The organism is Serratia sp. CY71090, assembly GCF_052166845.1.
GTDB lineage: Bacteria > Pseudomonadota > Gammaproteobacteria > Enterobacterales > Enterobacteriaceae > Serratia > Serratia nematodiphila.
On sequence record NZ_JBJNOA010000008.1, the window covers coordinates 112,027 to 169,366 of the forward strand.

Here is a 57,340-nt window from a genome sequence, read left to right on the forward strand (position 1 = left end):
TGGCCGCCAGCGTGGCGTTGCCGCCCATGGCGCGCGTCATCACATAGCTGCCCGAAGCGGTCGGCGTGGCGGAAAACAGGAAGATAATGCCCAGCGCCGCCCCCTGAAACCCGCACAGCCAGCCGGCCAGCGTCATCAGGCACGGCACCAGAAACAGCTTGGCCGCCGACGACAGCGCCGCCACGTTGGACGAACGGAACATGGCGCGAAAATCCAGGCTGGCGCCGGTGCACAGCAGCGCCAGCGGCAGCGACAGCGCGGAGATATAGCTGCCGGTCTGGCGGATCACGGTCGGGATGCCCAGCCCGGTTTGCGCATACAGCAACCCGCACACCAGGCCGATGATCAACGGATTGGTGACGATGCTGCGCAGCAGCGACAGGTGGCTGATTTTCTTGCCCTGCCCGCCCTGCAGGCTGCGCGTAAGGGTGATGACCGACAGTATGTTGAACAGGATCACCGTCACCGTCAGGTACAACGAGGCGAGCGCAATGCCTTCGCTGCCGTAGGCGGTCATGGCGTAGGCCAGGCCGACGATGGCGGTATTGGCGCGGAAGCCGCCCTGCACGAATACCCCACGCTCACGCGGTTCTTTCACCAACCACCTGGCCGCCAGCTCCAAAAGCAGGAAGGTCGCCAGCGTGCCGACCGCGCCGAACAGCACCAGCGGCAGGTTGCCGAGCAGCTGCGGATGGTTGGTGGCGATGCTGAAAAACAGCAGGCACGGCAGCGCCAGATTGAACACCAGGCGGGTCGCACCGTCGACAAAGCGGTCATCCATCAGGCGCCAATGGCGCAGCAGGATCCCCAGCAGCATCATCAGCAGATTCGGCACGGTGACGTTAAACGCAAAACTCCAGGTTTCCCAGGACATGGTGTTCCTTCAGGCAGGCGAGGTAATCTTCAGATAATAAAACGATTTCGGGCCAATAAAAAAGGGCGCGGCATCACTGCCGCGCCCCTCATGAGCGATTACTTGCTCTTTTTCAGGTGGCTCATCAGGCGCTTGCGCTTGCGCATCTGGGTCGGCGTCAGCAGGTTGCGTTTGCCGGCGAACGGGTTGTCACCCTCTTTGAACTGGATGCGGATCGGCGTCCCCATCACATTCAGCGAGCGGCGGAAGTAGTTCATCAAATAGCGTTTATACGAATCGGCCAGATCGCTGACCTGGTTGCCGTGGATCACCACGATCGGCGGGTTGTAACCGCCGGCATGGGCATATTTCAGCTTCACGCGGCGGCCGCGCACCAACGGCGGCTGGTGATCGTCAACCGCCATCTGCATGATTTTGGTCAGCATCGAGGTGTTTACGCGGCGGGTTGCGCACTCGTAGGCTTCCTGTACCGACTCGAACAGGTTGCCGACGCCGCTGCCGTGCAGGGCGGAAATAAAGTGCACGCGCGCGAAGTCGACGAAGCCCAGACGCAGATCGAGCATCTCTTTCACGTGCTCGCGATCTTCTTCGCTCATGCCGTCCCACTTGTTGACCGCAATCACCAGTGAGCGCCCACTATTGAGGATAAAGCCGAGCAGCGAGAGATCCTGATCGGAAATGCCTTCACGCGCGTCGATCACCAGCAGCACCACGTTGGCGTCTTCAATCGCCTGCAGGGTCTTGATCACCGAGAATTTTTCGACGGTTTCGGTCACCTTGCCGCGTTTGCGCACCCCGGCGGTGTCGATCAGCACGTACTCGCGTTCGTCGCGCACCATCGGAATGTAGATGCTGTCGCGGGTGGTGCCCGGCATGTCGTACACCACCACGCGCTCCTCGCCGAGGATGCGGTTAGTGAGCGTAGACTTACCGACGTTCGGGCGGCCGACGATCGCCAGCTTGATCGGCAGATCCTGCGGATTGAACGCTTCTTCCGGCTCTTCGTCTTCTTCGCCTTCCAGCGTTTCACCGTTTTGCTCGGCCCAGTAAGCGGCGTTGGCCTCTTCCTCGGTCAGCTCGACGTCTTCCGGTTTTTCCGGCACGAACGGCACCAGCACGTGTTCGATCAGCTGGGTCACGCCGCGGCCGTGAGAAGCGGCGATAGCGAACACTTCACCCAGGCCGAGCGAATAGAAATCGGCGGTGGCGGTGTCCGGATCCAGACCGTCGGTTTTGTTGGCTACCAGGAAGGTCGCCTTCTGGCGGCTGCGCAGGTGCTGGGCAATGCCCTGATCCGCCGGCATCAGGCCGGCGCGGGCGTCGACCATGAACAGCACGATGTCCGCTTCTTCGATCGCCAGCAGCGACTGACCGGCCATGCGCGTTTCGACGCCGTCTTCGGTGCCGTCGATGCCGCCGGTATCGACGATGATGAATTCATTGCCTTCGATTTCAGCACGACCATACTTGCGGTCACGCGTCAGCCCCGGGAAATCCGCCACCAGCGCATCACGCGTATGGGTTAAACGGTTGAACAAGGTGGATTTACCCACATTCGGGCGCCCGACCAGCGCGACGACAGGTATCATTGTTGAAGCCTCATTACTTAATAATCAATGCGTTACTGCACTGTGGATAGACACCAGCGGTGCAGCTTATAAAAATACGAAACGGCCCCTGAACATTCAGGAGCCGTTTTCAAGCCATGCGACGAGCGGCGTTAGCGGGTGAAAGCGTAAACTTTCCCACCGCGAGCCTGGATGATCAGCTTGTCGCTGGCCACCATCGGCGCAGACAGGAAGCCGGAGCTGTCCACTTCCTGCTGGGCGACAAAACGGCCATCGGTGGTGTTGATCCAGTGCAGATAACCTTCGGCGTCACCGGTCACCAGATAACCATTATACATCACCGGCAGCGTCAGGTTACGGTGCAGCAGATCGCTCTGCGTCCACACGGTCACGCCGCCTTCGGTGCTGAGCGCCACTACGCGGTCGTTCTGATCGATCAGGTAGATGCGGCCCGCGTCGACGATGAAATCATTCACCGAACCCAGCTCGCGTTTCCAGATAATCTGGCCGGAACGCAGATCCAGCGCCGTCAGGTTGCCGTTGTAACCCAGCGCGTAGACCACGCCGTCAACGATCACCGGCGTGGTGTCCACGTCGTTCAGACGATCGATTTCGGTCGCGCCGCTCGGCTGAGAAATACGCTGTTGCCAGATAATCTGGCCCTGCTGCATCAGCACCGCACTGACGCGGCCGTTGTCACCGCCGACGATGGCGGCGCCAAAAGCGACGGCCGGCGCGGATTCACCACGCAGCGACAGCGAAGGCATGTCCAGGTTAACCGTCCACTTCACCGCGCCGTCGGCTTCGTTCAGCGCCTGCAACATGCCGTTGGAGGTGTGCACCAACACCATGCCGTCGCTGACAACCGGACGGGAGATCGCTTCGCCGGCCACTTTGGTCTGCCAGGCGATGGCGCCGTCGGCGGTGTTCAATGCGTAAACCACCGCTTTTTCGCTGCCGACGTAAACCTTGTCGCCCGCGACCGTCAGGCCGCCCGACAGCAGCGCAGACAGGTTGCTGGAGAAGAAACCGGTCTTCTCGGAGAGATTGACCTTCCACTTCTCGTTACCGCTGTCGGCGTCCATCGCTTTCACGATGCCGAAGCGATCGGCGGCGTAAATGGTGCTGTCCTGATAGGCCGGACGCAGGTGGGAGTAATACTCACCGATACCGTCGCCCACCGAGGTGCTCCACGCCTTGCTCGGCGTAAACTGATTTTCAACTTTCGGCAACGGCGACATGGTAACCACGTCTTCTTCGCTGTTAAACAGCGAGCAACCACTCAGCAAGGCAGCGGAAACCAGTCCGACCAAGAGTGTTTTACGCAATTGCATGGGAATTCCCCTTAGCTGGACAAGTTATTCAATTTCATGCGCAGCAGAACCTGCAGCGCCTGAGAAGCATTGGACTCAATGCCTTTGCTGTAAGCTTCGCGCGCGCCCTTGGCGTCGCCCTTGGCCAGCAATACATCGCCGCGCACATCCTGCATCATCGCCGCCCAGCCTTCGCCTTTCACGCCATCCAGCGTTTTCAGCGCTTCATCCAGCTTTTTCTCCTGCAGCTGGACGCGCGCCAGACGCAGGTTGATCATCGCCAACAGGTTGTCGTCTTTGGTCTGGCCCTGCGCCAGCGCCAGCTGCTGCTGCGCCTTGGCGAAATCATTCTGTTCGACAAAGTGCTTGGCCAACTGCAGCGCGGCCAATACGCCGTAGCTGTTGCCGTTGGCCTGGACAAATTTCTCCGCGGCAGCCACGTCATCCGGCTTGCCGGCCGCCAGACGATCGCTGGCTTCCTGATAGGATTGCGATGCCGCCATCATGTTGGAGTTTTCATGGCTCTGCCAATAACGCCAGCCAACCAGGGCACCAATTCCGAGCACCACGCCCACCGCCAGCGCTTTGCCGTTCTCGGCAAAGAACCGACGCAGTGCGTCGACTTGTTCGTTTTCAGTGGTATAGACTTCCACGGTGTCCTTCTCCTTAACCTAACATCAAAGCCAGACGCGCAGCGACTTCGCTTTGCGCCAGCGTTTCTTGTTCACCACTGCGCAGGTCTTTCACCACCACCTGCTGCGCCGCCACTTCGCTCTCACCCAGGATCAGCGCGATGCGCGCGCCCCATTTGTCCGCACGGGTGATCTGCTTCTTGAAGTTGCCGCCGCCGTAATTGGTCATCAGCTTCAGCTGCGGCGCCGCGTCGCGCACCTGTTCAGCCAGCCGCATCGCCGCACTCTGGGTGCCCGCGCCGGAAGAAATGACGTACACGTCGATAGCCGACGGCGCCTTGAATTCCGGGTTGACCGCCTGCACCAGCAGCACCAGACGCTCAAGGCCCATGGCGAAACCGACCGCCGGGGTGGCGCGGCCACCCAGTTGCTCGACCAGGCCGTCGTAACGGCCGCCCGCGCAGACGGTGCCCTGCGCGCCCAGGCTGGTGGTCACCCACTCAAACACGGTGCGGTTGTAGTAATCCAGACCGCGCACCAGGCGCTCGTTAACGGTATATGGGATACCTGCCTGCGCCAAAAGTTCACACAGACCGGCGAAGTGAGCACGGGATTCTTCATCCAGGTACTCGGACAGGCGCGGCGCGTCGTTCAGCAGCGCCTGCACCTCAGGATTCTTGGAGTCCAGCACGCGCAGCGGGTTGCTGTACATGCGGCGTTTGCAGTCTTCGTCCAGCACCTCGACGTGCTGCTCCAGGAACGCCACCAGCGCGTCGCGGTAGTTGGCGCGCGCCTCCAGCGAACCGATGGAGTTCAGCTCCAGCGTGACGTGCTCGGCGATGCCCAGCGCTTTCCACCAGCGGGCGGTCAGCAGGATCAGCTCGGCGTCGATATCCGGGCCTTGCAGGCCGAACACTTCCGCGCCCAGCTGATGGAACTGACGGTAACGTCCCTTCTGCGGGCGCTCGTAGCGGAACATCGGGCCGATGTACCACAGACGCTGTTCCTGATTGTACAGCAGACCATGTTCGATGCCGGCGCGCACGCAGCCAGCCGTCCCTTCCGGACGCAGCGTCAGGCTTTCGCCGTTGCGGTCTTCGAAGGTATACATCTCTTTTTCCACGACGTCGGTCACTTCGCCGATCGCGCGTTTGAATAACGGGGTCTGCTCTACAATCGGCAACCGGATTTCGCTGTAACCGTAGCCGCCCAGCACCTGCTTGAGGGTGCCTTCAATACGCTGCCATAATGCCGTTTCTTCCGGCAGGTAGTCGTTCATGCCGCGAATGGCTTGAATGTTCTTTGCCACGTGAGTTCTCTGTCCGTTGTCTGTAAAAATGAACCCGATTATAGGGACTTTGCCGCCCGGTATTCAACGCGGATGCGGTTTTCTGCCCTTCAGGTTCATAAACAAGCGGGCCAACAGGCCCGCCGTGTAGCGATAACGCTTATTTTTCCAGCAGGTTGACCGTGATGCGTTTGCTTTCGTCCATCATCGCGGCCTTGGCGCGAATTTTCGCTTCCAGCTGGTCGATCATCTGTTCGTTGTCGAAACGCTCTTTCTGGCGCACGCCGTCTTCATAGAAGCCGCTCTTCTTGTGGCCGCCGGTTACGCCCATGGTGGACACCAGCGCTTCGCCCGGGCCGTTCACCACGCAGCCGATGATCGAAACGTCCATCGGCGTGATGATGTCTTCCAGGCGCTGCTCCAGCGCGTTCACCGTGCCGATCACGTCGAACTCCTGACGCGAGCAGGTCGGGCAGGCGATGAAGTTGATGCCGCGCGCGCGGATGCGCAGCGACTTCAGGATGTCGAAACCGACCTTCACCTCTTCGACCGGATCCGCCGCCAGCGAGATGCGCAGGGTATCGCCGATGCCTTCAGACAGCAGCATACCCAGGCCGATGGCCGATTTGACCGACCCGCTGCGCGCGCCGCCGGCTTCGGTGATGCCCAGGTGCAGCGGCTGATCGATGCGCGACGCCAGCAAGCGGTAGGATTGCACCGCCAGGAACACGTCCGACGCCTTGACGCTGACCTTAAACTGGTCGAAGTTGAGGCGATCGAGGATGTCCACGTGGCGCATGGCGGATTCCAGCAGCGCTTCCGGCGTAGGTTCGCCGTACTTTTCCTGCAGGTCCTTTTCCAGCGAGCCGCCGTTGACGCCGATGCGAATCGGGATGTTCTTGTCACGGGCGCAGTCCACCACCGAGCGAATGCGCGATTCGTTGCCGATGTTGCCCGGGTTGATGCGCAGGCAGTCTACGCCATATTCGGCCACCTGCAGTGCGATGCGATAATCGAAGTGGATATCGGCGACCAGCGGCACGTTGACCTGCTGCTTGATCAGTTTGAACGCCTCGGCGGCGTCCATGGTTGGAACCGAAACGCGGACGATGTCGACGCCCACGCGCTCCAGCGCTTTGATCTGATTAACCGTTGCTTCAACATCGGTGGTACGGGTGTTGGTCATCGACTGCACGGCAATCGGCGCGCCATCACCAATAGGCACCTTGCCGACGTAAATGCGTGTAGATTTTCGACGGTTGATGGGCGCTTGGTTATGCATTACTTACTCTCCATTGCTGCTCTGACATCACGACCGGTGCCGCGCGATTACTGCGCGGCGACGGTCAGGCGAGCAACACGGTTTGACTTAACGAACCGGCTTAAATCAACCGGTTTACCCTGATACTGGATCTGAACTGCCGCCGGCGCGCCGATGGTCAGTTTATACGGCGCAGTGCCGGTCAGGTTCAGCTTGCCGCCTTGCTTCTGGGTGCCGCTGAACAGCGTTTTACCGCTCGCGTCAGTCACCTGCAGCCAGCAGTCGGCGGAGAAATCCATCACCAGCGCGTTCGGATCGGCCGCCGGCGCAGCCACGCCCGCATCGGCGGTCGGCAACGGCGCTTGCGCCGCCGGCGCGGTTTCCGGCAGGGTGGTCTGGCTTGGCGACACCACGGCAGGCTGCTGCTGAGCCGCGCTCGGCGCCTGGGCGGTCGCCGCCGGCGCCTGAGCCGCTGCGCCGGTATCGGCCGGCGCGGCGCTGTTGTCGGTCAACGGCACGTTGGTGCCGGCGTCGGCATTGCCGTCGGTCAGCGGCACGGACTGCCCTTCGTTATTCTGTGAAAGCTGCGCCGAGGATTGATCGGCCATGGTGGCGATCTCTTCCTGCTGCGCCTTGTGGTTTTGCCACCACCAGGCGCCGGTCAGGCCGATCACCACGAACACGATAAGCCAGGTGAAGCTCATCAGCCAGCCGTCGCGTTTCTTGCGACGCTTGCCCAGCGAGAAACTTTGCATCGGCGCCACTTTCGCCATCTTCAACGGCGCCTGCTTGGCCAACATCGGCAGCAGTTCGTCTTCCGGCAGATGCACCAGCTTGGCGTAGGAACGGATGTAGCCGCGCACGAAGGTGGACGCGAGGTCAGCGGACACGCTGTCTTCCTCGATATCGCGCACGGTGGACATTTTGAGACACAGGCGTTCTGCAACGGTCTGTTGGCTCAGCCCGAGTTGCTCACGGGCCTGACGCAGGCGCTGGCCCGTCGTCATGGATACGGTTTTATCTTGGGAGGCTTCAGTATTCATTAGCTAAGAACTGCTGGTACTGTTTGGATTGTGGAAAACTTCGCGCTAGCTGCTTGCCATAGCGTTGAACGCTATCCTGGCGGCCGGCTAACGCGGCGAAACGAATCTGTAACCATAAGCTGCTGGCGCTGGCCGGCAGAACATGCTGATAAACATCCAATAAAAGTTGCGACTGGGCGCGCTTCCCTTCTCCAAATTGCTTTTCGGCCTCCGCCAGCAGCGGAGCGCCTTTGTCCGGATCGACTTTTAGCGCGCGGCTCAACAGCGTGCGCGCTTCGTCGTTTTGTCCGGCCTTGAGAAAACAGTAACCTGCGTTTTCCAGGCTGTCGGCGACCTGGCCATAATCGGGCGCCAGCGCCGCAGCGCTAAACTGCTGTTGCGCCGGTACATACTGCCCTAAACCGCAAAGAAACGCACCGTAATTATTCAGTACGGTGCCATTGCCCGGCGCAAGTTTGAGCGCTTGCCGATAACGCTGTTCGGCCTCGGCGTTTTCACCGCTGCGCTGCGCGTAGAGCGCCATGCCCAACTGCGTGCGATAATCCTGCGGGGCCGCGTCCAGCGCCTTCTCCAGGTTCTGGCGCGCCGCGTCCATGTCGCCTTGCTGCAGGTACTCCAGGCCCAGCTGCAGGCGCGTCTGGCCCGCCTCAGAGACCTGTGCTTCCTTTTCCGGCGCTGAACCGGAACACCCGGCCAACAACCCGGCCGCCAGCCACATACCCCACAGTTTCAGCTTCATGCCCGCATTCATTTCCTTATCGGCCGTCAGCTAACGCCCGCCAGCGACACGCTTTCGCATAACAGGCTGTTAGATAACAAAAAATGGTGCTATAGGATTCAGACCGCCCGTACGTTGATAGGTTCCCCGGCCATTTTCTTCTTCAGGGTACGCTTGGTACGGTCGATCACTTCACCCGCCAGTTGCCCGCAGGCGGCGTCGATATCGTCACCACGGGTTTTACGAACAATAGTCGTAAAGCCGTATTCCATCAACACCTTGGAGAAACGATCCACCCGGCTGTTGGAGCTGCGGCCGTACGGAGCGCCCGGGAACGGGTTCCATGGGATCAGGTTGATCTTGCACGGCGTGTCTTTCAGCACTTCCGCCAGCTGATGCGCGTCGTCGGTGCTGTCGTTGATATGATCCAGCATCACGTACTCGACGGTGACGCGGCCCTGGTTGGCGTTGGATTTCTCCAGGTAGCGACGCACCGCGGACAGGAAGGTCTCGATGTTGTACTTGCGGTTGATCGGCACGATCTCATCGCGGATGGTGTCGTTCGGCGCGTGCAGCGAAATGGCCAGCGCCACGTCGATCATGTCGCCCAGCTTGTCCAGCGCCGGCACCACGCCGGAGGTAGACAGGGTCACGCGGCGTTTGGACAGGCCAAAGCCGAAATCGTCCAGCATGATTTCCATCGCCGGCACCACGTTGTTCAGGTTGAGCAGCGGCTCGCCCATGCCCATCATCACCACGTTGGTGATCGGGCGTTGGCCGGTCACCTTCAGCGCGCCGATGATCTTCGCCGCGCGCCACACCTGGCCGATGATTTCCGACACGCGCAGGTTGCGGTTGAAGCCCTGCTGCGCCGTCGAACAGAATTTGCACTCCAGCGCGCAGCCTACCTGCGAGGAGACGCACAGCGTCGCGCGGTCGGCTTCCGGGATATACACGGTTTCGACCTGCTGATCGCCCACCTTGATCGCCCACTTGATGGTGCCGTCGGCCGAACGCTGTTCTTCCGCCACTTCCGGCGCGCGGATTTCCGCCACGCGCTGCAGCTTGCCGCGCAGGACTTTGTTGATGTCGGTCATCTGCTCAAAATCGTCGCAGCAGTAGTGGTAAATCCACTTCATCACCTGATCGGCGCGGAACGGTTTTTCGCCCATTTCGGCGAAGAACTCGCGCATTTGCTGGCGGTTCAGGTCCAGCAGGTTGATTTTGGCCGCAGCCGGTTGCTCCACGTTAACGGAGGGGGTAGTCAGCGAATTATTTTCAGACACGGTGTGCTCGGACGTGATGGGTTCTAACATAATGATCTCTGGCCTCGTTATTACACGTTATGGCGCTAAAGAATGGAAAGTAAGTTGTGCATTTCAGCCCGCATGATTCGGGTGGCGGCACTAAAAACACGCCCCTGACAAGTCGTCTTATCAGGGGCGCGGCATTGTACAAATTTTAGTAGCGGGTTTCTATGGCTGAAAGGCATTCAGGGCATTTTTATTGTTTCAGCCGGTGAATCCCTAGTTATCAGCAACGGCACGATTAACGTGCGCAGATTTCGCTTTCGTTGAAGAAGTAAGCGATTTCACGCTGTGCGGATTCAACGGAGTCGGAACCGTGAACGGCGTTAGCGGTGAAGCTGTCCGCGTAGTCGGCGCGCAGGGTGCCGGCCAGTGCGTTGTCCGGGTTGGTTGCGCCCATGATGTCGCGGTTGCGCTGCACGGCGTTTTCAGATTCCAGAACCTGCACCATGATTGGGCCGGAGGTCATGAACTCAACCAGACCGTCGAAGAATGGGCGGCCTTTGTGCTCAGCGTAGAAGCCTTCAGCTTGCTCGCGAGTCAGACGCAGCATTTTAGCGGCGATGATTTTGAAACCGGCGCGCTCGAAACGCGCGTAGATAGCGCCGATGTCGTTGTTGGCTACAGCGTTTGGTTTAACGATGGAAAAGGTACGTTCTACGGTCATGATGGCCTCTGTATGACTTCCAAAACAGGCCGGTCTGCAATGTTGCCGGCCTTCTCAAGTGGCGCAGATTATATGTGCGCCGTTAACGCTTGCCTACGGGAAAATCAACATTTCATTAAAAAAATATGATCTTCATTCGCCACTTTCAGCGGCACGCCGACGTTATTGGGTCTTGTCGGTAGACGGGATCACATTGCGCAGCCAACTGCCCCAGCGGCGCTGATAAAACGGCTGCGTATGGGCGATCAGGTAGTGGCTGATGCCCCGCTCTTTCTCCGATACCAGGCAGAAATCCACCGGTTCGTCATTCGGCGCCGTTTCGCTGGCGACGCTGCCGGCCTCGTTGATCAACGCCTCGATCTCCGCCGGCTCGGCATCCACTTCCAGCCCGATCAGCAGATTCGGCTTCTCGTCCGCCGCCTGGTCGTGCATCAGCGCCAGAAACGCGCGGCGCACCGGCTTGCGCTGGCTGAACAGCGTGGTCAGCGCATCCACCATCGCCGACGGATACTCTTCGGGCTGCCCCAGCAGGATTTGGGTCTCTTTGTCGACGTAATGCTCCACCGGTTTGACAACGCCGCCGGTCGCCAGCAGCATCGCCACCTCTTCCGGGTAGAACTCTTTGCCGTATTCCGCCTTCGGGTTGAGGAACAGATCCGCGCCCTGGGTGATTTCAAACAGCACCCGCGCCGGCATGGCGATGAACGGCTGTTCATCCTCAACGGCCTTCTGCAGCGCTTCCAGCGAGGTGAAGAACGGAATAATGCTGCCGCCGTCCTGTTTTTCCCAATGCTGGATATTGACCGGCGTATCCGCATTCAGCGTGATGTCGCCGTCCTGCTGCACCTGCTCGCTGTCGCCGAGGATCAGCACCGTGGCCTCGAGCAGTTCACGGAAGAACGCCGGGCGGTGGGCCGGCTCCGTCACCGCCAGCTTCAGCAGGCGTTCAAGTTCGTTCTCGCTCGGGGCGGCATCGTGATGATGGGCACTCATGGCAAACTCCAAGATCAAATAGCGAGGCCCAGCATGCTGGGCCCCGAAGATAATGCGCATTCTAGCGCCCGACGCGGCGGGCGTTCAATTATTTGGCTTTGCTCAGCAACAGATTGGCCAGGGTGCGCACGCCCAAACCGGTCGCGCCGGCCGACCACTGATCCACCGCGCCTTTGCGGTAGGTGGCGGAGCAGTCGATGTGCAGCCAGCCCTGTTGGTAATTCTTGACGAAGTGCGACAGGAAGGCCGCCGCGGTGCTGGCGCCGGCGGTATAGGCCGGGCCGGCCACGTTGTTCAGCTCGGCGAAGTTGGACGGCAGCTGGCTGCGGTGGAACTCGGCCAGCGGCAGACGCCAGAACGGCTCGTGCTCGGCGGCGGCGCTGCTCAGCAGTTCCTGCGCCAGCGCATCGTCGAAGCTGAACAGCGCGTGGTAGTCGTTGCCTACCGCCGTTTTCGCCGCGCCGGTCAGGGTGGCGCAGTCGATAATCAGCTGCGGGTTCTGCTCAGAAGCGTCGATCAGGCCGTCGGCCAGCACCAGGCGCCCTTCCGCATCGGTGTTCATCACCTCAACGGTTTTGCCGTTGCGGTAGCGAATGATGTCACCCAGTTTGAAGGCGTTGCCGCTGACCATGTTGTCGGCGCAGCACAGGTACAGCTTCACGCGCTGCTTCAGGCCGCGCGCCGCCGCCAGCGCCAGCGCGCCGGTGATAGTGGCCGCGCCGCCCATGTCGGATTTCATCGAATCCATAAAGGCGCTCTGCTTCAGGCTGTAGCCGCCGCTGTCGAAGGTGATGCCCTTGCCGACCAGGCATGCGAACACCGGCGCGTCCGGGTTGCCGGTCGGGTTGAAGTCCAACGCCAGCAGCACCGGCGGGCGCTCGGAGCCGCGGCCGACGGTGTGGATGCCGGCATAGTTCTGCTCGCGCAGATCTTCGCCCTTGGTGATGCGGTAGCTGACGGCATCGCAGCCGACGTCGCACATCAGATCGACGGCGCGGGTCGCCAATTGCTCCGGCCCCAGCTCTTCCGCCGGCATGTTGATGGTGTCGCGCACCCAGTCGACGATCTTCAGGCGCTTATCCAGTTCCTGACGCGCGGCTTCCGGCAGCTCGGCCCATTCGACGTTGCGCTGCCCTTTCGGCCCGCGATAGCCTTGCCAGAACGCCCAGCTGTTTTCCAAATCCCAACCGTCGCCGGCCAGCTTGACGTTTTTGATGCCCTGGCCATCAATTTTGCGGCCCGCGCGCTGGATCGTGCCCAGCTTGTCGGCGCCGGTCAGGTGAATGGTCATCCCTTCGCCGTTGGTGCTCAGCAGCGCTTTCTCGCCCCAGCGGGCGTCGGCAGGTTGTTGCGACAGCGTGACCTGCATGAATTCTGTTGTCATAGCCTTCTTACTCCGGATTATTCTTTTATTAATCTTGTCGGATACAAAATAAACGGGCCGCCCATGGCAGCCCGTTACGCTATTTACTCCGCTTCATCTAACCAGACCAGCAGGATCGCTTCCAGTATTTTTTCGTTGGAAGCCTGCGGATCGTCATCGAACTCTTCCAGATCGCAGATCCACTGATGCATGTCGGTAAAACGCACGGTTTTCGGATCGGTATCCGGGTATTGGTCGTACAGGGCTTCGCCGATTTCACGGCTGTCGGTCCACTTCAGTCCCATTATGATCTCCGGGTTGACGCTGCGGCTAACAATTAATGCTCACGCGCGTGGTTGACGGTGTAGCGCGGCATTTCGACCACCAGATCTTCGTCGGCGACCAGCGCCTGGCAGCTCAGACGGCTTTCCGGCTCCAGCCCCCAGGCTTTGTCCAGCATGTCGTCTTCCAGCTCGCTGCTCTCTTCCAGCGAATCGAAGCCTTCACGCACGATGCAGTGACAGGTGGTGCAGGCGCAGGATTTCTCGCAGGCGTGCTCGATTTCAATGCCGTTGCGCAGCGCAACGTTGAGGATCGACTCCCCTTTTTCGGCTTCCAGAACCGCCCCTTCCGGGCAAAGATCTTGATGGGGCAGGAAAACAATTTTAGGCATGGTTAAACCTCATCCACAGAATGGCCAGCCAGCGCGCGGCGAATGGAAGCGTCCATGCGGCGCGCGGCAAAATCTTGCGTTTGTGCATCTAATGTTTTGATGGCGTCTTCGATAGCGGCGGGATCTTCACCCTGCGCCGCCTGCTGCAACGCCTGGGTCGCGGCGGCGATCGCCTGGCTTTCCGCCTCGCTCAGCAGCGCGGCGTCGGTGGCCAGCGCGCCCTGCAGGCTTTCCAGAACCCGCGCGGCTTCCACGCGTTGCTCCGCCAGCTTGCGCGCGCCTACGTCGCTTTGCGCATTGGCCATCGAATCCTTGATCATGCCGGCGATTTCACTGTCCGACAGGCCATACGACGGCTTGACCTGGATCGAGGCTTCCACACCGGTGGATTTCTCCATCGCGGTGACGCTCAGCAGGCCGTCGGCATCCACCTGGAAGGTGACGCGAATGTGCGCGCCCCCGGCAGGCAATGGCGGCAGGCCGCGCAGCGTGAAGCGCGCCAGCGAACGGCAATCCTGCACCAGCTCGCGCTCGCCCTGCAGCACGTGGATCATCATCGCGCTCTGGCCATCTTTAAAGGTGGTGAACTCCTGCGCGCGCGCCACCGGAATGGTGGTGTTGCGCGGGATCACTTTCTCCACCAGGCCGCCCATGGTTTCGAGGCCCAGCGACAGCGGGATCACATCCAGCAGCAGCATGTCGCTGTCCGGTTTGTTGCCCACCAGGATGTCGGCCTGGATCGCGGCGCCGATGGCGACCACTTTATCCGGATCGATCGCCGTCAGCGGCGTGCGGCCGAAGAAGGCGCCCACTTGCTCACGCACCAACGGCACGCGGGTGGAACCGCCGACCATCACCACTTCCAGCACCTCGTCGGCGGCGACGCCGGCGTCTTTCAGCGCCCGGCGGCAGGCCATCAGCGTGCGTTTCACCAACGGGGCGATCAGCGCTTCAAACTGGGCGCGAGACACCTCGCCCTGCCAGCCGGCCACCTCGACGCGCACGCTGTCGGCATCGCTCAACGCGATTTTGGCGGCGATGGCGGCATCCAGCAGTTGACGCTGCACGCCGTGGTCGCTGCGATCGGCCACGCCGGCCTGCTCGCGCAGCCAGTCGGCCAACAGATGATCGAAGTCGTCGCCGCCCAGCGCGGAATCGCCGCCGGTCGCCAGCACTTCGAACACGCCGCGGCTGAGGCGCAGAATGGAGATATCAAAGGTGCCGCCGCCCAGATCGTAAACCGCGATCACCCCTTCCTGGCCGGAATCCAGCCCGTAGGCGATCGCCGCCGCGGTCGGTTCGTTCAACAGGCGCAGAACGTGCAAGCCGGCCAGACGCGCTGCGTCTTTGGTGCCCTGACGCTGCGCGTCGTCGAAGTAGGCGGGAACGGTGATCACCACGCCATCCAGCTCGCCTTCCAGCGCCGCTTGCGCGCGCGCGGACAGGGCCCGCAGGATATCGGCGGAAACGCCGACCGGATTAACCGGGCCGGCGGCGGTGACGATCAGCGGCAGGCCGTTGTCGCTGGCCTGAAATTGATACGGCAGGTTCGGGTAACGTTGCTGCACGTCCGCCAACGAGCGGCCCATCATGCGTTTGATGGAGCTGACGGTATTGGCCGGATCCTGCGCCGCCTGTTGGCGCGCCTCCCAGCCGACGCGCTGCGCGTCCGCCTGATAATGCACCACCGAAGGCAGCAAATGGCGCCCCTGTTCGTCGGCCAGCGTTTCCGCCTGCCCGCTGCGCACCGTGGCGACCAACGAGTTGGTGGTGCCTAAGTCGATGCCGGCGGCCAAGCGTCGCTGGTGCGGCGCGGCGCTGAGGCCAGGCTCACTAATTTGTAATAAGGCCATGTTGAAGCTTCCACAATCAGAATCAGAAGGTGTTACTCAAAACCCAGCAGTTTTTCTTCGAGTTGTTCAACCTGTTGCTGGAGTTTGTCCAAAAAGCGCAGCTTGCGCACGGTGTCGGCGGCGTCCGCCCACTGCTCACTGTCCAACTGCTGCAGCATCAGCGCGCTGCGCTGTTTGATGGAGACGGCCAGCCGCGCGCCGAAATCGGCCAGCAGGCTTTCCGCCTCCGGCTTGCGCTCAATGGCGTCGAGCTCTTCGCGCAGTTCCAGCTGTTCCATCAGGAACGCGGTGTCGCGCATCGTATGCTGTTCGTTGCCCAGATCGAAGCCGTGCAAAGATAGCATATACTCCGCGCGTTTTAACGGGTGCTTCAGCGCCTGGTAGGCTTCGTTGATGGTCGCCGCCTGCTGCAACGCCATCAGGCGTTCGCGCTCCGGCTGGTTGGCGAAACGATCGGGGTGGAATTGGCGTTGCAGATCCTGGAAGCGGGACGCAAGCAGGCTGCCGTCCACGGTGTAGCGAACTGGCAGCCCGAATAAAGTAAAGTAATCCATAGCGTGCTCTGGGCGTTAGCGGATGAAGTTCCCCCGCCGAAACGGGGGAGCACGATGGACTGTCAGACGTTGAAACTCTCGCCGCAGCCGCACTCGCTTGAGACGTTCGGGTTGTTGAACTTGAAGCCTTCGTTCAGGCCTTCCTTAACGAAATCAAGCTCGGTGCCGTCAAGGTAGACCAGGCTCTTGCCGTCGATGATCACCTTGATGCCTTTGTCTTCAAATACGATGTCGTCATCGTTGGCTTCGTCAACAAATTCCAGCACGTACGCCATCCCGGAGCAGCCGGAAGTTCGCACTCCCAGACGCAGGCCGAGACCTTTGCCGCGGTTCGTCAAAAACGCCTGAACACGCTGCGCAGCGCTGTCGCTCATGGTAATAGACATCACAACCTCACACTTCACATCAAAGCCCGGCGCGGCCGGGCCGACTCAGACAAATTACTTGGCGCTATGCTTGCTCTTATAGTCGGCAATCGCTGCTTTGATGGCGTCTTCAGCCAGGATCGAGCAGTGAATTTTGACCGGCGGCAATTCCAGCTCTTCGGCGATCTGGGTATTTTTGATCGCTTCAGCCTGATCGAGCGACTTGCCTTTCATCCATTCGGTCACCAGCGAGCTGGAGGCGATGGCGGAACCGCAGCCGTAAGTTTTAAAGCGCGCGTCTTCGATGATGCCTTCATCGTTAACCTTGATTTGCAGCTTCATGACGTCGCCGCAAGCCGGCGCCCCTACCATGCCACTGCCGACGGTAGGATCTTCGTTGTCGAAAGAACCCACGTTGCGCGGGTTTTCATAATGATCGATTACTTTTTCGCTGTAAGCCATGACCTTGCTCCTGAAACCTGAGAATTAATGATGCGCCCATTCGATGCTGTTGATGTCCACGCCCTGCTTGAACATCTCCCACAGCGGGGACAGATCGCGCAGACGGCCGATGGATTTACGCACCAGTTGAATGGTGTAGTCGATCTCTTCTTCCGTGGTGAAACGCCCCAGGGAGAAACGGATCGAGCTGTGCGCCAATTCATCGCTCATGCCCAGCGCGCGCAGCACGTAGGACGGCTCGAGGCTGGCGGAGGTACAGGCTGAACCGGAAGAAACGGCCAGGTCTTTCAGCGCCATGATCAGCGACTCGCCTTCAACGTAGTTGAAGCTGACGTTCAGGATGTTCGGTGCGCCGTGCTCCAGATCGCCGTTCAGATACACTTCTTCCATATCTTTCACGCCGTTCCACAGACGGTCACGCAGAGTGCGCAGACGCGCCATCTCTTCGGTCATCTCTTCTTTGGCGATGCGATAAGCTTCGCCCATGCCGACGATCTGGTGGACAGGCAGGGTGCCGGAACGCATGCCGCGCTCGTGACCGCCGCCGTGTACCTGCGCTTCGATGCGGATGCGCGGCTTGCGGCGCACGTACAGCGCGCCGATGCCTTTCGGGCCATAGATTTTGTGGCCGGAGAACGACATCAGGTCGACTTTCAGCTTGCTCAGATCGATAGGCAGTTTGCCCACGCTCTGGGTGGCGTCAACGTGGTAGATGATACCGCGCGCGCGGCACATTTCGCCGATCGCTTCGATGTCCTGCACCACGCCGATTTCGTTGTTGACGTGCATGATGGAGACCAGAATGGTGTCATCGCGCATCGCGGCTTCGAGATCCTGCAGGCTGATGATGCCGTTGCTCTGCGGCGCCAGGTAGGTCACTTCAAACCCTTCGCGCTCCAGCTGACGGCAGGTGTCGAGCACGGCTTTGTGTTCGGTTTTGCTGGTGATGATGTGCTTGCCTTTTTTCTGGTAGAAATTGGCAGCGCCTTTGATCGCCAGGTTGTCGGATTCGGTCGCCCCGGAGGTGAAGACGATTTCGCGCGGGTCAGCACCCACCAGTTCGGCGATTTGGTTACGGGCGATGTCTACCGCCTCTTCCGCCTGCCAACCGAAACGGTGGGAACGGGAAGCCGGGTTGCCGAAAGTGCCGTCCAGGGTCAAAAACTGCATCATCTTCTCAGCAACGCGCGGGTCAACCGGCGTCGTTGCTGAGTAATCCAGATAAATCGGTAATTTCATTGCTCTTGTGCTCCGTACATCACTTCCAAAAACTAAAATAATTTCGCCAGCTGCTTATGCGCGCAGATTAACGTTGATAGTTTCTTGCGGACGGCCGTTGGCCGTGCGGCGCGTATCGTTGTTTTGACGATCCGCCACCACCAGCACTTCCTGGTTGTTGACCAGTTCTGCCAGCGTAATATTGTTCAGGAACCCGCTGATGCGCTCGCTCAGATCGCGCCACAGGGCGTGGGTCAAGCAGCGATCGCCGCCCTGACAGCCTTCTTTGCCCTGGCAACGGGTTGCATCTACCGATTCATCGACAGCAGTGATGACAGCGCCAACGGCGATCTCACCCGCGTCTTTACCCAGCAGATAACCACCGCCCGGACCGCGCACGCTGGCCACCAGGCCATTCTTGCGCAGACGGGAGAATAATTGTTCCAGATAAGAGAGCGAAATACCCTGGCGTTCGGAAATGTCCGCCAGTGGCACCGGCCCTTCCTGAGAATGCAGCGCTACGTCGAGCATAGCGGTTACGGCATAACGGCCTTTGGATGTCAGTCTCATAGCTCAATGGTTACCTGTTGGTCAAATATGGCCGAAAGTCTGACATTCCCGAGTAAAACAGTCAACTATTTAACCCAGTAATTAACTCAAGTATTAGCACGTTTTGAACTTAGCAAGAACAAAGGTATATAAAATACATGTTATAACCTTTGGATAACTAATACTATTGTCGCCACCGTGATGCCACATCAATTAATTACCTTGATGTTTATCCTGTTTCTCGATCGACGTCAGCATGCCGCGCAGGATATTCAGCTCCTGCCCTTCCGGGCGCGCGCGGGTGAACAGCCGACGCAGACGGTTCATCACCTGGCCCGGATGCGACGGGCGAATGAAACCGGTGCGCTGCAGCGTCTGCTCCAGATGCTGATAGAAACGCTCGAGGTCGTCCACCAGCGGATACGGCGTCTCTTCCAGCTGTGGCGCGCCCGCCTGTTGGCGATCGAGGTAAGCCACGCGCACTTCGTACGCCAGGATCTGCACCGCCATCGCCAGGTTCAGCGAGCTGTAGTCCGGGTTGGCCGGAATGGCGACGTGGTAGTGGCATTTTTGCAATTCATCGTTGGTCAGCCCGACGCGTTCGCGGCCGAACACCAGCGCCACCGGCGCGTGCTCGCCTTCATGCACCGCGCGCACGCCGCATTCGCGCGGCTCCAGCATCGGCCACGGCAAGGTGCGAGAACGTGCGCTGGTGCCCACCACCAGGCTGCAGCCGGCGATGGCGTCATCGAGGGTATCGACGATGGTGGCGTTGCCGATCACGTCGCTGGCGCCGGCGGCCAGGGCGATGGCCTGAGAATCGGGTTTGATCAGCGGATTAACCAGATAAAGGTTGGTTAAACCCATGGTTTTCATGGCTCTGGCGGTCGAGCCCATGTTGCCGGTATGTGAAGTCTCTACCAGAACAATGCGGATATTGTGCAGCATACAAACTCTGAGCGTGGCGGAAAATCGCAGCATCTTAACACAGCCGTAGGCAATTTGCCGAACAGCTGCTATACTTCGCGCCGTTTCCTGTTCTTTAACATCCTAGTTGGAAGATACCCATGCATCCGATGCTGACTATCGCCGTGCGCGCTGCGCGCAAGGCCGGTAACCTGATTGCCAAAAACTACGAAACCCCGGACGCTGTAGAAGCGAGCCAGAAAGGGACCAATGACTTCGTCACCAACGTCGATCGCGATGCAGAGCATCTGATCATCGACGTCATCCGCAAGTCTTATCCGCAACACAGTATCGTGAGCGAAGAACGCGGTGAGCTGATCGGCGAAGATCGCGATGTGCAATGGGTGATCGATCCACTGGATGGCACTGCAAACTTCATCAAACGCTTCCCTCATTTCTCCGTTTCCATCGCCGTACGCATCAAAGGCCGTACCGAAGTGGCCGTGGTTTACGATCCGATGCGCAACGAACTGTTCACCGCCACGCGCGGCCAGGGCGCACAGCTCAACGGTTACCGTCTGCGCGGCACCAACGCCAAAGATCTGGATGGCACCATCCTGGCGACCGGCTTCCCGTTCAAAGTCAAACAGCACGCCACGCCTTACATCAACATCGTCGGCAAACTGTTCACCCAGTGCGCGGACTTCCGCCGCACCGGTTCCGCTGCGCTGGATCTGGCCTATGTCGCCGCCGGCCGCGTGGACGGTTTCTTCGAAATCGGTCTGAAGCCGTGGGACTTCGCCGCAGGCGAACTGCTGGTGCGTGAAGCCGGCGGCCTGGTCACCGACTTCGTCGGCGGCCACAACCACTTCAGCTCCGGCAACGTGGTCGCAGGCAACCCGCGCGTGGTGAAAGCCATGCTGGCCACCATGCGTGAAGAACTGAGCGAAGCGCTGAAGCGTTAATCGCCAGAAGCGAACCGAAAAAAAAGCGCTGCCGATGCAGCGCTTTTTTTATGCCCGTTAGCGAGAGAAGGGGCGGATGCCACCGCCGAATTCCGGCTGCGCGCTGACGTACAACAGCAGCCCGGCGGCCAGCAGGATCAGGCCACCGGCCAGCGCCAGCGAACCCCAGGCCACCGCGCTCCAGGCGGCGGGCGCGCGCGAACGGCTGAGGCGCACCGCCAGCCGGCGGCTGTAATGCACCAGCAGCGCCAGCATGGAGATGGTCAACGAGGTGCCGAATGCCATCGCCAGCGCGGAGATCACTCCCCAGCCAAACACGCCGATCACCTTGGAAAACAGCAACACCAAAATCGCCCCCGAACAGGGACGCATGCCCATCGCCAGCACGATGGCGGCCTGAGTGCGCCAATCGCTTCCCGCCTGCAGCTCGCTGTCGCTCGGCAGATGCCGGTGGCCGCAGCCGCAATTGGCGCTGTGGACATGATCCGCCGCCAGCGGCGTCAGGCTGTTGATGCGCAGCGCCGGCGCCGGGCGCATCGCCTTGATCGCCGCAAACAGACGTTTCAGCGCGCGCCAACTCAGCAGCACGCCAAGCAGCATCACCAGAATAAAACTGCCCTTCTCCAGCCAAAAGCTGCTTTGGTGCAGCTGGCGCGAAGAGAGCTGCAACACCACCAGCATCAACGTGACCAGCGCGATCGCCACCAGCCCCTGCACCAGCGAAGCGGCGAAGGTCAGCTTCAGGCTGCTTTTCAGCCGCGCCGGGTGGGTAGCCAGATAGGTGGCGATCACCACTTTGCCGTGGCCGGGGCCGAGCGCATGCAAGACGCCATAGCCGAGGCTGAACAGCATCAGCGCCAGCCCGGCCTGCTGCGGCGCGGCCTTCACCTGCTGCAACAGCCCCGCCATCTGCTGGTGCAGCGCTTTTTGCCATACCACGCTCTGCATCAGCAGCTGCGGCCAGTAGTGCCACGCCAGCAACGCGGCGGCCGCCAGCGCCAGCGTAAACGGCAGCAGCGGCCACAGGCCGAAGGCCCAGTGGCGCCGGCTCGTCGTCGGTTGCGAGAGATTCAGCGACATTGCAGCGTCACCCGCTGGGCGAACTGCTGCCCCAGCGCCAGATCTTCGCCGGGCGAGTCGTTCTTGTCGAGCGACAGCGCATAGGCCTGCAGCGACGCATTCGGCTTCGGCGTCATCAGCTTGTAGCTGCACTGCTGCGCCATCTCCGGCGGCAAATGCAGCGCATTTTGGTCTTTATAGGTCATATCCACGAAATAAGTCGGATCGTAAGTAGAAAGCTCGAACGGCTTGCCCGCCAGCGGCTGCGGCTCGGCCAACGGCAGCACGAACTCCAGCACCGCCTGGTTGCCCTGGCGCGACAGGTGATATTCGCTGGGCAAGTTCAGGTATTTCACCGGCTTACCGCCGCGGTAAAGGTCGGTGAAATAGTGCTGCCCCAGCACGTTGGCCATCACTTCCGCCGCCAGCTTTTTCCACACTTCCGAATCGCTCTTGGCGTTTTTCGCATCGTAGAGCAGATCCGCCGAGGTGATTTCATCCATCACCCACACCATTTTCAGGCCAACCAGCCGCTGGTCTTTGGCGACAAAGGTGGTGTTCATATCGATAAAGCTGTGCGGATGAGCGATCGCACCGGCGCTGAACACGGCGCCGAGGGCAGCCAAAAGACGACGTAACTTCATCATTATCCTGTCTTACCTGTATTTGTTATAACGTAACACAAATAACTGCCGAACGGCCCGCCTCTCCCGGCGATATTTGTGACGAAAGTTGTAAGCCGAAGTAAAAGCCGCGCTGTCATCCTGACGTTACAAAGCCTTTTGCTATGCTTAGGCATAATCGCAACCTTTTATGCCGGAAGGTGATAATGAGCCTGGACACCTCTCCCGTGCCCGAGCTCTCCGGACAACAACGGCGCTGCCATCTGCTGCTGATGCTGTACACGCCGGAGCCCGAGTTACAGCTGGAGACCCTAAGCCGAATCAACGGCGTCGCCCCCCCGATAACCCGGCAAGATATAGCCGAGGTGGCCAGTGAAATCCAGCGTTTCCACCACCTGGAGATCGCCGTCGATCCCGACCATGGCTACCAACTGCGGGGCCGCGCGCTCGACCAACGCCTGTGCCTGATCCATTGGCTGCGGCGGGCCCTGCGCTGCAGCCCGCAGTTCGTCGAAAGCGACTTCGCCCCGCGCCTGCGGCTGGCGCTGACGGCCGATGCCGGGTCGGCGTCGCAGCTGGCTCAAGTGATAGATGCCTGCGAGCCGCTGCTCAACCGCCACTTCGACGCGCGCGACCGCCAATTCCTGCAGCATTATCTGCTCTACTGCGCCTGGCAAAACCGCCTGCAGCGCCATCCGCGTTTCGACGCCGTTCAACGCGACTGGCTGCGGCAAAAGCCGGAGCAGCAGGCCGCTGCCTGGCTGCATCAGGCCTGCAACCGGCTGTTTAACCAGCCGCCGCACGCGGACGAGCGCGATTTTTTGGCGCTGACCTTCACCCTGTTGAAAAATCACAGCTACCACAGCAATGACTCGGCGCAAGAGCAGAGATTGATGGCGGCGATCGACAGCATGGTCGAGCGTTTCCAGCAACTTTCCGGCATGGCCTTCAGCAGCAAGGCCGAGCTGGTCAGCCAGCTGTTCGCCCACCTGGCGCCGGCGCTGGAGCGCTGCCGTTTCGCCATCGGCATCGACAATATGCTGCTGGAAGACGTGGTGCGCAAATACCCGCGGCTGATGCGCACCACACAGGAAGCGCTGATACCGCTGGAGCAGGAGTACGGCGTGCATTTTTCCAACGAGGAGGCGGGCCTGGTGGCCATCAGCTTCGGCGCCTGGCTGATGCAGGACAACGCGCTGCAGGAAAAACAGGTGCTGCTGCTGACGCTGGACAATCCGCAGCTGGAAGAGGAAGTGGAATATCAGATCCGCGAGCTCACGCTGCTGCCGCTGAACATCAAATACCTACCGCTGAGCGACTATCTGCGCGGCGGCGCGCCGCAGGGCGTCACGCTGGTGATCACCCCTTATGCGGCGGTGCACAACGATCCGCACCCGCCGCTGATCTATACCGAACTGCCGCTGGAAACCCGGCAGCGCCAGGCCATTCGCGCGCTGCTGGAAGCGCCTTAATCACCGGCTGACGCTGACCGCCGGCGGCCGGATGAACAAGGCCGGCGCCGCGACCGCCGCCATCACCCAGAATACCCCGCCCTGCCAATGTTCGAACAGGAACCCGGCAATGACCGTCATGACGGCGATACCGCCGCCCATCGCCAACGCCGAATACACCGCCTGCAGCCGGATCACCTCTTGCCCCTGGCGCGCGGCGATAAAGCGCATCGCCGCCAGATGGCACACGGTGAAGGTGCCGCAGTGCAGGATCTGGATCAGCAGCAGCCAACCCAGCTCGGTGCTGTAGGCCATCAGGCTCCAGCGCAGCACGCCGCAGCAGGCGGAAAGCAGCAGCAGGTTGCGCGCATTCCAGCGGCGGAACAGCACGTTGCTGCTGGCGAAAATAATCACCTCCGCCACCACGCCCAGCGACCACAGATAGCCGATGGTCGAGGCCGAATAGCCCGCCTCCTGCCAGTAAATGGAGCCGAAGCTGTAGTAGCCGGCGTGCGCCCCCTGCAGCAGCGTGACGCACAGCAGGAAGCGCCACACCGGCCCTTCTTTCAACAGCGCCCACAGCGAACGCTCGGCTCCGCCGTGCGTGCGCGTTTCGCCCTGCGGCATCACGCTCGGCTTCAGCAACATGCCCAGCAGCATCGCCAGCACGCTGAAGATCAGGCTGTAGAGAATGGCGTTATGGCCCCACACCGCCACCAGCTGCCCGGTCAGCGCCGAGCCGATGACGAACGCCAGCGAGCCCCACAGCCGCACCCGGCCGTAGTCCATGCGGATTTGCTTTTGCCAGGTGGCGGCCAGCGCGTCGGTCAATGGCACCAGCGGCGAGAAGAACAGGTTGAACCCCGCTATCACCAGCATCAGCCAGCCCCAGCCGTTGCCGAAGCAGAAGCCAACCGCGAAAGCCAGGGTCAGCAGCGCCAGCAGGCGCAAGGCGGAGACCAGATGAGAGGGATCTTTAACGCGGGGAGCAATCAATAAACTGCCGAGGAAGCGGGCCACCAAACCGGCGCCGAGCAACATGCCGATGGTTTCGGGCGCGATGCCCTCGCCTTTCAGCCACACGCCCCAGAACGGTAAGAAGATGCCATAGGAAAAGAAGTAGGTGAAATAACTGAGCGCGAGCCAACGCGTGGATTGCAGAACCATGATCCCTCCGGTGTGAGGGCAATACTTTGACAGAGCTCACACCGGCCCGCAATCTTCATTCCACTTCAATGCGTTAGAGTGCCAGACAGCTCACAGTTTGCCGCAAGCGGCCATAAAAAAACCCGCCGCAGCGGGTTTTGTCAGGCGAAAGCGGGATTAGGCGTAAACCGGCAGGCGGGCGCAGATATCCAGCACTTTCTTCTTGGTGCGTTCGATGGTGGCTTCATCGTTGATGTTGTCCAGCACATCACAGATCCAACCGGCCAGTTCGCGCACGTCGGCTTCTTTGAAGCCGCGACGGGTCACGGCCGGGGTGCCGATACGCACACCGGAGGTGACGAACGGGCTCTTCGGATCGTTCGGCACGCTGTTTTTGTTGACGGTGATGTTGGCGCGGCCCAGGGCGGCGTCAGCTTCTTTACCGGTCAGGTTTTTGTCGACCAGATCCAGCAGGAACAGGTGGTTATGGGTGCCGCCGGAGACCACTTTATAGCCGCGCTGCAGGAACACGTCCACCATCGCCTTGGCGTTGACCGCCACTTGCTGCTGGTAAACCTTGAACTCAGGCTCCATCGCTTCTTTCAGCGCTACCGCCTTGCCGGCGATCACGTGCATCAGCGGGCCGCCCTGGCCGCCAGGGAACACGGCGGAGTTCAGCTTCTTGTACAGCTCTTCGTCGCCGCCCTTCGCCAGGATCAGGCCGCCGCGCGGGCCCGCCAGGGTTTTGTGGGTGGTGGTGGTGACGATGTGCGCGTGCGGCACCGGGTTCGGGTACACGCCGGCGGCGATCAGACCGGCCACGTGCGCCATGTCGACGAACAGGTAAGCGCCGATGCTGTCGGCGATTTCGCGCATTTTGGCCCAGTCAACCACGCCGGAGTAGGCGGAGAAGCCGCCGATGATCATTTTCGGCTTGTGGGTTTGCGCCTGTTTGGCCAGATCGTCATAGTCGATTTGACCTTTGTCGTCGATGCCGTAAGGCACCACGTTATACAGTTTGCCGGACAGGTTAACCGGGGAACCGTGGGTCAGGTGGCCGCCGTGCGCCAGGTTCATGCCCAGAATGGTGTCGCCCGGCTGCAGCAGCGCGGTGTACACGGCGAAGTTAGCCTGGGAGCCGGAGTGCGGCTGCACGTTGGCGTAATCGGCGCCGAACAATTCTTTGGCGCGGTCGATAGCCAGCTGCTCAACGATATCCACGTATTCGCAGCCGCCGTAGTAACGCTTGCCCGGATAGCCTTCAGCGTATTTGTTGGTCAGCTGGGAACCCTGAGCCTGCATTACGCGCGGGCTGGTGTAGTTCTCAGACGCGATCAGCTCGATGTGCTCTTCCTGACGCACCACTTCCTGCTCCATGGCACGCCACAGTTCCGCATCGTAATCGGCAATGTTCATTTCACGCTTTAACATCCGGCATCTCCTGACTTAAATCAGCTAACTAAAAAATCACCAAATAACTACCCGTTTGGGGTCTGGGCCACAGTGTAAACCGTTTCGCCCTACCGAAGATAGGTCTTGACAGAGGTTTTTACGCAAACGATTGGCATAAGGCGGCGCAAGGCTTTGATCCGCGAAACGCCGCCGTTTATCAACGGACATTTCCTCATGCGAACAATGCGCTTTTTTCATGTTCTGTGAGCGCGATCGACGCCCGAAGAACACCGCAACGAAAACAAGGGTATTTACAAGCGGCGCGGAACCCAATAAGATGCATTTAAAATACATCATTAAAATTCTCGTCAAGATCCCAACCCAAGGAGCGCTCCCATGCTGGATAGCCAAACCATCGCCACCGTGAAATCCACCATCCCCCTGCTGGCAGCAACCGGGCCGAAGCTGACCGCCCACTTTTACGATCGCATGTTCGCCCACAACCCGGAATTGAAAGACATTTTCAATATGAGCAATCAGCGCAACGGCGATCAGCGTCAGGCGCTGTTCGACGCCATCTGCGCCTATGCCGCCAACATCGAGAACCTGGCGGCGCTGCTGCCGGCGGTGGAGCGCATCGCGCAGAAGCACACCAGCTTCAATATCCAGCCGGAGCAGTACAACATCGTCGGCGGCCACCTGCTGGCGACGCTGGACGAAATGTTCAGCCCGGGTCAGGAAGTGCTGGACGCCTGGGGCAAAGCCTACGGCGTGCTGGCCAACGTGTTTATTCAGCGTGAAGAGCAGATTTATCAGCAGAGCGAAACCGACAACGGCGGCTGGCGCGATCTGCGCGCGTTCCGCATCCTGAAGAAACAGCCGCAGAGCGACGTGATCTGCAGCTTCGTGCTGGCGCCGGTGGACGGCGGCCGGGTGGCGGACTTCAAACCGGGGCAATACCTGGCGGTCTACATCAAGCACGACAGCCTGGAGCATCAGGAAATTCGCCAGTACTCGCTGACCACCTCGCCGAACGGCGAGTTCTACCGCATCGCGGTGAAGCGTGAAGATCAGGGTAAAGTGTCCAACTACCTGCACCAGCAGGCGCAGGAAGGCGACGTGATCGACATCGCCCCGCCGCACGGCGACTTCTTCCTCGACGTGGCGCCGACCACGCCGGTGGCGCTGATCTCCGCCGGCGTCGGCCAAACCCCAATGCTCGGCATGCTCAACAGCCTGCACGACAGCCAACATCAGGCACAGGTCCACTGGCTGCACGCGGCGGAAAACGGCAGCGTGCACGCCTTTGCCGAGGAAGTGGCTGATATTGCCGGGCGCATGCCGAATCTGAGCCGCCATGTGTGGTACCGCGAGCCGGGCGCCGATGACGAGGAAGGCCGCGACTACCACAGCCGCGGATTGATGGATTTGAGCGCGCTGCAAGGCAGCCTGGCCGATCCGCAAATGCACTATTACTTCTGCGGCCCGGTGGCCTTCATGCAGTTCGTGGGCAAACAGCTGCTGGAGATGGGCGTAGAGGCCGAACGCATCCACTACGAATGCTTCGGCCCGCATAAGGTGCTGTAATGCGTGCGGAGCGCGGCCGTCAGACCGCGCTCCCCCTTCATTTCTCCTGCAGTTGGCGCGCGTCCTGCACCTGCTGCACCGTCACCGGCGCCGCCTGGTTGCCCCAGCTTCCCCGCAGATAGCTCATCAGATCGGCCGCTTGCCGATCGTTCAACGCCCAGCCGTAAGCCGGCATGTCGAACGCCATCGCCTGTTGCGTGATCGGCGTATGCGCCCCTTCCAGCACCACCCGCAGCGCGGTCAGCGGATTATCCGCCGTTACCGTGGCATTGCCTGCCAGCGCCGGAATGGCGAAGTCGGTGCCCTCCCCCTTATTGCCGTGGCAGGTCGAGCAGTACATCGCATAGGTCGCCTTGCCGCCCGAATTATCCGCCTGCGCAGCAGATGAGGCAGGTTTGGCGGCGGTGTCCGGCGCCAGGCTGCGCAGGTACACCGCGATGGCGTTCAGATCGCCGTCGCTGAGGTACTGCGTGCTGTGGGTCACCACCTCGCTCATTGGCCCGGCGACCGCCGCATGGCGGCTGCGGCCGGTTTTCAGCAGCGCCGTCACCTCTTCCGGCGGCAGGCCGCGCAGATTGGAGGCGTACCAGCCGTCCAGCTCGGCGCCGCTCAGGAACACCGGCTCCTTACCGTCCAGGCCCTTCTCCTGCATCGCCCAACCGCGCGGCGTATGGCAGCTGCCGCAGTGGCCCGCGCCCTGCACCAGGTAGGCGCCGCGGTTCCACTCGGCGCTTTGCTGCGGATCGGCCTGATACGGCTGGTCGTCGTGGAACAGCTGGTTCCACACCGCCAGCGGCCAGCGCATCGACAGCGGCCAAGTGATGTCGCTGTCGCGGTTGGCGACGTTCTGCGCCGGCACCTCGTTCATCAGATAGTCATACAGCGCACGCATGTCTTCCGCGCTCATTTTGGCGTACGAGGTGTACGGCATCGCCGGATAAAGCCGGTGACCGTCTTTGGCGATCCCCTGACGCATGGCGCGATCGAACTCTTCGAATGAGTAAGCGCCGATGCCGTGCAGCTTGTCCGGCGTGATGTTGGTGGCGTAGATAGCCCCGAGCGGCGTCGGGAACTTCATGCCGCCCGCCAATTCGGCGCCGCCCGGCGCGGTATGGCAGGCGGTGCAGTCACCGGCTTTGGCGACGTATTCCCCGGCCGACATCGCCTGGGCCGAGCCGCCGGCGGCCAGCAGGCTCAACAGGTACAGCGAACGCAGACTCATGCTCCCTCCTTGGCGGCAACCTTGCCGTAGGCCAGTTCGTTAACCGCGCGCCACGCCTGATCGATCGCCGAGTTGGCGTACGGGCTCCAGTCGGCATCGGAGTTGGCGATGGCGATCTTGCCGATCGGCTGCCGCGCCGTTTCGATGATTTTCTTGGCTTCGTCTTCGTCGTCAAACAGCCCATTGAGGAAGTAGGAGTAACCGTGCGACCAGCGGTTGACGGTGATCGCCTGAATGTCGCGCTGATGATCGAAACCGGCCTCGCCCAGCATGCCCTGCAGCTGTTCGCGGATCATCTGTTCGTGCACTTCGAACGGCGTGCCCAGCAGCAGCGCGCGCCCTTTGCGCGACTGTTCGCGCGTGCTGAGGCCGCTGCCCGGCAGCGTCGGCACATACACCATATGCAGGCCGATCGGCCGATCCGGATCGCGCGGGTGCTGATACCCGCCCATGCTCACCGGATAGTCCAGCTTCACGCGGCTGTACGGCGCGGCCGGCGAATAGACCTCGTGCACGCCCAGCTTGATGAACGGCTGCCAGTTGCGGATCACCACCTTGCTGTACACCAGCGGCGCCTTGACGTTCTGCTTCAGCGCCTCCTGCTGCTCGTGCGCCATCTCCGGCACCAGATACGGGATCATCATGTTGTAGCCGGCCATCACCACCTGCCCGGCGCGCACTTTGGTCATCTTCTCGCCGGTCATGTAGGTGACTTCCACCTTGTCGCCGACGTTGGCCGCGTGCAGTCCGGTGCTGTTCAAACGCAGCTTCACCGGCGATTCCGGCCGATCGAGCTGGCTGTAGTCGAATTTAGCCAGCACCACGTCGTTCATGTCCTTGCCTGCCGGCGCCACCGCCGGGATCAGTTGGCGCACCATCAGGCGCGCCAGCGTGGCGTTGCCGTCCGGGAAGTGGAACACGTAAGGATCGTCGAGATCCGCCTGCGACTCTTCGTCCAGCGGCGGCAGATTCATGCCGTTCAGGCCCGGCAGATCGCAAATGCGCGCATCGCTGCACGAGGTGCCATCGATGCCCACCGCCTGGAAATCGTTGGTGGTCTGCTGGAAATAACGGATCGCCAGCTCGCTCAGGCCCACCTTCTCCCGCAGGAACTGGGTATAGCTGTGGGTATCGAGCCACTCGACCTTCTGCTCCAGCGTCATCTCCGGCAGATAATCCTTCTCCACCGTGTGCAGCGCGATCAGCGCCTGGCGATCGCTTTCCGGCAGCGGGAAATCGCCGATGAACGCGTCATAAGAGCGGCCGTTGAGGCGATCGCGCGGGATGTCGTCCGCCACCGTGCGGCCCGGATCGCCGCTCACCACCTTGTCGACGCCGAAGTTCTTGCGATCGAAGTAAACGCCGCGGCTCAAATTCAAATCCGGGTAGAAGGTGGTGTCGAAAGCCTGTTCCAGTTGGTCGATATCGACGCCGAGCTTGCGCAGCAGCCCCATCGCCACCGGGCTGAAGTTGGAGCGCGGCGACTGCAGCGATTCGCTGCCGCCGTAGCCGAGCAGCATGCCGTCGTCGCTGTTGAACTCGTTACGCTTGGCGTGGCCGCCGAAGTCGTCGTGGTTGTCGATCAAAAGAATGCGCTGCTGCTCGCCCTTCAGCTGCTGCCAGAAACAGGCGGCCGCCAGGCCGCTGATGCCGGCGCCCACCACCACCAGATCGAACTCTTCAACGGCGGGCACGCTGCCGAAGTCAAAGGTTTTTCCGTCGCGCCCCAGCTGATGCGCATGCTCGAACGAGCCCGGATGGTTACCCCGCAGCCCGGTCAGCGCCGGCGGGTAGTACAGGGTTTGATTGGCGGTTTGCGGTGACGCGCGCAGGATTTGCAGCGGCGTCAACCCGGCGGCGATGGTGATCGCCACCCCGTTGAGAAAATCGCGTCTGGTGATACCCATATAGGCTTCCTTTCAATTTTTATTATCATCGGCCGGCCGGGGCCGGCCCAAAGGCCGCGCTATTGTGCGGATAATTATTGTAAAATCAATGTTTGAACATCACATGACGAATGGCCGTGTAATCCTCCAGCCCGTACATTGACATATCCTTGCCGTAGCCGGACAGTTTCTGGCCGCCGTGCGGCATTTCGCTCACCAGCATGAAGTGGGTGTTCACCCAGGTGCAGCCGTATTGCAGGCGGGCGCTTAAGCGATGCGCGCGGCCCACGTCGCGGGTCCACACGGACGACGCCAGCCCGTAATTGGATTCGTTCGCCCAGGCCAGTACCTGCTCTTCGTCGTCGAACGGCGTCACCGTCACCACCGGGCCGAACACTTCGCGCTGCACGATCTCATCGTCCTGGCGCGCGCCGGCCAGCAGCGTCGGCTGGAAATAGTATCCCGGCCCCTTCACCTTCTCGCCGCCGGTCACTACCTGCACATGCGGCAACGCTTTGGCTCGCTCGACAAAACCGGCCACCCGCTCCAAATGCTGGGCGGTAATCAACGGCCCCAGCTCGGTGGTCTCGTCGTCCGGCGCGCCGATCTTCAGGCTAGCCACCGCCTCGCCCAGCCGCTTCACCAGCTCGGGATAAATGCTTTTCTGCGCGTAGATGCGGCAGGCGGCGGTGCAATCCTGCCCGGCGTTGTAGAAGCCGAAACCGCGAATGCCGTCCACCACCTGCTGCAGATCGGCGTCGTCGAACACCAGCACCGGCGCCTTGCCGCCCAGCTCCATATGGGTGCGCTTAATGCCGGCGGCGGTGTGGGCGATGATGTGCTCGCCGGTGGCGATCGACCCGGTCAGCGACACCATGCGCACCTTGTCATGCCCGGTCAGCCGATCGCCCACGCTGGCGCCGCGCCCGAACAGCACGTTGAGCACGCCCGGCGGGAACAGCCCGGCGGCCAGTTCGGCCAGTTTGAAGGTGGTCAGCGGCGTCTGCTCCGAAGGCTTGATCACCACGCAGTTGCCCGCCGCCAAGGCCGGCGCCAGTTTCCAGGCCGCCATCATCAGCGGGTAGTTCCACGGCGCGATCGAGGCCACCACGCCGAGCGGATCGCGGCGGATCATCGAGGTGTGCCCGGCCAGATACTCACCGGCCGCCATGCCGGTCAGGCAGCGGCTGGCGCCGGCGAAGAAGCGAAATACGTCGGCCACCGCCGGCAGCTCGTCGTTCAGCACGCAGTGATAAGGCTTGCCGCAGTTGAGCGACTCCAGCCTGGCGAAGGTCTCGGCATGCTCGTCGATCAGATCCGCCAGCTTGAGCAGATGCTCGGCGCGCTCCTTCGGCGTGGTTTGCCCCCAGGCGGCGAACGCGGCGTCCGCCGCCAGCACCGCGCGATCGACCTGCTCCGGGCTGGCCTCCGCCACCTGCGCGATCACTTCGCCGGTCGCCGGGTTATACACCGGCTGGGTCGCGCCCTGGCCATTCACCAGTTGGCCGTCAATCAACAGTTGGCTTTGCATAGGGTTATCCTTTTATCAGAGGTCGGGTAAGGAAATTATTTGCCGCTGCCGGCGACGCTTTCCCCACCTTTGGTCAGGTAGTAAGCGCCGAGGATCGGCAGCATGGTCAACAGCATCACCGACAGCGCCACCACGTTGGTGATCGGCACGTCGCGCGGGCGACCGAGCTGGTTCAGCAGCCACAGCGGCAGCGTGCGCTCGTGGCCGGCGGTAAAGGTGGTCACGATGATTTCATCGAACGACAGCGCAAACGCCAGCATGCCGCCGGCCAGCAGCGCCGAGCCGAGGTTCGGCAAGATCACATAGCGGAAGGTTTGCCAGCCGTCGGCGCCGAGATCCATCGAAGCCTCGATCAGGCTGTACGAGGTGCGGCGGAATCGGGCGATGACGTTGTTGAACACGATCACCACGCAGAACGTCGCATGGCCGACGACGATGGTCAGGATGCCCGGCTCGATGTTCAGCGCCTTGAACGCCGCCAGCAGCGCCAGGCCGGTGACGATCCCCGGCAGCGCGATCGGCAGCAGCAGCAGCAGCGAAATGCTGTCTTTGCCGAAAAAATCGCGCCGATACAGCGCCGCCGCCGCCAGGGTGCCGAGCACCAGCGCGATGGCGGTCGCCAGGCAGGCGATCTGCGCCGACAGCAGCACCGCATCGAGGATGTCCTGCCGCCCGGCGGCGACGTTGAACCAGTGCAGCGTAAAGCCCTTCGGCGGGAAGCTGAAGGCCGCGTCTTCGGTGTTGAAGGCGTAAATGGCGATGATCGCCAACGGGAAATGCAGGAAGACAAGTCCGCCCCAGGCGGCCAGCTTCAGCCCTAAGGGCGCGCGTTCAGAGTGCATCGAAAGCCCCCAGACGTTTGACGATGGAAAGGTAGATGGCGATCAGGACGATCGGCACCAGCGTAAAGGCCGCGGCCATCGGCATATTGCCGATCGCGCCCTGCTGGGCGTACACCATGCTGCCGATGAAATAGCCCGGCGGCCCCACCAGCTGCGGCACGATAAAGTCGCCCAGCGTCAGCGAAAAGGTGAAGATCGACCCGGCGGCGATGCCCGGCACCGCCAGCGGCAAAATGACGTGGCGGAAGGTCTGCGCCGGCCGGGCGCCCAGATCCGCCGAGGCATGCAGCAGCGAGGGCGGCAGGCGCTCCAGCGCCGCCTGGATCGGAAGGATCATGAACGGCAGCCAGATATAAACGAACACCAGAAAACGCCCCAGCCCCGAGGTCGACAGCGTATTGCCGCCGACGCCGGGCACCGTCAGCAGCGAAGCCAACAGCGGCTCCAGCCCCAGGTGCTGCAGGAACCACTGCGCCACGCCGTCTTTCGCCAGCAGCAAAGTCCAGGCATAGGCTTTAACGATATAGCTGGCCCACATCGGCATCATCACCGCGATGTAGAAGAACGCCTTGACGCGGCCGCTGGTGTAGCGCGCCATGTAATAGGCGATCGGGAACGCCAGTACCGCGCTGGCCAGCGACACCAGCACCGCCATGGTCAGCGTGCGCAGGATGATGTCGTAGTTGGCCGGGTTGAACAGCGCCGCCAGGTTGGCGAAGGTCAGATCCGGCGTCACCGCCATGGTGAAATCGTCGAAGGTGTAGAACCCCTGCCACAGCAGTGTCAGCAGCGAGCCGAGGTACACCGCGCCGAACCACAGCAGCGGCGGCACCAGCAGTAACAGCAGATACAGCGTCGGCCGGCGATAGAGCCAGGTCGACAGCGCGCGCACGCTACCACCGCGCGCCGGGGGGGAATCGATGCTCATGTCCATCTCACCTCTCCTCCAGCAGCGGCACCATCGCCGCACGCGGCCAGCAGGCGACGATCGGCTGGCCGATCTGCCGCTGTAGCCCTTCGGCGATCCACTGCGGATTGGCCTGGCTGACCAGCAGCTTTTCGCCGCCGTTCAGCGCGATCTCATAGCGCGTGGCCGCGCCCTGGTAGTGGATTTCCTGCAGCGTGCCCTGCACCTGGATTTCGTCCTGCGCCGCGCCGCCTTGCTCCAGCAGGCGAATATGCTCCGGCCGGATCGAGAAGGTTCGGCTTTCGCCGAGCAGGCGCTGCGCCAGCTCGCTGCGCACCACGTTGGAGGTGCCGACGAACTCGGCGACGAACGGCGTCTTCGGCCGCATGTAAAGCTCGCGCGGCGTATCCACCTGCTCGATGCGGCCGTTATTGAATACCGCCACCCGATCGGACATCGACAGCGCTTCGCTTTGATCGTGGGTGACGAAGATAAAGGTGATGCCCAGCTGGCGCTGCAGCTTCTTCAGTTCGCCCTGCATCTGCTCGCGCAGCTTGAGATCCAGCGCGCCGAGCGGCTCGTCCAGCAGCAGCACCCGCGGCCGATTGACCAGCGCGCGCGCCAACGCCACGCGCTGACGCTGGCCGCCCGACAGGTGCGCCGGTTTGCGTTCGGCAACGAAACCGAGCGCCACGCTCTCCAGCGCCTCTTGCGCCCGCGCCAGTCGCTCGCGTTTGGCGACGCCCTTCACCATCAGGCCGTAGGCGACGTTTTCCAGCACCGACATGTGCGGAAACAGCGCGTAATCCTGAAACACGGTATTCACGTCGCGCTGATACGGCGGCAGGTTGGCGGCTTCCTGGCCGTGAATGCGAATCGAGCCGGAAGTGAGCTGTTCAAAGCCGGCGATCAGGCGCAGGCAGGTGGTTTTGCCCGAGCCGGACGGCCCGAGCATGGAGAAGAATTCCCCGTCCTGAATGTCGATGGATACCCGATCCACGGCGCGAACATCGCCGAAAGTCCGCGAAACATCGATGAATTGCACGGCAATGGTCATTTTCTGTGCTCCATTCTGATGTAATTCGGGCGCAGCGGGCTGCGCCCCGCGGCTTAGCGGCCGCCCATGATGGCGATGTAGTCCTGGGTCCAGCGGCTGTACGGCACGAACTTGCCGCCCTGCGCCTGCGGCGTTTTCCAGAAGGCGATTTTGTCGAACTGGTTGAAACCGTTGGTTTCACAACCCTTCTCACCCAGCAGCGCGCTGGCCTTGCAGCCCGCCGGTGAAGCCGGCACCGACCCGAACCAGGCCGCCACATCGCCCTGCACCTTCGGCTCCAGCGACCAGTTCATCCACTGGTAGGCGCAGCTCGGGTGTTTGGCGTCGGCATGCAGCATGGTGGTGTCCGCCCAGCCGGTCACGCCCTCTTTCGGGAACACGGTGGCGATCGGCTGCCCTTCGCCCTTCAGGGCGTTGGCCTGATACGGCCAGGCGCTGGAGGCCACCACGCCTTCGTTTTTAAAGTCGCTCATCTGCACCGAGGTATCGTGCCAGTAGCGGTGGATCAGCGCGTGCTGGCTGCGCAGCAGCTTCAGCGCCGCCTGATACTGCTCTTCGTTGAGCTGGTAAGGATCGCTGATGCCGAGCTGCGGCTGGGTGGCCTTCAGGAACAGCGCCGCGTCGGCGATGTAGATCGGGCCGTCGTAAGCCTGCACCCGGCCCTGGTTGCTCTTGCCGTCCGGCAGGTTCTGCTGCTGGAAGATCACCGCCCAGCTGTCCGGCGGCGTCGGGAAGGTTTTGGTGTTGTACATCAGCAGGTTCGGCCCCCACTGGTACGGCGTGCCGTAGGTTTTGCCGTCCACGGTGTACCAGGCGCCGTTCAGCAGGCGCGGATCGATGTTCTTCCAGTTAGGGATCAGCGCGGTATTGATCGGCTGCACCCGCTTGCCGAAGATCAGGCGCAGCGAGGCGTCGCCGGAGGCGGTCACCAGATCGTAGCCGCCCTTGGCCATCAGGCTGACCATTTCATCGGAGGTGGCGGCGGTCTTCACGTTCACCGCGCAGCCGGTTTGCTTCTCAAACTGGGTGACCCAGTCGTAGTTTTTGTCGGACTGGCCGCGTTCGATGTAGCCGGGCCAGGCGATGATGTCCAACCGGCCTTCGCCTTTGCCCAGCGACTGCGGCAGATCGGCCGCCTGGGCCAGGCCGCACAGCACGGTGAGGCAGAGCGCGGAGACGGTGGTGGTGACTGCGGTAGTTTTTCCCATCGTAATTACCCCTGTGTTGCTTATCGGTATGCGGCAGGGAACGGCTGCCGCCTGATTTTTCTTGATATAACCGTTAGAAGCCGGCTTTGAACTTCGCCATTACGTGCCTGACAACGCTGTAATCCTGCAGCGAATCGCTGGACAGATCCTTGCCGTAGCCGGAGCGTTTCAGGCCGCCGTGCGGCATTTCGCTCGCCAAGGTGAAATGAGTGTTGATCCAGGTGCTGCCGTACTGCAGATGGGCGGCAATGTGCAGCGCCCGATCGATATTTTGCGTCCACACCGACGAGGCCAGCCCGTATTCCGAGTCGTTGGCCCACGCGACCGCCTGCTCCAGGTGTTCGAAGCGCGTGACGCTGACCACCGGGCCGAACACCTCGCGCTGCACGATCTCGTCGCTTTGCAGGCAACCCGCCAGCAGGGTCGGCTGGTAGTAGAACCCCGGCCCGGAGTGCGCCGCGGCACCGGTGATCAATTCGATATGCGGTTGGCTGAGCGCCCGCTCGACAAAGCTGGCGACGCGATCGCGCTGACGGGCACTTATCAACGGGCCGATCTCGTTGTCCTGATCGCGCTTGCGGGCAAAGCGCAGGCTGGCGACCGCTTCGCCCAGCGCATCCACCAGTTTGGGATAGATGCCGGCCTGCGCGTAGATGCGGCAGGCGGCGGTGCAGTCCTGGCCGGCGTTGTAATAGCCGTAGGTGCGAATGCCGTTGACCACCTCGTCGAGATCGGCGTCGTCGCAAACGATCACCGGCGCCTTGCCCCCCAGCTCCAGATGGGTGCGCTTGACGCTTTTGGCCGCCGCCTGGAGGATTTTTTGCCCGGTGACGATATCGCCGGTGACCGACACCAGCCGCACCTGCGGGTGCCCCACCAGCTGGCTGCCGACCCCTTCACCGCCGCCGTAGACGATGTTCAGCACGCCCGGCGGCAGGATCTCCTGCAGCGCCGGCACCAACGCCAAAATGGTCAGCGGCGTATGTTCGGACGGTTTGAACACCACGGTATTGCCCGCCGCCAACGCCGGCGCGATCTTCCACGCCGCCATCATCAGCGGATAGTTCCAGGGGGCGATCGAGGCCACCACGCCAATGGGATCGCGGCGGATCATCGAGGTGTGGCCCGGCACATACTCGCCGGCCAGTTGCCCTTGCTGCGTGCGCACTGCGCCGGCGAAGAAGCGGAACACGTCGACCGCCGCCGGCAGATCGTCATTGAGCGCCTGATGCAGCGGTTTGCCGCAGTTGAGGGCTTCCAGCTGCGCCAGCTGCGGCGCCTGCCGCTCGATGGCGTCGGCGATGCGCAGCAACAGCGTGGCGCGCTGGGCCGGCGTAGTGCGCGACCAATGGCCAAACGCCTGCTGCGCGGCTTTCACCGCGCTGCCGACCTGCGCCGCAGAGGCTTCGGTCAGGGCGATCAGCGTCTCGCCGTTAGCCGGATTGACGATGCACTCCTGCTGGCCTTCGCCGTCGATAAGCTGACCGTTAATGAACTGCTGACAGGACAAACCTGAGAGAACCTGCACATCCGCCATCGCCTGACGCCCCTAAGTGACAAAAACGTTAACTAAATGTGAATAAGTTAGTTTTAATCAGCCTAAGCGAGCCTCTGGCGGGCAACAAATTCTAAATACTGAACGACGCGTTCGATTAAATCGAATGCTTAAGCCCGGCGGCATGTTTGCTGCCGTTCTCGCGCGCGATGGTGAGGAACGGCGTCACCAGCTCCGGCCGCGCGCTGCCGCGCCGCCATGCCAACCCGATATCCAGCGGCTCCAGCAGATCGTCCAGCTTGCGCGCCTCGATCATGTTGCCCTCCAGCGACCAGGCGCGGTACGCCATGTCCGGTTGGATGGAGACTCCCATCCCCGCCGCCACCAGGCTGCGCACCGCCTCGGTCGAGGCGGTCTTCATGGCGATCTCCGGCTTCAGCCCGGCGCGCGCCCAGATGCGCCGCGCGTGCACGTCCATTTCATCGGCGTTGAGCTGGATCAGCGGCTGTTTGGCTACGTCCGCCAGGCTGATGCTCTCGTGCTCCAGCAGCGGGTGCAGCGGCGGCAGCCACAGGCGATACGGCGAGTGCATCAGCACCTCGGTCTGCAGCGCGTCGCGGTCCTCGATATTCGACAAGATCAGCACGCCGATGTCGATCTCGCCGCTGACCAGCAGATGCTCGATGTACGGGCGTTCGTCTTCAACCACCTGCACGGTGACATTGGGATAAGCCGATTTAAAGCGCGTGAGCAGTTCCACCAGGAAGTAACCGGCCACCAGGCTGGTGACGCCGATAGTCAGCTTGCCGGTCAGGCTTTCGGTGCCGATCTGCAGGCTGCGCTTGGCGTTGTCCACCGTCGCCAGGATCAGATACGACTGGCGCAAAAACTGGTGCCCCTGATGGGTCAGCGTCATGCCCTTGGCGTGGCGATCGAACAGCCGCACGCCGATCTCGGTTTCCAGCTGCTGGATCGCCAGCGTCAGCGAAGACTGGGAGACAAACACCGCCTGGGCGCCGGCGGAGATCGACCCGGTTTCCGCCACGGCGATGAAGTGGCGGATTTGGCGTAACGTCATCATCCCCATCGCCTTTCAAGCCGCTGCGTTGTTGTCTGCGTGCGCTTACCCCAGTCACTTACTTGAGTAAGCTCCTGGGGATGCACGCCCTTGCCGCCTAGCCGCAACTTGAAATTCATTGGGGATCACCTCAATCAAGATAGTTAGATTGATTGTAGATCCCGCGAGAAAAGCGATCGGGAAAAGTGTCAAAAACGCGATAGCGTTCGCTTTTTTAGAATGCCCGCAGGCAAAAATGGGGGAAACGGCGAGGCGAAGAAGTGTGATGTACGGGGAGCAGAAATGACAAGGGCGCAGCATGCTGCGCCCTGATGGCCGATGATCCTGCGGAGGATCAGATCGCTTCTTCGTCCTGCTCGCCGGTACGGATACGCACCACGCGCGCCACGTCGAAGACGAAGATTTTGCCGTCGCCGATCTTGCCGGTCTGCGCGGTTTGCATAATGGTTTCCACGCAGGTGTCGACGATGTCGTCGGCAACCACGATCTCGATCTTCACCTTAGGCAGAAAATCGACCATGTATTCGGCGCCGCGGTACAGCTCAGTGTGGCCCTTCTGGCGGCCGAAGCCTTTGACTTCGGTGACCGTCATGCCGGTGATGCCCACTTCGGCCAGCGCTTCGCGGACGTCATCCAGTTTGAACGGCTTGATAATCGCGTCGATCTTTTTCATCTTCTTTCCTTTTACCAATTTTTGCGGCCAAAACCGGATGTGATGGGGTAGCGGCGGTCTTTGCCGAAGTTACGGGCGGTGATGCGCGGCCCGACGGCGGCCTGACGCCGCTTGTATTCGTTGATGTCCACCAGGCGGATCACCTTGCGCACGATCGCTTCATCGAAGCCTTCGGCCACCAGATCGGCGACCGACTTGTCGCGCTCGACGTAACCTTCCAGGATCGCATCCAGGATATCGTACGGCGGCAGGCTGTCCTGATCGACCTGATCCGGCGCCAGCTCGGCGGACGGCGGGCGATCGATCACCCGCTGCGGGATCACGTAGGAGACGGTGTTACGGTATTCAGACAGCTTGAACACCAGCGTTTTCGGCACGTCCTTCAGCACGTCGAAACCGCCGGCCATATCGCCGTACAGCGTGGCGTAACCCACCGCCATTTCGCTCTTGTTGCCGGTGGTCAGCACGATGCTGCGGCGTTTGTTGGACAGCGCCATCAGCACCACCCCGCGGCAACGCGCCTGCAGGTTCTCTTCGGTGGTGTCGCGCTCGGTGCCGGCGAACATCGGCGACAGCTGGCCCATAAAGGCGTCGAACATCGGTTCGATGGAGACAATATCGAACTCCACGCCGAGGATTTCCGCCTCTTCCTTGGCGTCGGCGATGCTGATATCCGCGGTGTAGCGGAATGGCATCATCAGCGCCTGCACCTTGTCTTTGCCCAACGCATCCACGGCGATCGCCAGCGTCAGCGCCGAGTCGATGCCGCCGGACAGCCCCAGCACCGCGCCTTTAAAGCCGTTTTTGGTCACGTAGTCGCGCACCGCCAGCACCAGCGCCTGGTACACCTGCGCCAGCTGCGGCAGTTCGGCGGCCGGATCGGCCATCGGCACCACATCCAGCTCGTTGAATTCCAGGCGGGTCACCTGCTCGTCGAAGGCCGCCAGACGGTGAGTCATGGTGCCGGCGGCGTCGAAGACCTTGGAGCAGCCGTCGAAGATCAGCTCATCCTGGCCGCCGACCTGGTTGAGGTACACCAGCGGCAGCTGAGTGCGCTGGCAGTGGCCGGCCATCAGCGTTTTGCGGATATACGGTTTTTCGCGATTATACGGCGAGGCGTTGATCGACAGGATAATCTCCGCGCCGGCCGCCTTGGCGGCGTCGATCGGCTCAGGGAACCACAGATCTTCGCAGATCAGCAGCCCCAGACGGTAGCCTTTCAATTGCACCACGCAGGTGTCGTTGCCGGCGTGGAAATAGCGCTTCTCATCGAACACGCCGTAGTTCGGCAGCTGCTGCTTGAAGTAGCGGGTCAGCAGGCGGCCTTCGGCGAACAGCGACAGCGCGTTGTACAGCTTGTCGCCTTCGCGCCACGGGTGGCCGACCAGGATCGCCGTCTCGGCGGAAGCCAGCTGCAGGCGCAGCAGCTGCGCATCACAGCGCTCATAGAAATCATTGCGATACAGCAGGTCTTCCGGCGGGTAGCCGGACAGCGCCAGTTCGCTGAACATGACCAGATCGGCTCCCGCCTTCTGCTGCTCCTGCACGATTTGCAACATGCGTTCGGTGTTGCCTTCAATGTCGCCGACCAGCAGGTTCAACTGGGCCAGGGCGATGGAAAGTGATCTGCTCATTTGTGTACGATCCCGCTTAATACGTTCCATGGTGCTCTACGCCGGGGCGCGCCGCGGCAAAGAGAACGGAGTGTAAATCATTCCGCCGGATTTGTTGAGAACCTGCGTGGCAGGCGCCGGCGGGAAACTGTCATTCTTTAAAATCGTTGGCGTCCAGCTCGTGGCGCGACAGCAATTTGTAAAACTCGGTGCGGTTGCGGCCCGCCATGCGCGCGGCCTGGGTCACGTTGCCCTTGGTGATCTGCAGCAGCTTGCGCAGATAGTGCAACTCAAACTGGTTGCGCGCTTCGGCGAAAGTCGGCAGCGCGGTGTTTTCCCCTTCCAGCGCCTGCTCCACCAACGCTTCGCTGATCACCGGCGCCGAGGTCAGCGCCACGCACTGCTCGATGACGTTGACCAGCTGACGCACGTTGCCCGGCCAGCTGGCGGTCATCAGCCGCTTCATGGCGTCGGTCGAGAAGCTGCGCACGAACGGCTTGTGCCGCTGAGCCGCTTCGCGCAACAGGTGATTGGCCAGCAGCGGGATATCTTCGGCGCGCTCGTTGAGCGCCGGGATCTTCAGGTTCACCACGTTGAGGCGGTAGTAGAGATCCTCGCGGAACTCGTTCTTCGCCATCGCCTTTTGCAGATCGCGGTGGGTGGCGGAGATGATGCGCACGTCAATGTCCAGATCGCGGTTGCTGCCCAGCGGCCGCACCTTGCGTTCCTGCAGCACGCGCAGCAGCTTCACCTGCAGCGACAGCGGCATATCGCCGATCTCGTCGAGGAACAGCGTGCCGCCCGCCGCCGCCTGGAACAGCCCTTCGCGGCTGCTGACCGCGCCGGTAAAGGCGCCCTTGGCGTGGCCGAACAGTTCGGACTCCAGCAGCTGCTCCGGCAGCGCGCCGCAGTTGATGGCGATGAACGCCTTGCTGGCGCGCGGGCTGGCCGCGTGGATCGCCTGCGCCACCACCTCTTTACCGGTGCCGCTCTGGCCGTTGATCAATACGCTGACGTCCGACTGCGCCACCATTTTCACCTGCTCCAGCAGGCGCAGCATCAACGGGCTGCGGGTGACGATGTCTTCCCGCCAGGCATCGTCGCCGGCCGGGCTGGCCGACAGCGCGAGCGCCTCGTCGATGGCCTTGTACAGCGCATCGCGATCCACCGGTTTGGTGAGAAAGCTGAACACCCCCTGTTGGGTAGCGGCCACCGCATCGGGAATCGAACCGTGCGCGGTGAGAATGATCACCGGCATGCCCGGCTGATGTTTTTGGATCTCGGCGAACAGCGCCATGCCGTCCATCTCATCCATGCGCAGATCGCTGATCACCAGATCGATCTGTTCGCGCGCCAGCAGGCGCAGCGCTTCCTGGCCGCTTTCGGCGGTGGTGACGTGAAAACCTTCGCTGGTCAGGCGCATGCCCAGCAGCTTCAGCAGGCTGGGATCGTCGTCAACCAATAACAGGTTGGCCGGTTTGCGTGCGGTCATTGCGCGTGGGACTCCTTATTGGCAGGGTGCGGCGTATAGGTGTCTTCCGGTTCAACCGGCAGCGCAGTGCCCTTTTCCGGTTCGTCCTGCGGCTCAGCCCCTTTCGCGGCCGCGCCGTTTTTACCGGCGGCTTCGCCCTTTTGCGAGCCCGCGCCGCTGTCCGGTATTTCCCCTTGCAACTGCTTGCGCGATGAGAGCTGGCGCTCGATGTCGGTCAGGTTTTCCAGCTTGCGCGAGGTGTCCTGCAGCTGCGATTGCAAGCGCGCCTGGCTCTGGCGCAGTGAATCGATCTGGCTGTCGCTGCTTTCCTGCAGATGCTGATAACGCGCTTTCTCATCGAACAGCGTGATCTGCAGCATCTGCTGCTGGCGCCACAGCTGCGTCAGTGGACGCAGCGAACCGGGGAACTCCATCCGGTAACTGTTGATCCTGTCGAGCATCTGGCGACGTTCGCCGGAGGTCGGCTGTGCGCTCCCCAGCAGAATGCTCTGTTTGAAAACGCCGGACCAGCTGTCGCCAGGCACCGTTTTCGCCAGCGCGCGCGCCTGGGTTGAGCCGATGCGATCGGCGCAGTCCATCGCACGCAGCCAGTAGAGCGCGTTATCCATCGCGTCCTTGTCGTCCAACTGCCACAGGGTATCGCAGGCCGCGGTGCGGTAATCGATCACCTTGGTATCCGGGATCGCCTCTTGCTGCTGAGCGCTCAGGCCGCCGCTGACCGCGCGATCGACGCAGCCCGCCAGCAACAGCGGCATAAAGAAAACGGCGCCCAACCAGCTGATCGGGCGTTTGCCGAGCGGCGCTCTGTGCGTGGCACGCGGTGAACGTTCGGTCTGTGAAAGACGAAGGCGTTTAGACCATGTGTACATTATTTATTCATTCTCGGCGGTTAACGGCAGTTCAATGCGGAAGCAGACGTCTGCACCGGCGACCGTCGCCAGTTGCAGCTCACCGCGCATGCGACGGATACAGTCCTGAGCGATGCTCAACCCCAGTCCGCTTCCTTTTACCGCCCCTTTTCGCTGGTGACTACCCTGGAAAAAAGGCTCGAAAATCATGGCTCTTTCAGCCTCGGGGATCGGCGTGCCGGTATTGGCGACGTCGATTTGCACCCGTTGTCCAACCTGACGGCTGCGGATCCAAATGTTACCGGATTCCTTGCCGTAGTGCACCGCATTGGAGTAGAGATTATCCAGCACGCGCATTAATAGCGTAGGCTCTGCCCAGCAGATTTCCGCCTCCAGCGCGATTTCGGTGGAAATCATCTTCGCCCGCGCCGGCAAACTGTGCGCGGCGACCACCAAATCGACCATCTCGCGCAGCTCGACGTTCTCGTGTTCCGCCGGGCCGTCGGCCAGTTTGCGGTTGTAATCCAGCAGTTGTTCAATCAGCTGCTGCAGGTGGCGGCTGCTGTTGTCGAGGATCGCCACCACCTCTTTTTGATCGGAGGTCAGCGGCCCCGCCACCTCGTCGGCCAGCAGTTCGGTGCCTTCACGCATGCTGGCCAGCGGCGTTTTCAACTCGTGCGAGATATGGCGCAAGAACTCGTGGCGCTGCGACTCCAGCCACGCCAACCGTTCGCTCAGCCAGATGATGCGCTGCGCCAGCGAACGCAGCTCGCGCGGCCCTTTAAACGACGCGGTGCTGCCCAGCGCGCGCCCTTCCCCCAGGCGATTGATCATCCGTTCCACGGCCTTGACCGGCCCGATGATCATGCGGGTGAACAGCACCACCAGCAGCACGCTGACCAGGAACAACAGCAGCGCCTGCCAGCCGAAGAACTGACCGCGCTCGGCGATGGCCTGCTGCAGCTGCTGGCCGCGTGAAAACACCACCGCGCGCGTGGCCTGCACCATTTCGGCATTGGATCGCGAGAACGACTCGAGCAGGGCCGAGGCCTCTTGGTCCGGCCCGCTGTTATGGCATTTGATCGCCGCCAACTGGGTCAGCAACTGACGCAGCGTTTGGTAATAACGTTCGTCCGGCAGGATCGGCGCGTGGGCGTCCAGCATCTGCGAATACTGTTTGCGCTGGTTCTGGTACAGCTTCTGCAGCGTAGGATCGACCAGCACGCAGTACTGACGATAGCTGCGCTCCATCTCCAGCGCCACGCTGGTCATCGCCTCGCTGCGCCGCGCGTCCACCAGCGTGGTGCGGTTGATGTCCGCCGCCTGCGCGCTGAGGTGATCCAGGCTCTGGTAGGCTTGATAGGCCAGCACCAACAGCGGCAGCAGCACCAACAGGAAGGCCAGCAGCACCAATTGCCGCAGCGAACGGGGGAATAAACGCCATTTTTTCAACGAAATCATCTCATTCTCTCAGCTCTGTCACGATGCTAACTGACTCGCCGGAAAGAGAAAAGCCCGGCAGGGGAGAATCCTGAACGCGCAAGGAAAAAGCCGCGGGATCGGCGAAGCGCGCCCATAGGCCTGGCCTGCCGACGGCATGCGGCCCCGGTAACATCAACCGGTGCGAAAACGAGCGTGTGGGGATAGCGTCTGCGTTCGAGGGCATAGGCAACGAAACGGGCATAAGCGCAGCGTTGAGAATTGACGCCGGGGCAAGAAACTTGCCCCAACGCAAGGAAAGTGTGGATGCCCTTAAACCTCGTCCCCAGGGTGATGTAGCGCAGCGGCTGGCATCGAACAGGACGAATAGCATCCGTAAGTATCCAGGATTGATGAACCCTTCATCACAGTTGGATACAGGCGGTGCCTCACTCCACGTGTCGCCCGATGCTTGATAAAGCCGCTTGCGCGGTCTGTTATCGGTTTGGTTGGACGATAGGCACCATTTCTTTGGCATCATTCGGAGGCTTATGAGGCGATTTGCCGTCTAATTACGGCGCCGTCATAAAAAGGTGAATGAGCAGCCGCTGAGAATAATGCACGTAGCGTGCCAATTTTGCAATAAAAATAATAACACAATGATTTTATTTGAAAATAAAATTACACAAGCAAATTCACCCACCCATTACGCACTGATGAGCGATGAAAAAAACGCCGTGCTGTCGCCAAATGCAGACAACTAAAGTCAAACCTGCTTACCAACAATAAAATCAACAAGTTAAACGTCTCCATTTGGCGACAGGGAAAATGGCGCTTGTCGCAAAATGCAGACACTGCCGCCAGACGGCGAACGCCGGCCATAAAAAAGGGCGCAATTGCTTGCGCCCTCTGTACGGTGGTGACCGTTTTTAGCCCAGCTGCTTACGGGCGTTGCGGAACATACGCATCCACGGGCTGTCCTCGCCCCACTCTTCCGGGTGCCAGGAGTTGCTGACGGTGCGGAACACGCGCTCCGGGTGCGGCATCATCACCGTGGCGCGCCCGTTGGCGCTGGTCACGGCGGTGATGCCATTCGGCGAACCGTTCGGGTTAGCCGGGTAAGCTTCCGTCACCTGACCGGCGTTGTTGACGAAACGCAGCGCCACCAGACCATGGCTTTCCAGCGCCGCCAGATGCGCCGCATCGCGCACTTCGACGTGCCCTTCACCGTGGGAAACGGCGATCGGCATGCGCGAACCGGTCATGCCCTGCAGGAACAGCGACGGGCTGGCCGCCACTTCCACCAGGCTGAAGCGCGCCTCGAAGCGATCCGACAGGTTGCGCACGAAGCGCGGCCAGTGTTCGGCCCCCGGGATCAGCTCACGCAGGTTGGACATCATCTGGCAGCCGTTGCATACGCCCAGCGCCAGCGTCTGCGGACGGTGGAAGAACGCTTCAAACTCGTCGCGCACCCGCTCATTGAACAGGATAGACTTCGCCCAGCCTTCACCGGCGCCCAGGACGTCGCCGTAAGAGAAGCCGCCGCAGGCCACCAGCGTGTGGAAGTCCTGCAGATCGCGGCGCCCGGCCAGCAGATCGCTCATGTGCACGTCCACGGCGTCAAAGCCGGCGCGGTGGAACGCCGCCGCCATTTCAACGTGGGAGTTCACCCCCTGCTCGCGCAACACCGCCACTTTCGGGCGAGCGCCCTTGGCGATGTACGGCGCGGCGATGTCTTCCTCGGGTGCGAAGGTCAGCTTCACGTTCAGGCCGGGATCTTGTTCATCCTGCTTGGCCTGATGTTCCTGATCGGCGCACGCCGGGTTGTCGCGCAGGCGCTGCATCTGCCAGGTGGTTTCCGCCCACCAGGTGCGCAGCGTATTGCGGCTTTCGCTGTACAACGCCTTGCCATGTTGGTTGATGACGAAACGATCGCCGGCCTGCGCGCTGCCGATCTGATGCACGTTGTCGGTCAGCCCATGCTGAGCGAACGCCTGCTTCACCTCGTCGAGACGTTCGGCGCTCACTTGGATCACCGCGCCCAGCTCTTCGTTGAACAGCACCGCCAGCGCATCGTCGCCGAGGCCATCGAGGTTAACCTCTACGCCGCAGTGACCGGCGAAGGCCATCTCCGCCAGCGTCACCAGCAGGCCGCCGTCGGCGCGGTCGTGATAAGCCAGCAGCGCGCGATCGGCCACCAGCTGCTGCATGGCGTTGAAGAAGCCCGCCAGCTGCGCGACATCGCGCACATCGGCCGGTTTGTCGCCCAGTTGGCGATAAACCTGCGCCAGCGCGGTGGCGCCCAGCGCGTTATGGCCGTTGCCCAGGTCGATCAACAGCAGCGCGCTGTCGCCCTTATCGGTGCGCAATTGCGGCGTCACGGTGTGGCGCACGTCTTCCACGCGGGCGAAGGCGGTGATGACCAGCGACAGCGGCGAGGTCATTTCGCGCTGTTCGTCGCCTTCCTGCCAGCGGGTTTTCATCGACATGGAGTCTTTGCCCACCGGAATGGTGATGCCCAGCGCCGGGCACAGCTCTTCGCCCACCGCTTTCACCGCTTCGTACAGGCCGGCGTCTTCACCCGGGTGGCCGGCGGCGGCCATCCAGTTGGCGGACAGCTTCACGCGCTTCAGGCTGCCGATTTCCGTGGCAGCCAGGTTGGTCAGCGCTTCCCCGACCGCCAGGCGGCCGGAGGCGGCGAAGTCCAGCAGCGCCACCGGCGCGCGTTCGCCGATCGACATCGCCTCGCCGTAATAGCTGTCCAGGCTGGCGGTGGTGACCGCGCAGTCGGCCACCGGGATCTGCCAAGGGCCGACCATTTGGTCACGCGCCACCATACCGGTGACGGTGCGGTCGCCGATGGTGATCAGGAAGGTTTTCTCCGCGACGGCCGGCAGATGCAGCACGCGCTTCACCGCGTCGGCCAGCGTGATGTCCCCACGCTGCACCGCCTGGCCCTGCGCCTGCAGACGGGTGACATCGCGGGTCATCTTCGGCGTTTTGCCGAGCAGCACGTCCAGCGGCATGTCGATCGGTTGGTTGTCGAAGTGGCGGTCGTTCAGCGTCAGATGTTGCTCTTCGGTCGCTTCACCGATCACCGCATAAGGCGCGCGCTCGCGGCGGCAGATCTCGTCGAACTGCGCCATCTGCGCCGGGGCGATCGCCATCACGTAACGTTCCTGCGATTCGTTGCACCACACTTCCAGCGGGCTCATGCCCGGCTCGTCGTTGAGGATATCGCGCAGCTCGAAGCGCCCACCGCGGCCGCCGTCGCTCACCAGCTCCGGCATGGCGTTGGACAGGCCGCCGGCGCCGACGTCATGGATAAACAGGATCGGGTTCTGGTCGCCCAGCTGCCAGCAGCGGTCGATCACTTCCTGACAGCGGCGTTCCATTTCCGGGTTGTCGCGCTGCACCGAAGCGAAGTCCAGATCGGCATCGGACTGGCCGGACGCCATCGAGGACGCCGCGCCGCCGCCCAGGCCGATATTCATCGCCGGGCCGCCCAGCACCACCAGCTTGGCGCCGACGGTGATTTCCCCTTTCTGCACGTGATCGGCGCGGATGTTGCCGATGCCGCCCGCCAGCATGATCGGTTTATGGTAGCCGCGCAGCTCGACGCCGTTATGGCTGTTGACGCGCTCTTCATAGGTGCGGAAGTAGCCCAGCAGCGCCGGACGGCCGAATTCGTTGTTGAACGCCGCGCCGCCCAGCGGGCCTTCGGTCATGATGTCCAGCGCGGTGACGATGCGTTCCGGTTTGCCGAAGTCCTGCTCCCACGGCTGTTCAAAGCCGGGAATGCGCAGGTTGGACACCGAGAAGCCCACCAGGCCGGCCTTCGGCTTGGCGCCGCGGCCGGTGGCGCCCTCGTCGCGGATCTCGCCGCCGGAGCCGGTCGCGGCGCCCGGCCACGGCGAAATCGCCGTCGGGTGGTTGTGAGTTTCCACCTTCATCAGGATGTGCGCGTCTTCCTGATGATAATCGTACGTGCCGTTCTCCGGCGCGGCGAAGAAGCGGCCGACCTGCGAACCTTCCATCACGGCGGCGTTGTCTTTATACGCCGACAGCACGTAGTCCGGCGTCTGCTCATAGGTGTTTTTGATCATCTTGAACAGCGATTTAGGCTGCTGCTCGCCGTCGATGATCCAGTCGGCGTTGAAAATCTTGTGGCGGCAGTGCTCAGAGTTGGCCTGCGCGAACATATAGAGTTCGATATCCGTCGGGTTGCGCCCCAAACCGGTAAAGGCATTCAGCAGGTAGTCGATCTCGTCCTGCGCCAGCGCCAGGCCGAGCCGGACGTTGGCTTGCTCCAGCGCAGCGCGCCCTGCGCCCAGCACGTCGACCGACTGATACGGCGCCGGCTGATGGTGCGCGAACAGCTGTTCAGCCTGTTGCAGCTCGCTGAAGACGGTTTCCATCATGCGATCGTGCAACAGTGCGGCGAGCTGGCGCCACTGGGTTTCCGTCAGCTCGGGCGCCTTGACGTAGAACGCCAGGCCGCGCTCCAGGCGCAGCACCTGTTGCAAGCCGCAGTTGTGGGCGATGTCGGTGGCTTTGGAAGACCAGGGAGAAATGGTGCCCGGACGCGGCGTAACCAGCAACAACCGGCCTTCGGGAGCGTGTTCGGCGAGAGAAGGACCGTACTTGAGCAGACGCTGAAGCTTGGCGTGTTCTTCGGCACTTAGCGGTGCGCTGACATCGGCAAAGTGGACGTACTCGGCGTAGATATCACTGACGGGCAGGTGAGCGTCCTGGCAGCGGGACAGCAGTTTGGTAATGCGAAAAGCCGATAAAGCGGGCGAACCACGCAGAATTTCCATAATCAAAGTTCTCTCGTCTTCGAAGCGAAGGATAAGACGCTTCATTGGGCGCAACAGGGGAAAACGCGCGTCATTATAGAGAATCCTCGGCGCCGACGAAACCGTTTGCGTAGGGATTATTGATAAAAGCATGCCGCACCGTCGAATTGTCATAACGTGTCAATAAAGTTGCACACTGGCGTTTTGTTGCGCAAAATGCCCCCCGCACTGGTGATTTAACCATGAGAAAAGTCGCGGTTGTCGTCGCCGGCGTACCTGTGCCACCACTGGATAACTATTTGAAACGTCTTAAAATAAACTACATCCTCATCGGCGTTGTCACTCTGCTTCTGGCTCTCGCGCTGTGGCCCAACATCACCTGGCGCAGCGGCCAGGGTGGGCAACTCCAGGAGATCATTTCCCGCGGCGAGTTGCGTATCAGCACGCTGAATTCACCGCTGACCTATTTCAACACCAAGCAAGGGCCGGGTGGGCTCGACTACGAACTGGCCAAGCGCTTCGCCAACTACCTCGGGGTGAAGCTGGTGGTGATCCCCCATCAGAACATCAATGACCTGTTCGACGATCTGGACGACGACGACGCCGACCTGCTGGCGGCGGGCCTGATCTACAATCAGGAGCGCCTCAGCCGCGCGCGCACCGGCCCGGCCTACTACTCCGTTTCCCAACAGCTGGTGTACCGGCTGGGCACCGCGCGGCCGAAAAGCTTCGCCGACATCAAAGGCAAGCTGGCAGTCGCCTCCGGTTCCGCGCACGTCAGCACGCTAAAACAGCTCAAGCAGGATAAATACCCGGATCTCGCCTGGGAGTCCTCCAGCGATCTCACCTCCAAAGAGCTGCTGGAACGGGTGGCCGACGGCAAGCTGGATTACACCCTCGGCGATTCGGTGACCATCGCGCTGCTGCAGCGCATCCATCCGCAGCTGGCGGTGGCGTTCGACGTCACCGACGAAGAACCGGTCACCTGGTACCTGAAACGCGACGGCGACGACAGCCTGTACGCGGCGATGCTGGACTTCTACAGCCAGATGGTGGACGACGGCACCCTGGCGCGGCTGGAAGAGAAATACCTCGGCCACGTCGGCAGCTTCGACTATGTGGACACCAAAACCTTCCTGTCGGCCATCGATTCGGTGCTGCCCAACTTCCGCCCGCTGTTCGAGAAGCACGCCAACGAGATCGACTGGAAGCTGCTGGCGGCCATCGCCTATCAGGAATCTCACTGGAATCCGCAGGCCACCTCTCCCACCGGCGTGCGCGGCCTGATGATGCTGACCCGCGCCACCGCCGACGGCCTGGGGGTCAACGATCGCCTCGATCCGGAAGAGAGCATTCAGGGCGGCGCCCTTTACCTGCAGCGGCTGATGGCCAAGGTGCCGGACAGCGTGCCGGAAGACGAGCGCATCTGGTTCTCGCTGGCGGCCTACAACATGGGTTGGGGCCATATGCTGGACGCGCGCAAGCTGACCAAGACGCAAAAAGGCAACCCGGACAGCTGGGTCGACGTCAAACAGCGCCTGCCGATGCTCAGCCAAAAGCGCTACTACCCGCAGCTGACCTACGGCTATGCGCGCGGGCGTGAAGCCTACAACTATGTAGAAAACATCCGCCGCTATCAGGTCAGCCTGGTGGGCTATCTGCAGGAAAAAGAGAGAAAGGCGGCGCAGGCGGCCGCCGAGCAGGAAGCGTTGGGGAAAGGCTACCCGACGGTGATGCCGGAACTGGCGCTCAACTACTGATTATTCCGGCTTATCCGCCGCCCGCTGCGCCAGCCTGAGCGCTTTTTTCTGTTCGCGGCGCAGGCGGAAGAAATTGCTCAGGGTGGCGGCGCATTCGTCCGCCAGCACGCCTGAGACGATCTCCACCTGATGATTCATGCCCGGATGGCGCAAAATGTCCACCAGCGAACCGGCCGCGCCGGTTTTCTCGTCGGCGGCGCCATACACCAACCGGCGGATGCGGCTGTGCACCATCGCGCCGGCGCACATCACGCAGGGCTCCAGCGTGACGTACAGCGTGGCGTTCAGCAGGCGATAGTTTTGCAACACCGCGCCGCCCTGGCGCAGCGCCATGATCTCGGCGTGTGCGGTAGGATCGTGGCGGCCGATCGGCCGGTTCCAGCCCTCGCCGATGACCTGATTGTCCAGCACCAGCAGCGCACCCACCGGCACCTCGCCCTCTTCCTGCGCGCGCAGGGCCAGCTGCAATGCCTGACGCATCCAGTACTCATCGTTATATTCAGTCATCGCATAATTCCTCGTGCGCTTTTGCGGCGGGCATTATACACACTCGCCCTCCTTTGTCGTAGCCGCCCGCCAATGGCTATACTGGCCGAATCGGCAGGTGATTCAGGGACAAGAAGCATGAAACTCAGTAAAAAGTACGCCGTCGTGGTGCGCAAGGCGCTGGACGGCTGGGTTGGGGAAGGCGCCATGACGCCCGAACAACGGCAGCAACTGCTGCAGCATGTGGACGTGCAACCTTTCGACTGGCGGCGGCTGGCGCGCTATGCGTTTCTCGCCGCGCTGGCCTCGCTGCTAATCGCCGTCACCAGCCTGTTCGCCGACAGCGAACTGCTTGCATGGCTGAGCGGACTGTTCCGCTTCGACGCGCCGGTGCGCATGGCGATCGCCGGCGTACTCGCGGCGCTGGCCTATGTCTGGGCGCTGCGCCGCCGCCAACGGCACCCGGAAAAACGTTACGGCAACGAAGCGGCATTGTTTGTCGCCGTGTTGCTTACCGCCTGCGCCTTATGGCAACTGGGGGCCTGGCTGGATAACGGCAGCGGCCGGGTTTCCGTACTGCTGCTGGTCGCCGCGCTGCTGTACGGCGCGATCGGCTGGCTCAGCCGCTCCGGGCTGGTGTGGTGGTTCGCCCTGCTGTCGCTCGGCAATGCCTTCGGCGCCGAGACCGGCTACCTGTCCGGCTGGGGCGCCTACTGGCTCGGCATGAGTTACCCGATTCGCTTTATCGCCTTTGGCGCGGTGCTGATCGCCGCCGCATTACTGCTGCGGCCGCTGTTGGCGCAGCGCGGCCTGCAGCGGGTGTCGCTGGCGATGGGGCTGCTGTACCTGTTCATCGCCCTGTGGCTGCTGTCTATCTTCGGCAACTACGGCGATCTCGACAGCTGGTACCGCGCGCGCCAGATCGAGCTGTTCCACTGGAGCCTGCTGTTCGGGCTGGCCGCCCTCGCCGCCATCTGGCTGGGGCTGAAGCATGACGACGCCATGCTGCGCGGTTTCGGGCTGACCTTCCTCGGCATCAACCTGTATACCCGTTTGTTCGAGTTTTTCTGGGACAGCATGCCGAAGACGATTTTCTTCGCGCTGCTCGGGCTGAGCCTGTGGGCGTTGGGGCATTATGCAGAAAAGATTTGGCAGCTGGGGCGCAAGCCGCACGACGTGAGCGACGACTGATCGCGGTACCGATAAAAGCAACCAAGGGCGGAATTCTCCGCCCTTGGTTTATTCCAGCTGCTGCAGCTCGCCCTGCTTGCTCACCCGCCAGCGGTGCTCGCAAAAGAACAGCAGCGGATTATCCTGCTTGCTGTCGCTGTAACCGCTGTACAGCTGCAGCGGCGCGCCGAGCCGCTGTTCCAGCTGCACCACTTTCTGCGCCCCCAGGCAGCGCAGGGTCAAGACCCAACCGCCGCAGCGGCGCGTGATGCGGCTGCCGATCAACCGCACCCGCGGCAGAAACGCCGAATCGTGATACACCTGCTCCACCAGCCGTTCCGGCGAGCCGGTAATCAGCCACACTTCGGCATCGTGCTCCTCCAGATACTGCCGCAGCCGCATTTGCACCACCGGAAACGCGGTCACCTTCTGGCGGAAAGCCTCGATAAACTGCCGCTCCAGCGCCTTCAGCGTCGCTTCAGAACGCCCGAAAGTAATCGCCCACAGCAGCAGGCTCATCGGCCAGCGCGCTGCGCGCCCCAGCAGCAGCAGCGCCAACCCGATCGGCGGCAGCAGCGGTATTACCAGCAGCAGGTTCAGCGGTAGGCGGCGCAGCAGAAAGCGCAAAAAACTGCCGAACATATCCTCCTGATGCAGGGTGCCGTCCAGATCGAAAAAGACCACGCGGCGCCCCTCTGCGGCCGGTTGTTGCTGCTTGTCGCTCAAACGCTACTCCTCGGGATCGTCGAACCCCATCATCCAGGTGAAGAGAAAACCGGCGATAATCGTAATCAGCATCCCCGCCAGATACAACATCACCTTACCTGAGACGATGGTCAACGCCAAAGGCAGCCCCGAAATGCCGAAGGTGATGACCGTCGCCACCTTCCAGTAGCTGATCAGCGCACCGCCGACCGCCCCGCCAAGGCAGGCGCCGATAAACGGCCGGCCCAGCGGCAGCGTCACCCCGAAGATCAGCGGCTCGCCGATGCCGAGAATGCCGACCGGCAACGCCCCTTTGATCACCTTCTTCAGCCGCGCGTTGCGGGTTTTCAGCAGCACCGCCAGCGCCGCCCCCACCTGACCGACGCCGGCCATCGCCAGGATCGGCAGCAGCGGGTTGGAACCGTGCGCCTGCACCAGCTCGACGTGGATCGGCACCAGCCCCTGATGCAGGCCGGAGAGCACCAGCGGCAGGAACAGCCCCGAGAGCAACGCCCCCACCAGCAGCCCGCCCTTGTCGATCGCCAGATTGGCGCCGTGGGCGATGGCATCGGAAATAACCCCCCCGAGCGGCTGCAGGATCAGGATCGCCAATGAGGCGGTGACCAGCGTGGTCAGCAATGGGTTAAGGATCAGTTCGACCGACTCCGGCAACAGCGTGCGCAGGCGCTTCTCCACCCAGCACATCAACGCCACCACCAACAATACGGCGATCACCCCGCCGCGCCCCGGCTGCAGCGCCTCCCCGAACAGGGTGATCTGCGCCAGCGCCGGACTGGAGAGAATGCCGGCCATCACGCCGCCCATCGCCTGCGAACCGCCAAACACCCGCGCGGCGTTGACCCCGACCAGAATGTTCATGATGGCGAACACCGCGCTGCCGAAGATCGCCAGCAGCCCCAGCGCGTTCGGGTAGTCCACCGCCAGCTGGCCGGCGATGTCGGGCCGTTTCAGCAGGTTGATGATGCCGGTGATCAGGCCCGAGGCGATAAACGCCGGGATCAGCGGAATAAAGACATCGGCCAGCTTTTTCAGCGCGCCGCTCATCGGCGCAGCGTATTTTTGCTTGGCCTGCGCCTTGGTGCGGGCGGCGTCACCGACGGCGGCAACGGGCTGCGCATCACCGCTCAGCAGCCCGCGCATGGCGTCCACCACCTTGGCGGCGGCGCCCGGACCGACGATAAACTGATGCTGTTCACCCTGCTTGATATAGCCCTTCACCCCCGGCAGTTGCTTGAGGGCGGCCAGATCCAGCCGCTGCTCATCGCTGACCTCGACGCGCACCCGCGTCATGCAGTTTTCCAGTTTGAGGATATTGCCCTCGCCCCCTACGCCCGCCAGGATCTGTGCCGCCAATGCCGTTGTCTTGTCCATCGCCGCCCCCACCGTGAATTAACGCGCCAGCGCCGCGCGCAGGTAGCCATTGTGCCGCTGCAGCCGCTGCTGCGCCTCATCGGCGCTGACGCCAGCTAAAATCATCAGGATCGCCGGTTTGACCTCAAAGGCGGTCTGCGCCAGCGCCGCCTCAGCCTGAGCGCGTTCGGCGCCGGTGGCCTCCATCACGATGCGGCAGGCGCGATCCACCAGTTTGACGTTGGTAGCCTTCACGTCCACCATCAGGTTCTGGTAGACCTTGCCCAGTTTGACCATCGCACCGGTCGACAGCATGTTGAGTACCAGTTTCTGCGCGGTGCCGGATTTCAGGCGCGTTGAGCCGGTCAGCGCCTCCGGCCCCACCACCGGCGAAATCGCCACCTGTGCTTCGTGCGCAATCGGCGAATCCGGGTTGCAGGAGATGGCCGCCGTCGGGCAGCCCAGCCCGCGCGCATAGCGCAGTGCGCCGATCACGTAGGGCGTACGCCCCGAGGCCGCCAACCCCACCACCATATCGACGGCGGTGAGGTTCAGCGCCCGGAGATCGGCTTCACCCAGGGCCTCGTCATCTTCCGCCCCCTCCACCGCTTTGAGCAGCGCGCCCGGCCCGCCGGCGATTAGCCCCACTACCACGCCGTGCGGCACGCCGAAGGTCGGCGGGCACTCGGAGGCGTCCAATACGCCCAGGCGACCGCTGGTGCCGGCGCCCAAATAAATCAACCGGCCGCCGGCCTTCAACGCCGCCGCGGCCAAATCGACTGCCTGTGCAATCGCCGGCAACACCTTTTCGATCGCCTCCGGCACTTTGCGATCCTCCTGGTTAAAGCAACGAACCATGTCCAGCGTCGACATTTCATCCAGCCCCATGGTGGCTGGGTTGCGGGTTTCCGATACCAGTGCGCCTAAGTTCATCTGTTCACCTTTGAATTTTTAATTCACAAAATTAAATCAATATTTGAATATTTTATTCAACAAAGCGAGCGCTATTTGCTATTTTAACGGTGAGCTCACAAAAATTTTCACCGCGCGTTTTCGCCCTCTGCATGGCAAAATAGCCGCTGGTTTCCAGGGAAAGAACAATGAGTACCCTTCTGCGCATTCGCCAGATGTATCCGACACTGGCGCAAAACGACCGCAAGCTGGCGGACTTTCTGCTGAATAACGCCGAGCAGGCGCGCCATCTCAGCTCGCAAAAGCTGGCTCAGTTGGCCGGCATCAGCCAGTCGAGCGTGGTGAAGTTCGCCCAAAAACTGGGCTATAAAGGTTTCCCGGCGCTGAAGCTGGCGCTGAGCGAGACGCTGGCCCAACCGCAGGCCGAGCCGGTGGTGACCGTTCACAACCACATCCTCAGCAGCGATACGCTGAAAACCGTCGGTGAAAAGCTGCTGGCGGAAAAGCAGGCGGCGCTGCGCGCGACGCTCGACATCAACAGCGAAGAGCGGCTGCATCAGGCGCTGGACATGCTGCGCCAGGCGCGCCGGGTGATGCTGATCGGCATCGGTGCCTCCGGGCTGGTGGCCAAGGATTTTTCCTTCAAGCTGCTGAAAATTGGCGTGATGGCGGTGGCCGAAGCGGATATGCACGTCCAACTGGCGGCGGTGCAGGCGCTGGACAAACGCGATCTGCTGCTGGCTATCTCCTTCAGCGGCGAGCGGCGTGAAATCAATCTGGCGGCGGAAGAAGCGCGCCAGGCCGGCGCCAGGGTGCTGGCGCTGACCAGCTTCTCGCCCAACGGCCTGCAGCAACGCGCGGACCACTGCCTCTATACCATCGCCGAAGAACCCCACACCCGCAGCGCGGCCATCTCCTCCAGCACGGCCCAGTTCGCCCTCACCGACCTGCTGTTTATGGCGCTGATCCAGCACGACCTCGATCATGCCCGCGACCGCATCAAACACAGCGAACAGTTAATGAAAAAGTTGGTTTA

Annotated in this window: 50 protein-coding genes (2 of these 50 running past the window's edge); 6 read left to right on the forward strand and 44 right to left on the reverse strand. The window is 61.9% G+C overall.

Going from position 1 to position 57,340, the window contains the following annotated elements:
* The 21 genes from ACJ8OK_RS16045 to trmJ form a co-directional block, all read right to left on the reverse strand.
* Positions 1-874 carry the 5' portion of an AEC family transporter gene (locus ACJ8OK_RS16045; RefSeq protein ID WP_044030671.1) on the reverse strand. 83 nt of this gene lie to the left of the window's left edge, so the window shows 874 of its 957 coding nt (coding positions 1-874); it begins with the start codon at positions 872-874; its stop codon lies beyond the left edge, outside the window.
* A gap of 98 nt (positions 875-972) precedes the next feature.
* On the reverse strand, positions 973-2,463 hold the full coding sequence (gene der, locus ACJ8OK_RS16050; protein ID WP_004941442.1) for a ribosome biogenesis GTPase Der: 1,491 nt from the start codon (positions 2,461-2,463) through the stop codon (positions 973-975).
* A 131-nt stretch (positions 2,464-2,594) separates the two neighbouring features.
* On the reverse strand, positions 2,595-3,776 hold the full coding sequence (bamB, locus tag ACJ8OK_RS16055) for an outer membrane protein assembly factor BamB (RefSeq protein WP_442530686.1): 1,182 nt from the start codon (positions 3,774-3,776) through the stop codon (positions 2,595-2,597).
* A gap of 11 nt (positions 3,777-3,787) precedes the next feature.
* Positions 3,788-4,408: a YfgM family protein gene (locus ACJ8OK_RS16060; RefSeq protein ID WP_082997540.1), complete on the reverse strand. Its 621-nt coding sequence runs from the start codon at positions 4,406-4,408 to the stop codon at positions 3,788-3,790.
* Positions 4,409-4,421: 13 nt separating this feature from the next.
* Positions 4,422-5,696 carry a histidine--tRNA ligase gene (gene hisS, locus ACJ8OK_RS16065; RefSeq protein ID WP_004941437.1) on the reverse strand — a complete coding sequence of 425 codons (1,275 nt, stop codon included), beginning with the start codon at positions 5,694-5,696 and terminating at the stop codon, positions 4,422-4,424.
* A gap of 139 nt (positions 5,697-5,835) precedes the next feature.
* The gene (ispG, locus tag ACJ8OK_RS16070) at positions 5,836-6,957 is read right to left on the reverse strand and encodes a flavodoxin-dependent (E)-4-hydroxy-3-methylbut-2-enyl-diphosphate synthase (protein ID WP_004941434.1); all 1,122 of its coding nucleotides are present in this window, start codon (positions 6,955-6,957) and stop codon (positions 5,836-5,838) included.
* Positions 6,958-7,004: 47 nt separating this feature from the next.
* On the reverse strand, positions 7,005-7,979 hold the full coding sequence (rodZ, locus tag ACJ8OK_RS16075) for a cytoskeleton protein RodZ (RefSeq protein WP_004941432.1): 975 nt from the start codon (positions 7,977-7,979) through the stop codon (positions 7,005-7,007).
* Positions 7,969-8,718 (reverse strand): type IV pilus biogenesis/stability protein PilW, encoded by a 750-nt coding sequence (pilW, locus tag ACJ8OK_RS16080; protein WP_015378776.1) that lies wholly within the window; start codon positions 8,716-8,718, stop codon positions 7,969-7,971. The genes rodZ and pilW overlap by 11 nt, the downstream gene beginning before the upstream one ends.
* A gap of 98 nt (positions 8,719-8,816) precedes the next feature.
* Positions 8,817-10,013, reverse strand: a complete 1,197-nt coding sequence (locus tag ACJ8OK_RS16085; protein WP_004941426.1) for a bifunctional tRNA (adenosine(37)-C2)-methyltransferase TrmG/ribosomal RNA large subunit methyltransferase RlmN — start codon at positions 10,011-10,013, stop codon at positions 8,817-8,819.
* Between the two features lie 232 nt (positions 10,014-10,245).
* Complete coding sequence (gene ndk, locus ACJ8OK_RS16090; protein ID WP_004941424.1) at positions 10,246-10,671, reverse strand: nucleoside-diphosphate kinase; 426 nt, start codon at positions 10,669-10,671, stop codon at positions 10,246-10,248.
* Positions 10,672-10,833: 162 nt separating this feature from the next.
* Entirely contained in the window at positions 10,834-11,664 is an 831-nt protein-coding gene (gene sseB / locus ACJ8OK_RS16095) for an enhanced serine sensitivity protein SseB (RefSeq protein ID WP_015378777.1), read from the reverse strand.
* 88 nt (positions 11,665-11,752) lie between these two features.
* On the reverse strand, positions 11,753-13,048 hold the full coding sequence (pepB, locus tag ACJ8OK_RS16100; RefSeq protein ID WP_213929513.1) for an aminopeptidase PepB: 1,296 nt from the start codon (positions 13,046-13,048) through the stop codon (positions 11,753-11,755).
* Positions 13,049-13,131: 83 nt separating this feature from the next.
* Positions 13,132-13,332: a Fe-S cluster assembly protein IscX gene (iscX, locus tag ACJ8OK_RS16105; protein WP_006327336.1), complete on the reverse strand. Its 201-nt coding sequence runs from the start codon at positions 13,330-13,332 to the stop codon at positions 13,132-13,134.
* 32 nt (positions 13,333-13,364) lie between these two features.
* The gene (gene fdx, locus ACJ8OK_RS16110; protein ID WP_004941417.1) at positions 13,365-13,700 is read right to left on the reverse strand and encodes an ISC system 2Fe-2S type ferredoxin; all 336 of its coding nucleotides are present in this window, start codon (positions 13,698-13,700) and stop codon (positions 13,365-13,367) included.
* 2 nt (positions 13,701-13,702) lie between these two features.
* Positions 13,703-15,553 carry a Fe-S protein assembly chaperone HscA gene (hscA, locus tag ACJ8OK_RS16115; RefSeq protein WP_082997539.1) on the reverse strand — a complete coding sequence of 617 codons (1,851 nt, stop codon included), beginning with the start codon at positions 15,551-15,553 and terminating at the stop codon, positions 13,703-13,705.
* A 32-nt stretch (positions 15,554-15,585) separates the two neighbouring features.
* Positions 15,586-16,107, reverse strand: coding sequence for a co-chaperone HscB (gene hscB, locus ACJ8OK_RS16120; RefSeq protein ID WP_004941412.1), 522 nt, complete (start codon positions 16,105-16,107; stop codon positions 15,586-15,588).
* Between the two features lie 62 nt (positions 16,108-16,169).
* On the reverse strand, positions 16,170-16,493 hold the full coding sequence (gene iscA, locus ACJ8OK_RS16125) for an iron-sulfur cluster assembly protein IscA (RefSeq protein ID WP_004941410.1): 324 nt from the start codon (positions 16,491-16,493) through the stop codon (positions 16,170-16,172).
* 54 nt (positions 16,494-16,547) lie between these two features.
* Positions 16,548-16,934 carry a Fe-S cluster assembly scaffold IscU gene (gene iscU, locus ACJ8OK_RS16130; protein WP_004941408.1) on the reverse strand — a complete coding sequence of 129 codons (387 nt, stop codon included), beginning with the start codon at positions 16,932-16,934 and terminating at the stop codon, positions 16,548-16,550.
* A gap of 24 nt (positions 16,935-16,958) precedes the next feature.
* Entirely contained in the window at positions 16,959-18,173 is a 1,215-nt protein-coding gene (gene iscS / locus ACJ8OK_RS16135) for a cysteine desulfurase (RefSeq protein WP_015378780.1), read from the reverse strand.
* 54 nt (positions 18,174-18,227) lie between these two features.
* On the reverse strand, positions 18,228-18,722 hold the full coding sequence (gene iscR / locus ACJ8OK_RS16140) for a Fe-S cluster assembly transcriptional regulator IscR (RefSeq protein ID WP_004941404.1): 495 nt from the start codon (positions 18,720-18,722) through the stop codon (positions 18,228-18,230).
* Between the two features lie 192 nt (positions 18,723-18,914).
* Entirely contained in the window at positions 18,915-19,649 is a 735-nt protein-coding gene (gene trmJ, locus ACJ8OK_RS16145) for a tRNA (cytosine(32)/uridine(32)-2'-O)-methyltransferase TrmJ (RefSeq protein WP_015378781.1), read from the reverse strand.
* A gap of 119 nt (positions 19,650-19,768) precedes the next feature.
* On the opposite strand from trmJ, the gene suhB reads away from it, so the two are divergent.
* On the forward strand, positions 19,769-20,572 hold the full coding sequence (gene suhB / locus ACJ8OK_RS16150; protein WP_004941400.1) for an inositol-1-monophosphatase: 804 nt from the start codon (positions 19,769-19,771) through the stop codon (positions 20,570-20,572).
* Between the two features lie 57 nt (positions 20,573-20,629).
* Here the strand turns inward: suhB and ACJ8OK_RS16155 are convergent, their stop codons facing one another.
* Both ACJ8OK_RS16155 and ACJ8OK_RS16160 read right to left on the reverse strand, forming a co-directional pair.
* A complete protein-coding gene (locus ACJ8OK_RS16155) occupies positions 20,630-21,652 on the reverse strand; it encodes a nickel/cobalt transporter (protein WP_060560064.1) in 1,023 nt (340 codons plus the stop codon).
* On the reverse strand, positions 21,643-22,278 hold the full coding sequence (locus ACJ8OK_RS16160; protein WP_050501234.1) for a DUF1007 family protein: 636 nt from the start codon (positions 22,276-22,278) through the stop codon (positions 21,643-21,645). The genes ACJ8OK_RS16155 and ACJ8OK_RS16160 overlap by 10 nt, the downstream gene beginning before the upstream one ends.
* A 182-nt stretch (positions 22,279-22,460) precedes the next feature.
* Here ACJ8OK_RS16160 and csiE point away from each other — a divergent pair, with 182 nt between their 5' ends.
* Complete coding sequence (csiE, locus tag ACJ8OK_RS16165; protein WP_135638509.1) at positions 22,461-23,726, forward strand: stationary phase inducible protein CsiE; 1,266 nt, start codon at positions 22,461-22,463, stop codon at positions 23,724-23,726.
* Here csiE and ACJ8OK_RS16170 read toward each other — a convergent pair whose 3' ends face one another.
* Positions 23,727-24,872, reverse strand: a complete 1,146-nt coding sequence (locus tag ACJ8OK_RS16170; RefSeq protein ID WP_049278282.1) for a 3-phenylpropionate MFS transporter — start codon at positions 24,870-24,872, stop codon at positions 23,727-23,729.
* A gap of 156 nt (positions 24,873-25,028) precedes the next feature.
* Entirely contained in the window at positions 25,029-26,282 is a 1,254-nt protein-coding gene (gene glyA / locus ACJ8OK_RS16175; protein WP_025303922.1) for a serine hydroxymethyltransferase, read from the reverse strand.
* A gap of 357 nt (positions 26,283-26,639) precedes the next feature.
* On the opposite strand from glyA, the gene hmpA reads away from it, so the two are divergent.
* Positions 26,640-27,830, forward strand: a complete 1,191-nt coding sequence (gene hmpA, locus ACJ8OK_RS16180; protein ID WP_442530687.1) for an NO-inducible flavohemoprotein — start codon at positions 26,640-26,642, stop codon at positions 27,828-27,830.
* A gap of 37 nt (positions 27,831-27,867) precedes the next feature.
* Here hmpA and ACJ8OK_RS16185 read toward each other — a convergent pair whose 3' ends face one another.
* The 15 genes from ACJ8OK_RS16185 to purL all read right to left on the reverse strand — a co-directional run bounded on the left by ACJ8OK_RS16185 (position 27,868) and on the right by purL (position 49,921).
* Positions 27,868-29,052, reverse strand: coding sequence for a c-type cytochrome (locus tag ACJ8OK_RS16185; protein ID WP_135638511.1), 1,185 nt, complete (start codon positions 29,050-29,052; stop codon positions 27,868-27,870).
* Positions 29,049-30,959 (reverse strand): NAD(P)-binding protein, encoded by a 1,911-nt coding sequence (locus ACJ8OK_RS16190; RefSeq protein WP_060560068.1) that lies wholly within the window; start codon positions 30,957-30,959, stop codon positions 29,049-29,051. The genes ACJ8OK_RS16185 and ACJ8OK_RS16190 overlap by 4 nt, the downstream gene beginning before the upstream one ends.
* 85 nt (positions 30,960-31,044) lie before the next feature.
* Entirely contained in the window at positions 31,045-32,469 is a 1,425-nt protein-coding gene (gene patD, locus ACJ8OK_RS16195) for an aminobutyraldehyde dehydrogenase (protein WP_033632318.1), read from the reverse strand.
* Between the two features lie 35 nt (positions 32,470-32,504).
* A complete protein-coding gene (locus ACJ8OK_RS16200) occupies positions 32,505-33,311 on the reverse strand; it encodes an ABC transporter permease (RefSeq protein WP_004941378.1) in 807 nt (268 codons plus the stop codon).
* Positions 33,301-34,245, reverse strand: a complete 945-nt coding sequence (locus ACJ8OK_RS16205) for an ABC transporter permease (protein ID WP_021504515.1) — start codon at positions 34,243-34,245, stop codon at positions 33,301-33,303. The genes ACJ8OK_RS16200 and ACJ8OK_RS16205 overlap by 11 nt, the downstream gene beginning before the upstream one ends.
* A gap of 1 nt (position 34,246) precedes the next feature.
* A complete protein-coding gene (locus ACJ8OK_RS16210) occupies positions 34,247-35,275 on the reverse strand; it encodes an ABC transporter ATP-binding protein (protein ID WP_033632316.1) in 1,029 nt (342 codons plus the stop codon).
* 53 nt (positions 35,276-35,328) lie between these two features.
* On the reverse strand, positions 35,329-36,483 hold the full coding sequence (gene ydcS, locus ACJ8OK_RS16215; RefSeq protein ID WP_019452335.1) for a putative ABC transporter substrate-binding protein YdcS: 1,155 nt from the start codon (positions 36,481-36,483) through the stop codon (positions 35,329-35,331).
* A 73-nt stretch (positions 36,484-36,556) separates the two neighbouring features.
* Positions 36,557-38,020: a gamma-aminobutyraldehyde dehydrogenase gene (locus ACJ8OK_RS16220; RefSeq protein WP_033639607.1), complete on the reverse strand. Its 1,464-nt coding sequence runs from the start codon at positions 38,018-38,020 to the stop codon at positions 36,557-36,559.
* Positions 38,021-38,135: 115 nt separating this feature from the next.
* Positions 38,136-39,059 (reverse strand): LysR substrate-binding domain-containing protein, encoded by a 924-nt coding sequence (locus tag ACJ8OK_RS16225; RefSeq protein WP_015378793.1) that lies wholly within the window; start codon positions 39,057-39,059, stop codon positions 38,136-38,138.
* A gap of 331 nt (positions 39,060-39,390) precedes the next feature.
* Positions 39,391-39,729 carry a nitrogen regulatory protein P-II gene (glnB, locus tag ACJ8OK_RS16230; protein ID WP_004847623.1) on the reverse strand — a complete coding sequence of 113 codons (339 nt, stop codon included), beginning with the start codon at positions 39,727-39,729 and terminating at the stop codon, positions 39,391-39,393.
* An 11-nt stretch (positions 39,730-39,740) separates the two neighbouring features.
* A complete protein-coding gene (locus ACJ8OK_RS16235) occupies positions 39,741-41,363 on the reverse strand; it encodes an NAD+ synthase (protein WP_082997532.1) in 1,623 nt (540 codons plus the stop codon).
* A 130-nt stretch (positions 41,364-41,493) separates the two neighbouring features.
* Positions 41,494-42,834, reverse strand: a complete 1,341-nt coding sequence (gene glrR, locus ACJ8OK_RS16240) for a two-component system response regulator GlrR (protein ID WP_004941361.1) — start codon at positions 42,832-42,834, stop codon at positions 41,494-41,496.
* Complete coding sequence (gene qseG, locus ACJ8OK_RS16245) at positions 42,831-43,703, reverse strand: two-component system QseEF-associated lipoprotein QseG (RefSeq protein WP_082997531.1); 873 nt, start codon at positions 43,701-43,703, stop codon at positions 42,831-42,833. The genes glrR and qseG overlap by 4 nt, the downstream gene beginning before the upstream one ends.
* Positions 43,704-43,706: 3 nt before the next feature.
* A complete protein-coding gene (locus tag ACJ8OK_RS16250) occupies positions 43,707-45,143 on the reverse strand; it encodes a sensor histidine kinase (RefSeq protein ID WP_004941357.1) in 1,437 nt (478 codons plus the stop codon).
* 887 nt (positions 45,144-46,030) lie between these two features.
* On the reverse strand, positions 46,031-49,921 hold the full coding sequence (gene purL / locus ACJ8OK_RS16255) for a phosphoribosylformylglycinamidine synthase (protein ID WP_033633600.1): 3,891 nt from the start codon (positions 49,919-49,921) through the stop codon (positions 46,031-46,033).
* Between the two features lie 278 nt (positions 49,922-50,199).
* Here purL and mltF point away from each other — a divergent pair, with 278 nt between their 5' ends.
* Positions 50,200-51,660: a membrane-bound lytic murein transglycosylase MltF gene (gene mltF, locus ACJ8OK_RS16260; RefSeq protein ID WP_019452327.1), complete on the forward strand. Its 1,461-nt coding sequence runs from the start codon at positions 50,200-50,202 to the stop codon at positions 51,658-51,660.
* On the opposite strand, the gene tadA is transcribed toward mltF, so the two are convergent.
* Positions 51,661-52,167, reverse strand: coding sequence for a tRNA adenosine(34) deaminase TadA (gene tadA, locus ACJ8OK_RS16265; RefSeq protein WP_015378796.1), 507 nt, complete (start codon positions 52,165-52,167; stop codon positions 51,661-51,663).
* Between the two features lie 117 nt (positions 52,168-52,284).
* Here tadA and ACJ8OK_RS16270 point away from each other — a divergent pair, with 117 nt between their 5' ends.
* A complete protein-coding gene (locus ACJ8OK_RS16270) occupies positions 52,285-53,337 on the forward strand; it encodes a DUF2157 domain-containing protein (protein WP_261441081.1) in 1,053 nt (350 codons plus the stop codon).
* Between the two features lie 48 nt (positions 53,338-53,385).
* On the opposite strand, the gene yfhb is transcribed toward ACJ8OK_RS16270, so the two are convergent.
* The 3 genes from yfhb to murQ are packed head-to-tail and all read right to left on the reverse strand — an operon-like array spanning position 53,386 to position 56,325.
* Positions 53,386-54,042: a phosphatidylglycerophosphatase C gene (gene yfhb, locus ACJ8OK_RS16275; protein WP_033632312.1), complete on the reverse strand. Its 657-nt coding sequence runs from the start codon at positions 54,040-54,042 to the stop codon at positions 53,386-53,388.
* A gap of 3 nt (positions 54,043-54,045) precedes the next feature.
* Positions 54,046-55,413, reverse strand: coding sequence for a PTS transporter subunit EIIC (locus ACJ8OK_RS16280; RefSeq protein ID WP_442530688.1), 1,368 nt, complete (start codon positions 55,411-55,413; stop codon positions 54,046-54,048).
* 18 nt (positions 55,414-55,431) lie between these two features.
* Positions 55,432-56,325, reverse strand: coding sequence for an N-acetylmuramic acid 6-phosphate etherase (gene murQ, locus ACJ8OK_RS16285; RefSeq protein WP_033632310.1), 894 nt, complete (start codon positions 56,323-56,325; stop codon positions 55,432-55,434).
* Between the two features lie 167 nt (positions 56,326-56,492).
* Between murQ and ACJ8OK_RS16290 the strand changes: the two genes are divergently transcribed.
* Positions 56,493-57,340, forward strand: partial view of a MurR/RpiR family transcriptional regulator gene (locus ACJ8OK_RS16290; RefSeq protein ID WP_016929788.1) — the 5' portion only. The gene runs 1 nt beyond the window's last position; the window shows 848 of its 849 coding nt (coding positions 1-848); its start codon is at positions 56,493-56,495; the stop codon is cut by the window's right edge — 2 of its three bases fall inside, at positions 57,339-57,340.

Excerpts from the sequence above, each read along its gene's own strand:
- der (WP_004941442.1), bottom strand. The coding sequence starts at position 2,463 with ATGATACCTGTCGTCGCGCTGGTCGGGCGCCCGAATGTGGGTAAATCC.
- bamB (WP_442530686.1), bottom strand. The coding sequence starts at position 3,776 with ATGCAATTGCGTAAAACACTCTTGGTCGGACTGGTTTCCGCTGCCTTG.
- ispG (WP_004941434.1), bottom strand. The coding sequence starts at position 6,957 with ATGCATAACCAAGCGCCCATCAACCGTCGAAAATCTACACGCATTTAC.
- rodZ (WP_004941432.1), bottom strand. The coding sequence starts at position 7,979 with ATGAATACTGAAGCCTCCCAAGATAAAACCGTATCCATGACGACGGGC.
- pilW (WP_015378776.1), bottom strand. The coding sequence starts at position 8,718 with ATGAAGCTGAAACTGTGGGGTATGTGGCTGGCGGCCGGGTTGTTGGCC.
- ACJ8OK_RS16085 (WP_004941426.1), bottom strand. The coding sequence starts at position 10,013 with ATGTTAGAACCCATCACGTCCGAGCACACCGTGTCTGAAAATAATTCG.
- ndk (WP_004941424.1), bottom strand. The coding sequence starts at position 10,671 with ATGACCGTAGAACGTACCTTTTCCATCGTTAAACCAAACGCTGTAGCC.
- sseB (WP_015378777.1), bottom strand. The coding sequence starts at position 11,664 with ATGAGTGCCCATCATCACGATGCCGCCCCGAGCGAGAACGAACTTGAA.
- pepB (WP_213929513.1), bottom strand. The coding sequence starts at position 13,048 with ATGACAACAGAATTCATGCAGGTCACGCTGTCGCAACAACCTGCCGAC.
- iscX (WP_006327336.1), bottom strand. The coding sequence starts at position 13,332 with ATGGGACTGAAGTGGACCGACAGCCGTGAAATCGGCGAAGCCCTGTAC.
- fdx (WP_004941417.1), bottom strand. The coding sequence starts at position 13,700 with ATGCCTAAAATTGTTTTCCTGCCCCATCAAGATCTTTGCCCGGAAGGG.
- hscA (WP_082997539.1), bottom strand. The coding sequence starts at position 15,553 with ATGGCCTTATTACAAATTAGTGAGCCTGGCCTCAGCGCCGCGCCGCAC.
- hscB (WP_004941412.1), bottom strand. The coding sequence starts at position 16,107 with ATGGATTACTTTACTTTATTCGGGCTGCCAGTTCGCTACACCGTGGAC.
- iscA (WP_004941410.1), bottom strand. The coding sequence starts at position 16,493 with ATGTCTATTACCATGAGCGACAGCGCTGCGCAGCGTGTTCAGGCGTTT.
- iscU (WP_004941408.1), bottom strand. The coding sequence starts at position 16,934 with ATGGCTTACAGCGAAAAAGTAATCGATCATTATGAAAACCCGCGCAAC.
- iscS (WP_015378780.1), bottom strand. The coding sequence starts at position 18,173 with ATGAAATTACCGATTTATCTGGATTACTCAGCAACGACGCCGGTTGAC.
- iscR (WP_004941404.1), bottom strand. The coding sequence starts at position 18,722 with ATGAGACTGACATCCAAAGGCCGTTATGCCGTAACCGCTATGCTCGAC.
- trmJ (WP_015378781.1), bottom strand. The coding sequence starts at position 19,649 with ATGCTGCACAATATCCGCATTGTTCTGGTAGAGACTTCACATACCGGC.
- suhB (WP_004941400.1), top strand. The coding sequence starts at position 19,769 with ATGCATCCGATGCTGACTATCGCCGTGCGCGCTGCGCGCAAGGCCGGT.
- ACJ8OK_RS16155 (WP_060560064.1), bottom strand. The coding sequence starts at position 21,652 with ATGTCGCTGAATCTCTCGCAACCGACGACGAGCCGGCGCCACTGGGCC.
- ACJ8OK_RS16160 (WP_050501234.1), bottom strand. The coding sequence starts at position 22,278 with ATGATGAAGTTACGTCGTCTTTTGGCTGCCCTCGGCGCCGTGTTCAGC.
- csiE (WP_135638509.1), top strand. The coding sequence starts at position 22,461 with ATGAGCCTGGACACCTCTCCCGTGCCCGAGCTCTCCGGACAACAACGG.
- ACJ8OK_RS16170 (WP_049278282.1), bottom strand. The coding sequence starts at position 24,872 with ATGGTTCTGCAATCCACGCGTTGGCTCGCGCTCAGTTATTTCACCTAC.
- glyA (WP_025303922.1), bottom strand. The coding sequence starts at position 26,282 with ATGTTAAAGCGTGAAATGAACATTGCCGATTACGATGCGGAACTGTGG.
- hmpA (WP_442530687.1), top strand. The coding sequence starts at position 26,640 with ATGCTGGATAGCCAAACCATCGCCACCGTGAAATCCACCATCCCCCTG.
- ACJ8OK_RS16185 (WP_135638511.1), bottom strand. The coding sequence starts at position 29,052 with ATGAGTCTGCGTTCGCTGTACCTGTTGAGCCTGCTGGCCGCCGGCGGC.
- ACJ8OK_RS16190 (WP_060560068.1), bottom strand. The coding sequence starts at position 30,959 with ATGGGTATCACCAGACGCGATTTTCTCAACGGGGTGGCGATCACCATC.
- patD (WP_033632318.1), bottom strand. The coding sequence starts at position 32,469 with ATGCAAAGCCAACTGTTGATTGACGGCCAACTGGTGAATGGCCAGGGC.
- ACJ8OK_RS16200 (WP_004941378.1), bottom strand. The coding sequence starts at position 33,311 with ATGCACTCTGAACGCGCGCCCTTAGGGCTGAAGCTGGCCGCCTGGGGC.
- ACJ8OK_RS16205 (WP_021504515.1), bottom strand. The coding sequence starts at position 34,245 with ATGGACATGAGCATCGATTCCCCCCCGGCGCGCGGTGGTAGCGTGCGC.
- ACJ8OK_RS16210 (WP_033632316.1), bottom strand. The coding sequence starts at position 35,275 with ATGACCATTGCCGTGCAATTCATCGATGTTTCGCGGACTTTCGGCGAT.
- ydcS (WP_019452335.1), bottom strand. The coding sequence starts at position 36,483 with ATGGGAAAAACTACCGCAGTCACCACCACCGTCTCCGCGCTCTGCCTC.
- ACJ8OK_RS16220 (WP_033639607.1), bottom strand. The coding sequence starts at position 38,020 with ATGGCGGATGTGCAGGTTCTCTCAGGTTTGTCCTGTCAGCAGTTCATT.
- ACJ8OK_RS16225 (WP_015378793.1), bottom strand. The coding sequence starts at position 39,059 with ATGATGACGTTACGCCAAATCCGCCACTTCATCGCCGTGGCGGAAACC.
- glnB (WP_004847623.1), bottom strand. The coding sequence starts at position 39,729 with ATGAAAAAGATCGACGCGATTATCAAGCCGTTCAAACTGGATGACGTC.
- ACJ8OK_RS16235 (WP_082997532.1), bottom strand. The coding sequence starts at position 41,363 with ATGAGCAGATCACTTTCCATCGCCCTGGCCCAGTTGAACCTGCTGGTC.
- glrR (WP_004941361.1), bottom strand. The coding sequence starts at position 42,834 with ATGACCGCACGCAAACCGGCCAACCTGTTATTGGTTGACGACGATCCC.
- qseG (WP_082997531.1), bottom strand. The coding sequence starts at position 43,703 with ATGTACACATGGTCTAAACGCCTTCGTCTTTCACAGACCGAACGTTCA.
- ACJ8OK_RS16250 (WP_004941357.1), bottom strand. The coding sequence starts at position 45,143 with ATGATTTCGTTGAAAAAATGGCGTTTATTCCCCCGTTCGCTGCGGCAA.
- purL (WP_033633600.1), bottom strand. The coding sequence starts at position 49,921 with ATGGAAATTCTGCGTGGTTCGCCCGCTTTATCGGCTTTTCGCATTACC.
- tadA (WP_015378796.1), bottom strand. The coding sequence starts at position 52,167 with ATGACTGAATATAACGATGAGTACTGGATGCGTCAGGCATTGCAGCTG.
- ACJ8OK_RS16270 (WP_261441081.1), top strand. The coding sequence starts at position 52,285 with ATGAAACTCAGTAAAAAGTACGCCGTCGTGGTGCGCAAGGCGCTGGAC.
- ACJ8OK_RS16280 (WP_442530688.1), bottom strand. The coding sequence starts at position 55,413 with ATGGACAAGACAACGGCATTGGCGGCACAGATCCTGGCGGGCGTAGGG.
- murQ (WP_033632310.1), bottom strand. The coding sequence starts at position 56,325 with ATGAACTTAGGCGCACTGGTATCGGAAACCCGCAACCCAGCCACCATG.